Below are 55943 nucleotides of genomic sequence, written 5' to 3'. Positions count from 1 at the left end.
AAGGACGGATGGGTGAGCGCGTAGGCCACGCCTTTGTCGCCGAGCGAGAAGATCGGCGGCGGCACCATGGGCAGGTAGAGGAGGATCAGCGCGACTGTCGTCCATGCCCACATGACATACCGCATCGCGGCGCTTTCGTGGTGGCGGGAATGCTTCACTTCTTTAAGGCCTTGCCCAGGAAGGATCGAAGGTCGAACAGGCCGAACCACAGGCCCAGCAATAGCAGCATCGCAATGAGGACCACTGTGGACATCGCGGCAGCCAGCGGATAGTTCAGCACGTCCAGCGTACTGGTAATCTCGTTGCCGATGAGTTGGTAACCCGTACCGCCGAGGATGACCGGCACCGCGCTGTCACCGAACGAGCCGACGAAGCCGAAGATGATCGCGGCGAACACACCGGGCATCGACAGCGGCAGCGTGATTCGCAGAAAGGTGCGCGTGGGATCCGCTCCCAGCAGCCAGCTTGCCTGGATCAGGCGACGATCGATCCCGCTGAGCGACAGCCACAGCGGAAAGATCATGAATGGGACATACGAGGTCAGCAGCCCGATCAGGACCGCAAAGTCGCTGTACAGCAACCAGTCCAGTGGCGCAGCGGTGATGCCGCTCGCCATCAGCGCTGTATTCACAGGGCCCGTGCGGCTGAGCAGATACGACCAGGAAAAGGTGCGGATGACGTAGTTCACCAGGAAGGGAATGGTGAACAGCATCAGCACCACACGTGTAGCCCGCGACGACGTCTTCATAGCGAGGAACCACGCGATAGGATACGCAACCAGCACGCCGATCAGCGTCACCTCAGTCGCGACGATCAGGCTGCGCTCGAGGACTTCGAGGCGCAGCCCGCCCATAAAGGAAGCGTATGACACCAGTGAGAGGTCGGGCCTGATGCCGAAGCCGACCCGCTTCCAGAAGCTGATGACGACGGTGAGCGCGAGCGGCACCACGAGGAACGCCGTGACAAATGCCAGCGGGATTCCCAGCAAGGCATCCCGCAGCGTCAGGTGCCGAGTGCGCATTGCTCAGCGGCTCGGGGCGGCCTTGAAACGCGCCCACTCGCTCTCATACGCTTCGACGGCGGTGGGCCAGCGATTCTGCCACACGCCGCCGTGCTCGAACTTGGTCTTCACGCCCTCGTCAATGCGAGCGATCTTGCGCGCCTCCTCCGGCTTGAATTCGGCGGGCGTGGCGTTGGCGTAGGCAACCGCCTGCGAGTTCGTCATGTAATTGCGGGTGAGTGTGATCTTGGCGCCGTACCAAGGGCCCAGCAGAAAGTCGAGCAGGGCGTAGATGGCCTTGGTCTGCTCCGGCGAGCGGCGCGGGTTGTGCACGATGTAAGCCGCCATCGCCCACAGGAGGTAGCCCTCCTTGGGCTGTGCATAGACGGCCTTCACCCCCTTGGCTTCTGCAGCCGAGACCATCGGTTCCCAGCAGTCGATCACGTGTACTTCCTTGCTGACGATCAGGTTCACGGCCTGCTCGAAGCTCGACCACAGCGTGCGGAACTGCCCGCTTCGCTTCTTCTCGATCAGGAAATCGACCACGGTCTTGAACTCCGACGCGGTCATGTCGCTGGGGTTCTCGATGCTGGCCAGCTTGTTTGCCTTCAGGTAGAGCGCCGTCTTTTGGCCCGCGGTGGTGTAGTTGTCCTCCAGCGCGACGAAGCCCTTGAACTTCGGGTCGAACAGGGCGCCGTAGGAATCGAGCACGCCGGTGGCTTCCGGCAGGTAGGCGAAGCTGTCACCCTGCAGCACCGTCGGCACGCCATAGACCTTGCCCTTGTAGCCGATGAAATTGAAGCCTGGCTTGCCCTGCGCCAAGAACTGCTGGATGTAGGTATCCTTGGCCCAGTTGGGGATGCGCGCGACGTCGATCGGATCGATGAGCCCATTTTCCACCAGCGGCTGCTGCATGCCGCCGACGATGTTGATGACGTCGTACGTAGACTTGCCGCCGCCGGCGAGCAGCACGTTGACGACCGCAGAGGGGGCGTTGCCGATAGCGACGAGGTTCACCCCCGCGCCGCTGGCTGCGGTGAATTTTGACCAGTCACCCGGGTCCCCGACGCCGATGTCGGCGAAATTGATCTTCAGCGACTGCGCACGCGCCAATGTGGGCAGGCCGCCTGCAAGCAGCGCAGCGCCCACAGCGCCGGCACCCGAGATGAAAGTTCTGCGATCGAAAGGATGGGTCAATTTGACTCCTGGCATGGCGCAAGTGAATAAACGATAGGACCGGCTGGTTCAGTCTTCCAGAAACACCACGCGCGACGGATCCAGGCCGACGGGGACCACCTGCCCAAGCGTGTCGGCCTCGCGCTGCGTCGCGGTTGCGACGATGCGCTGGCCATCCGGCAGGCGCAGGCAGTGATCGACCGTGGTCCCCTTGTAGACCACCTCCTCCAGCGTGGCGGAGAGTTTGAGAGGGAGGCCGGAAGCTTGCGCGCCAACCCGCAGATCTTCTGAGCGAATTGCCAGGCCCCGTGTTTTCGCAGCGCCTGAGGTCGTGGGGCCTGGGAAGGGTAGCTGGACGCCACCGAACCGCACCGCGGCATTCGGCCCCGTGTTCTCGAGCGTCGCATCGACCACGTTGCAGCCCCGGAAGAAGTGGGCGACGAAGCGCGTGCGGGGGCGTGTAAAGATGCGCTCTGGCGCATCGCACTGCACGCACCGTCCGCCGTTCAGCACGGCGACCCGGTCACTCATCGTCAGCGCTTCTTCCTGGTCGTGGGTGACGTAGAAGAAGGTGGTGCCCGTGCGCCGCTGGATGTGCTTCAATTCGAGCTGCATCTCGCGGCGGATCTTCTCGTCCAGCGCTGACAATGGCTCGTCCAGCAACAGCATGTCAGGCGCGGGCGCCAGCGCGCGCGCCAATGCGACCCGTTGCTGCTCGCCACCGCTGAGCAGTGTCGCGTTCTTGTCGGCCTTGCCAGACATGCCGATCAGTTCAAGCATCTGTTTGACGCGCGTGCGTTGCGCGTCGGTCGGCATGCGATGCGCCTTCAGGCCGTAGGCCACGTTCTGCGCGACGGTCATGTGGGGAAAAAGAGCGTACTGCTGGAACATCATCCCGAGATCGCGCTTCCACGGCGGCACGCCGGCCAGGTCGCGTCCGCCGTACCGGATGCTGCCGGAGTCGGGTTGCTCCAGCCCCGCCACCATGCGCAGTATGGTCGACTTGCCCGAGCCCGACGGTCCCAGGAAGGTGAAGAACTCGCCCTGTTCGATCGTCAGCGAGAAGTTGTCGGCTGTGACCGCGGAGCCGAAACGCTTGTTGATGTTGATCAGTTCGAGCTGCGGCGTGCTCTTCATGCGCCCGCCTTGGCTGCAGCGCTCACGGTGAGGGTGGTGCGGACCGCCGCTACCATGGTCTGCAAATCCATGCTCGCGAGGTCGGCCCGCTGGTGCAGTTCGAGGCTTTGCGCACTGCAGAGGTCTTCTATCAGGGCCGCGACCTGGGACGGGAGGTAGGGCAGGTGCATGAAGCCGGCAAGCATCTTCGGCCGATGAGATTGCGCGTGCCGGAGGACCCGATACATGGTCGCGTTGCACAGGTAGGTGCCCGCCGTTCCCGAAAGGCGCGCTGGAATGCCCTGCTGCCACAACGCGGTCAGGGCACCATGCAGCGGCAGCGTGGCGCATAGGCCGTCCGGGCCGCCGGACTCGAGCGGCGCATTCTGAACCAGGGAGCCGGCCTGGTCGGGGATCTCGAAGTCGGCGCAGTTAAGGGCGATCCGCTCCAGGCGGATCATCGGCTCGCCCGGCCACAGTCCAAGGCAGAGCGTTATGTCGGGCGCCAGTTCCTCGATGTGCGCTACGACGCGCTGCGGCGCCTCCGCCAAAGTCACCGGCAAGCATCTCCCCGTCACCTGCAGCGTCCCAAAGCTTGCGCCGTCGAGCATGCGCGCAATCTCGGCCGCAGGATTGACGGCGCGAGAGCCATACGCCTCGAAGCCGGTTACAAGAGCCTTCACGGACACTCCCCCGCTGAGTACGATGCCGCCGGCCCCGCATGCGCGCGTCCGGATTGAGCTTAGCCTGCATCCAACTTTCCGCTAATGCTAGTTTGTCATATATCAGTTGGCAACTGCGGCAATTACTCAATCGATCGTCGTCACTACACTCCTCATCGGACTCACGGGACGCGTCGTGTTCGCATAAGGACAGATGACATGCGCCATGTCGATCAGCGCTTGCATCTCTGCGCGGCTCTCCTTGACTGCGTTGGTGAGCTCGTGAGCTCATTTCCGATAAGTATCTGGCGGTTCGACGATGTCTCGGAGAGACGCGTTCCCAGAGCAGGGCCGAAGCGTTGCAGTCTGTGTTACAGACTGGCGACGGCGCGGCGGCGAGCGCAACACCACAATCTCGTTCACGGCGGTTGCCAGCCAGCCGGTGTCAAGGACACGTTACAATCATGGGCCGCTTCCGGCACCGGAATGGCGGCGCTACGTACCCGCGCTCAAGGAGCATCCAGTGCCTCAGGCAAAGCTTCCCCGCCTTACCCTTTCTCGGTTTGGTCCGATACGCTCGGCGGATGTCAGCTTTGGCGACCTGTCGGTGATCGTGGGTCCCCAGGCCACAGGGAAGAGCATATTTCTCCAGACGCTCAAGCTGCTGATCGATCGGGATCAGATCCACGACATGTTCACTCATCACAATATGTCGTTCGGGAGCCGTCCCGAGGCGTTTCTCGACGCCTATTTCGGCCGTGGAATCGCGAGTGGATGGGGTGCCAAGTCGTCGATGGTCTACAACGACAAGAAGATCGATCTGGTCGAGTTGACCAAGCCGAGCAAACGCAAAACACGGCATGAAAGGCTTTTCTACATTCCCGCCCAGCGGGTGATGAGTCTTCCCAGTGGAGTCTCGCAGAACTTCGGTACTTTCAACTACGGCGATCCGTATTCGTTGCGAGCCTTCAGCGATGCCGTGCACGACTTGATCCAGAACGAGTTTGGTGCAAAAGGTGAACTGTTTCCTGCACCGAATCGATTGAACAGTACCCTTCGTTCTCCGATCGCGGAGCATCTGTTTGGCGGTACGAGCCTCATCATTGACGAGAGCGAATTCACAAAGCGCCTGGCCTTGCGAGTCCCCGGTCAGAAGAAGTCGCTTGGCTTCCTGTCCTGGTCCGCGGGACAGAGGGAATTCACTCCGCTGCTGATGGGCCTCTACTGGTTGTGCACGGTCACGCCCAAACGCAGGTCGGGACGCAACGCGAAAGAGACCATCGATTGGGTTGTCATCGAGGAGCCCGAGATGGGATTGCACCCCCAGGGCATTCAAGCGGTGTTGTTGCTTGTCCTTGAATTGCTTCGGCGCGGCTACCGTGTAGTGGTGTCGACCCATTCACCGGTCGTACTGGAAATGGTGTGGGCGCTGCAGGAGCTGAAAAAACTGAAGGCCGATGAATCCAAGGTGCGCAAGCTGTTCGACCTGCCCGCGGTTCCAAATGCGAAAGAACTGTCGAGTACAGCTCTAAAGAAGGACTACCGCGTGTACTTCTTTGACCGCGACAACGCAGTCCGCGATATCTCTCATCTTGATCCCTCTGCCGCAGAGATCGAAGAGTCGGAGTGGGGCGGTCTCGTTGGCTTCGCTTCCAAAACAAACTCTGCCGTCGCGCATGCCGTGAACGATGCCGAGGTCAAGACAAGACGTCGTCGTACCCGTTCGAATTGAGCCTAATTGAGCCTGTGTGATCTCGGGCGTAAATATCCATGCACGAAGCCGGAGAGGATGGCGATGGTTAGAAACGCAGTGAAGAAAACGAGGGCTGGCAACAAGGAGGAGCGGTCCAGATTCGGAAGAGCCGCTACGTCTGCCGGAGTTGTTCCCCGCGCCGGCAAGGGGGCTTTAAAGGCGGAGTATCGCGCGGCAGTCAACGTGCAGGAAGCGTGGGTGAACACGGAAAGCGTCGATATGGACGCACACTTTGTGTCGAGCGAGCCCAATTCGTCTCGTTGGGACTATGGCGTCGGCGTGAAGCGTGGTGGCGTAGAGCTTGCGTTTTGGATAGAGCCGCACCCGGCATCCAGCTACTTAAAGCTGCCTTTTTAGGCCACGGAGTACGATCCGAAGCACCAGACAGGGGCGTCGACAGGTCGACCGCGTTTGCGAGTTCGCCCGCGCGTAGCGGCTTTTCGCAGAAGCCCGACCACCCCGCGCCTGCTCGGATCTGCGAGGGTCACCGGTATCTCAGCGAGCTGTGCCGCTGCGCTCAGAGCCAGCCTTCGATCTTGAGCCCGCTCGCCGTCTCGGCCTCTTCACGCGTGACATGGCGCACGGTCTGCCCGAAAGTCCAGACATGCCCCTCCGGGTCTCGCGCCCGGTACGTGCGGTGGCCGTAGAACTGGTCCGAGGGCTCCTGGAGAATCGTCGCGCCCGCGCTCCGAGCGCGTTCGCAATGCGCGTCGATGTCCTCGTTCAGATGCACATGGATCGTCTGCGTGTTCTTGCCGTTCGTCGACGAAGGACTGGCGGTGAATTCGGCCCATTCCGAGCCGACCATCAGATAGCTGTCGCCGAATCTCATCTCGGAGTGTGCGAGCCTGCCCTCGGCGTCGCTGATCACCATGGTGCGCTCGAAGCCGAACGCGCGCTCGAGCCAGTCGAGCGCGGCCCACGGGTCCTTGTAGCAGACTGCGGAGCCAAGCGAAGGACGTTGCGATGGCTTGTTCATCGGATCATCTCCTCAACGCGGTGCGAGAAACCATTCTCAAATCGGCCAAGTAAGCTGTCAACGTGGTTGTTCGAGGCGTTCGAAGGGTTCAGTTGCAGTTCGACATGGTTGTTCGAGGCGTTCGAAGAGCTCAATCGGAGTCTTACTTCCGAGCCTGACTGCGCCGCATTTCCGGCGATAGCGGGCTCCACTCGAGTAGGGCCACAAAGCCGTCCGCGACGGCGATCAGCAGCCTTTCTCCGCTGCGATGCACCAGGGTACCGGGTGCGATGCGATGGGGCTGGATCCAGCCTTCGGCACGCCGCACGAAGACCATGCCGCCCCCGACCCGGGCCATGCACTCGGTCAGACCGAACGCACGGACGGTGCGCAGCAACGGTTCGACGGGCAAGGTCAAATCGAGCGTACGCTCGGCCTCGGTCATATAGGGCCAGTAAGTCCCCCCTTGCTGCGGCGCAGCATCCGACCACAGGGAGGGAAGATCGGCGGCGACTCGCGCCGCGAGTTGTGCGGTCGCGAGCTGGATCTTGAGGTCGAGCGTTTCGTGCGACTCAGCGGCATGCATTGGAAAATGGTGCTGGGCGAGCACGTCGCCCGTATCGAAGGCGGCATCGAGCTTGTGGCAGCTCACGGCCCACTCGCGCCGCTGTTCGAGAATGGCGCGCATCTGCGGATAGGGGCCGCGAGCCTCGGGCAGCGGCGATGGGTGAAAATTGATTGCGTAGGAGAGATCGTTGCGCCATTCGCCGATCCGCCAGGGATGGCCGGCAACCACCAGTGCCTCGCAGCCAAGCTCGCCGAGCTCCACGAAATCGGCTGCCCGGATCGGGGAGAGCTGGACGGGCACGCTCAGGGCTTCGGCGCGGGCAAGCAACTCGGCATTGCTGTCGTAGGGGGAGAGTAAAGTGGTTGAGAAAACCTTGACGGGAGACCAGCCGGCCTGGAGAAACGCCTCGAGTACGATCTGATACCGATCGATGGTCGCAATCGCAAAACGCATGGAAAGAACGGGCCGTGACCGCGGCCGCAGGTTGAATGCAATTCCCTACTGTGCCCGGCGAGCCCGGAAATCCGAAGGGGACACATATTGCGACGTGTTACCGTCGGCCGCAGCCGGAGGCCTGCAGCGACAGGAAAAGCGAAGAAAGGCGGTCTTGCGCCGGGGCGTGCCGGAAAACGTTGCCACCGGTCCGCCCCAACGCAATGACCTTCATTTTTGAGTAACCGTATTGCGGCTGCGCTTTGACCGGATGGCGCCGCGCGGCTAGCATGCGAGATTGGCTGGCACAAATGGACCGCCGGCCCCGCAACCGAGGAATGATAGATGGACGACGCCAAGGCGATTGCGCCGCACGCACCGGTCGAACAGGCGCAGGCACAAGCCAACCCCAATGCGAACGCAGTGAGCGCCGCAGAGGATGACGGCACGCCGCTTTCCGTGCGCATCCGCGAACGTGTGCTCGCGTCGGGCGGGCAGTACTTCGCCAACGACAATATCGCCGAGCACATCCGCGAAGGCGAACTCGAGCTGCTGCAGAAGGAGGTCGAAAGCAAGATGCACGGCGTGCTCGAAAGCCTGGTGATCGATATCGAGAACGATCACAACACGCAGGACACGGCCAGGCGCGTCGCGAAGATGTTCATCCGCGAAGTGTTCAAAGGCCGCTATCACGCCCCGCCCCCCGTGACCGAGTTTCCGAACGCGGCGAAGCTCAGCGAGCTGATGATCATCGGGCCGGTCACGATGCGCAGTGCCTGCGCGCACCACCTGTGTCCAATCATGGGCAGGGTCTGGGTCGGCGTGATGCCCAATGAGCATTCGAACCTGATCGGCCTGTCGAAATATGCACGGTTGATCGATTGGGTCATGAGCCGTCCGCAGATTCAGGAAGAGGCCGTCGCGCAACTCGCCGACCTGCTCCAGGACAAGCTTCAGCCCGATGGCCTCGCGGTCGTGCTTGAAGCCGAGCATTTCTGCATGCACTGGCGCGGCGTGAAGGACAGCCAGTCGAAAATGGTGAACAGTGTGATGCGCGGATCCTTTCTGCGGGATTCGGTTCTGCGTCGCGAATTCCTGTCGCTGTTGGCGAACACGGCCAAGTGACAATGAGCTCACCGGAGCCGATGCAACAACTCGGGTCTGCTGCTGAACGCACGATGTACTAGGACGACGCTTGCCGGGTGGCCCGAGGCGCTCGTGCCTGCCCGTATCGTCGACGCTTCGCCGGGGAGATCGAGGGCCTCGGCGCGCTGGGGTTCAAGCTGCCGTAGTCAGCGAAGGCATACGTCCTGCCCGGATACCACGATATCGACCGCGGTCAGCGCCGCGCCCTGGCAAGGGCCGTCGATGCAATGCCCGTCCTCGAAACGAAACATCGCGCTATGGTGGGCGCACATCAGCAGCGCCCCGTCGTAGGTGCAGAACACGCCAGGCTCATAGTCGAGCGGAATCGAGAAGTGCGGGCAGAGATTCAGATAGGCCCAGACCTGCGCACCGCGCCGCAGCAGCACATATCGCGTCGCGTCGACCTGCACCTCGAGGCCTCCACCATCGGGAATGTCGTCCAGGCCGCACAGCCGCCGGGTTGCAGGTTCCACGCACATCAGCAGTCGTTCTCTCGTTTGCCGGTTCGAATCTCGAACCTTGGATCTTGAATCTCGAGCATCAGCCCTCAGACTCGCCGCACTGCGCCCGCTTGCGCGCCATTGGCCGGGCTGCGGCCGCTTGACGCCGTGTCCGCCTCGGCGTCCGGGAAAACGAGCCGCCTTCCGACCGGGAAGAACTGGATGCCGAAGCGTTGCGACACCCAGCCCCAGAGCCCCTGCGGAAAAAACATCGTCACGACGATCGCAAGCAGGCCCAGGCCGATCAGATAGGTCGTGCCATAGTCGGACAAAAACTTGTTGAGCAGATAAAACACAAGCGTGCCGACGATCGGCCCTTCGAGGGTGCCGAGCCCGCCGATCATCACGATAAAGATCGCAAAGGCGGTCCAGTTGACCGAAAACGCCGCATCGGGCGAAATCCGCAGATTGCCGACAAAATAGAGTGCCCCCGCGAGCGCCGCGCCGGCCGCCGAGCAGACATAGACGAGCAGGCGCGTGCCCGCCACATGCACACCCTGGCTACTCGCGGCGACCGGATCGTCGCGGATCGCCGTCAGGGCGAGCCCCGCGCGCGAGCGCAGGAAGCGATAGACGAGCGCGATGGTGAGCACGACGATCGCCAGCGCGAGCCAGAGTGTGATCGATTCGCGCGTGCTGCGCGAAATCCCCGCGAGGCCGGTCAGGCTCGTGCCCGAACCGCCGCCAAGCAGCGAGACGTTCGCGAAGCCAAGCCGGAACACCTCCGCGATGACCCACGTCCCGATCGCGAAATAACCGCCCTGCAGCCGAAAGGCGACCCACGAAACCGGGAGCGCGACGAGTGCCGCGACGCAGGCAGCAATTGGCACGGCGACAAATGGCGAGATGCCGCCCAGGTTCGAGAGCATCAGCATCAGGTAGCCGCCGAGGCCGAGATAGGCCTGCTGCCCGATCGAAACCATCCCGCCGTAACCGGCAAGCAAGTTCCACATCATGGCGAACACCAGGTAACAGGCGATCTGGGTGAAGTCACGCAAGGCGTCGCGCCCGGCCCAGAACGGCATGGTCGCGACGACGATCGCAAGCGCGATCAGCACGAGGCTGGCGATCCGGCTTGCACGGGTTGTGCGGCGGACTTCGAAAGACAGAGGAACGGTGGTCGGCATGGTGTCGGTTTCCACGAAAGGGGCGGCTAGCGAGTCTTCGGCATCAGGCCCTGCGGCCGGGCGACGAGTACCGCGAGGAACACGACATGGCCGAGCCAGATCCCCCAGCCGGGATCGATATGAAAGCCGATCTGCTGCGCAATGCCGAGAAAGATGCCGCCCGCGAAAGTGCCCCAGAACGATCCCATGCCGCCGATGATCACGGCTTCGAACGCATAGAGCAGCAGGGCGGGTCCATCGGAAGGCGAGACCGCGGTACGCATCGAGTAGAGCGTCGCGGCGATCGCGATCAGCACGAAGGCGACGGCCATCGCGAGCGCGAACGTCCGGCGGTGCGAAACGCCCATGAGCCGGACGATCTCGCGATCGTCCGAGGTTGCACGGAAAGCGCGGCCGAGCGCAGTCTTGCCGAACAGCCACTGCATCGCGAAGGTGATCGCAATGGTGGCCAGCAAGGTGAGCAGCGGCAGATAGCCGACCGTCAACCCGCTACCGAGGCTCACACTGGCCGATTCGAATCCGCCCGTGGCGATCGAGCGCGGATCGGCCGAGAAGATCTCCTGCAGCACATTCTGGATCACGATCGAAAGGCCGAAGGTCACGATCAGCGAGGGTAGCGGGTCGCGCACGGCGACGCGATTCAGCACGAGATACTGGAGCGCGTAACCGAAACCGAATGCGATCACGAGCAGCAGCGTGATCGCGATGCCGAGCGGCAGGTGTGCGTAGCCGGTCAGTGCGACGAGGCCGAACACGAGCAGCACGATAAAGTCGCCATGCGCCGTATTGGTCATCCGCATCACGCCGAACACGAGCGACTGGCCCATCGCGAACAGGCCGTAGAGCGCGCCGAGGAGCACGCCCTGCACGATGATATTGGCAAGCGCAATCATGCGGCGACTCCGAAATAGGCATTGGCGATGTCTGCGTCCGACGCGTCTGCCGATGCACCGCTCAAGGAGACGTGTCCTTCCTGCAGGCAATAGAAGCGCTGCGACACGCGACGCGCGAGTTGCACATCCTGCTCGACGATCAGTACGCTCATGCCGTCTTCGACGATTGCTGGCAGCGCCGCATAGATCTCGCGTACGACGATCGGTGCCAGGCCCAGCGAAAGTTCATCGCACATCAGCAGACTCGGGTTGCTCATCAGCGCGCGGCCGATCGCGACCATCTGTTGCTGGCCGCCCGACAGGGACGTGGAGGGCTGATGGCGGCGCTCTTCGAGTATCGGAAACAGCTTGAATACCGAGGCGAGATTCCATTTCCCGGGCTTTTGACGAGTGCTTGCAGCACCAGCACCAGCACCAGCACCAGCACCAGCACCAGCACCAGCATGCATGCCCGTATGCCGGCTACGCCTGCGAGTCGCCTGGGCGCCGAGCAGCAGGTTCTCTTCGACGCTGAGACTCGGGAACAGCCGTCGTCCTTCAGGGACGAGCGCAAGACCGAGCCCGACGATGCGCTCGGCGGCCATTCCGCCGATCGGCTCACCGCGCCAAGTGACTTGTTCCTTTTGTGCGGGAAGCAGGCCTGTGACGGTCTTGAGCAGGGTCGACTTGCCCGCGCCGTTTGCACCGATCAACGCGACGATCTCACCTTCATCGACCTTGAGATCGACGCCGAACAGCGCCTGGAAGTCGCCGTAGCCTCCCGTCAGCGCGTGGGTTTCAAGCAGCGTGCTCATGCGTGCGCCTCCAGCCCCAGGTAGACACGACGCACCTCGGGATCATTCATCACTTGATCCGGCACACCCTCGGCCAGATGCTTGCCGAAGTTGATCACGAGCAGTCGGTCCGCGAGCGCAAGCAGTGCATGGACCCCGTGCTCGATCCAGACGATCGTCACACCCTGCTGCTTGACCCGGCCGATCTCGGCGACGAGCTGATGCGTCTCGGCTTCGGTGAGACCACCCGCGATCTCATCGAGCAACAACAGCTTCGGACGCGTCGCCAGCGCGCGCGCGAGTTCGAGGCGCTTGCGATCGAGCAGCGTCAGCGCGCCTGCCGGACGATTCGCCTTCGATCGCAGACCCGTATGGTCGAGCACCTCGACACACAGCGGGCAGGCCTCGGCCTCACTGAGCGCCGCACCATACGTCGCGGCCACCAGCAGGTTCTCGAACACCGTCATATTGCCGAACGGGCGCGGCACCTGATACGAGCGGCCGATTCCCGCGACGCAGCGTCGGTACGGCGCCATCGCGCCGATCTCCTGGCCGTCGAACTCGACCGTGCCCGAGTCGGCGCGCGTGTCGCCGCTGATGAGATTGAACAGCGTCGTCTTGCCCGCACCGTTGGGCCCCAGGATGCCGAGCGTCTCGCCCGTGCGGACCGAGAAGCTGATGTCGTCGGTCACGCACAGCGCACCGTAGCGCTTCGAGACGTTTCGCAGTGATAGCAGCGCGTTCATGAAAGCAGTTTCAGTGGCCCGGTCAGCGGAATCGACGGCGCGAGCTGGTTGTTGACGATCGCGAGATCGAAGCGCGTCTTCTGCCCCTTGATCCATTGTCCGCCGACGAGCGGCGTCTTCGCGACATTGGGCACCGGCCCCTTGCCCCAGCTCACATTGCCCACAACGGTGTTGAGCCGGGTCGCCGCGAGTGCGTCGCGAATCGAGGTGTTCGAATCGACGTCCTTGGTGCGCTTGAGCACATCGACCGCGATTTCGAACAGCGCGTGGGCGAAGCCGATCGGTTGGGTCCATTGCTTGCCGGTGGTTTTCTCGTAGTCGTCGGCGAGCTGGCGGGCCGACTGCCCCGTGAGCGACGACTTGAACGGGTGAACCGGCGACCACCAGACTTCGGTCGACAGCCCTTCGCCGACATCGCCGAGCGCTTCGAGCGTGCTGGGAAATAGCAGGGCCTTACCGATCGATACCACCTTCGGCTTGAGTCCTTGCTGCTTCGCCTGCACGAGGAAGTTCTTTGCGTCGGGCGGGATCACCACGCCTGTGACGATCTCGGCGTTGACTTGCTTGAACGCTGAGATCTGCGACGAGAAATCCTGCGTCATGCTCTGGAAGCGGCCCGTATCCTTGAGCGTGAAACCCTTCTGGGCAAGCACGGGCGGAAAGCCGAGCTTCGGATCGCCCCAGGCGTTGCCGTCGCCGTCGTTCGGGAACAGGCCGCCGACGACCTTGTTGGTCTGCACGGATTGCCACATGCCCGTAAAGACGCCGATCACGTCTTCGAGGCCCCAGAAGAAGTGATAGGTGAAATTGAAGCCTTTTTTCGGATCGCCCTTGCGGCCGAAGAACCAGGGCTGCCAGGGTACGACTGTCGAAATGCAGGGGACTTCATTGAGCTCGCAGGCGTCGCTGACCGGGTTTGCGGTTTCGGGCGTGCCGCTGACCAGCATGATGTCGACCTTGTCGCGCAGGATCAGGTCGCTCGCGACTTCGCCCGCGCGGTTCGGGGTCGATTGGCTGTCCTTGACGATGATGCTCACGGGCAGCATCTTGCCGCCCACGCTGATGCCGTTCTTGAGCACCGTCTGCATCTGCTGGATCGTAAAGCGGTCGGCCTCGCCGAACGGCGCGAGCGGCCCGGTCTGCGGGGAGACGTAGCCGATCTTCAACGTGCGCCCCGATGCCGCGCGCGCGAGCGTCGAAAGCATCGGGCTGCCGGCGAACAAGGCGCCCGCGCCCAGCTTGAGGATTTGGCGGCGCCGGCCGTCGGAAGGTGCGGCTGCCGTGTCGCGTCCGGCTTCGAGCCCGTCGGCGAGTGCTGCGTTGAGCTCGTCGGTGAGGCGCGTCTTCACGTCGTTCTGGTTCATGGCTGTCTCCTGATTATTGTGTTTGTCGCGACTGCTGTGATGCTTCAGCGCGGATACCACGGCGGCGTCTGTGCGTCGACGTTGACCCAGACCGACTTCGCCTGCGTGTATTCACGCATCGCCTCGAACCCCATCTCGCGGCCGTAGCCGCTCGCACCCACGCCGCCGAACGGTGAAGCCGGACTGACTCGCTTGTAGGTGTTGATCCAGACCATGCCGCTGCGGATGTCGCGTGCGAGACGGTGGGCGCGCTGGATATCGCGCGTCCAGAAACCCGCGCCTAGACCGTATTCCGTGCCATTGGCGATCGCAAGCGCTTCGTCTTCGGTGTCGAAGGTATTGATCGTCACGAAGGGGCCGAACACTTCTTCCTGGCAGACACGGTCAGTGGGTTTCGCGCGCACGATCGTCGGTTCGACATAACAGCCGTTCGCCAATGCGGGCTCCGAGGGCGCCTTGCCGCCGAGCAGGATCTCGCCGCCTTGCTCGCGCGCGACCTGGACATAGGCCAGCACGCGGTCGCGATGCTGAGGCGAGGTCAGCGGTCCCATCTCGGTCTCGGGATCGAGCGGGTTGCCGACGCGGATCGAGCGCGCGAGCGCGATGAACCGTTCGGCGAATTCATCGGCAAGCGAGCGGTGCACGATCAGCCGCGAACCCGCGATGCAGGCCTGCCCCTGGTTATGGAAGATCGCGAACGCCGATCCCTGGATCACCGCGCTGAGATTCGCATCCTCGAACACGATGTTCGCGCCCTTGCCGCCGAGTTCGAGCTGGACTTTCTTGAGATTGCCGGCCGAGGCACGCACGATTTCGCGGCCGATCGCGGTCGAACCGGTAAATGCGATCTTGCTGACGTCAGGATGCTCGGCGAGATGCTGACCGGCGACATGGCCGAGCCCCGGCACGATATTGACGACCCCGGGCGGAAAACCGACTTCCGCCATCAGTTCGGCGATCGCGAGGCTCGACAGCGGCGTGAGTTCGGCAGGCTTCATCACGACGCAGTTACCCGCGGCCAGCGCGGGTGCCATCTTCCAGCTGGTGAACATCAGCGGGAAATTCCACGGCACGACCTGGCCGACGACGCCGACCGGTTCGCGCAGCAGGTAGTTCAGGAAACCCTGCTCGACGGGGATCACCGTACCCTCGAACTTGTCCGCCATGCCGCCGAAATAGCGGAACGTCGCGGCCGTGCGCGGCACGTCGAGCAGACGTGTATCGCGAAGCGGATGGCCCGTGTCGAGGGTCTCGAGGCGCGCGAGGCGCTCCGTGTTCGCTTCGATCGCATCGGCCAGCTTGAGCAGCAGCCGGCCGCGCTCCATCGCCGCCATACGGCTCCATTTCGGGAAAGCGGCCTTCGCGGCCGCGACCGCGCGATCGACATCGGCCTTGCCCGCGAGCGCGATGTCGGCGATCTTCGAGTTGTCGTGCGGGTTCATCACGGCCAGCGTCTCGCCGCTAAGCGCGGGGACGAAGCGGCCGTCGATGAACAACTGGGTTTGCATGTGTCGCGTGCGATCGTCGATCTCAGCGTTCAGGGCGGTGTTCATAAGCGGTCTCGTCGAACTCGAATGAATGGCGCGGGGACGAGCGCCATCCGCCGCCCGGCTTGGCCGGGCGGATGCATCTGTCATTCAGGCAGGGCTAGAACTGCACCGGGTAGGGTGACAGTTCGCCGCTTTCGTAGCGCTTGGGCAGGTTCGGCGTGGCGTTCTCCCAGACGAGGAGCATCGAGCGCTTTTGCGAGTACCCCTTGTGGCGGATATCCGCGGGCATCGCGGCGATGTCGCCGGCGCGCATCGTCACGCGTGCGCGCGGTTCGCCCGTGTTCTTGTCGCCGACATCCCAGACGATCTCGTCGGACATCTGCAGGAACCACTCGACGCGGTCGTTGCCGTGGAACACCGGCAGCACGAATTCCTCGGTGGTCGGGCAGAACAGGCTTTCCTTGCAGACCGAGGTGACCGAGGGGTTCCATGTCACGTCGGAGCGAGACAGGTACTTGAACAGGTTGAACGCATGCAGCTCCTTTTCGAAGCCCGGTTCTGCATGGATCTCGGGTTCGTCCTGGGCGACGTCCACGAACTGGCGATTGATCGGGAAATCGTCACGCAGCGGCGAATCGCCGTCGAGGCCCGGCATGCGTTTGGTCGCGATGCGGGTGCGATCGATCGCGGCGAGATTGTCGCCATGCTTCACGCCGAATGCCGTGCCGGTTTCTTCGGGTGCGGCGAACGGGTCGAAGCCTTCATTGACCCAGTCCTGCATGATCGCCTTGAAGGTCGCCATGATGACCGGCGTCTCGAACTGTTCGAGATAGTCGACCCCGGCATCCTTGTAGCTCGCGTTGAAGCTGCCCGCGTAGAGGTCGACCTTGCCGTAGTGGTTGCGCGTGCCGAGCACTTCGTCGAAGTTGACCCAGCCGTAGAAGAAGCCCCATGCGATATCCCGCATCATCGCGCGCAGAAAGTCGTCGGCATGCATCTGGTGGGAGTGGAGCGTGCCTTTGACAGGCCACCTGATCGTCGCGAAATAGGCGTCGCGGGAGAATTCGAAACTGCCGAGCCGGAAGGTCCGGTATCCGGTAATCGCGTCGGGCTGGCTGGCGCTGACGTTTTGCGGGAGAGTAGCCGTGTCCATCGTATGCACCTCGTTGTGGGGCGGTTGCTGCGACGTCGTTGCAACGGTTCTGCGAGGTCCTTGCAAGATCGCTTGCCGTTGTCGTTGCGTTGTCGTCGCGTTGTCGTGTATGGCCGCCGTGTCTGTCTCTGCATCTTCGGGGAGGGGGCAGCGGTCTGCTCCGTGCAGACCGCCCAATTCAGCCGGATCAGTGCAGGCAGATCTCGGCCCACTTCTCGACTGAGTTCGGGCCCAGAATCGTCTGCACCAGCACGACGCCAGGCTTGACCGAACGGAACTGGTAGGCGATGCCCGCCGGCAGCAAGGCCTGATGGCCCCGCCTGAGCTTGACGTAGCCCATCGACTGGCCCTCGGGTTGTCCGTCCAGCTTGACGGTGCCTTCCGAGTCTGCCGGCGCCAGCGAACCCGGTGTCGCCGGCTTGATGAAGTGCACCGTGACCTCGCCGTCCATGACGACCGTAAATTCGTCGTGCGCAGCGGCGAACCAGGGCGAATCGCCCTCGGCGCGCAACGATTCGACGACGAACTTGAGATTCTTGCCGACCACCGTCTTCTGGTACGGCGGGGCGAGGCTCGCGACCTCGAAGACATTCGAGAACGCGTAGTTCTCCGCCTTGCCCTGGATGATCTCGATCGAGCCCTTGCGAAAGCTGTCGAGGCTGCCGAATACGGTTTGCTGCATGTCGTCCTCCATGGTGTCTGTGTCGAAGCACATTGCTGTAAGGGAAGAGTAGTGACTGGCGCTCGCGTAAGCAATCAATCGAGGGTCAGGATTCTTGAACGGTGGCGGCGGGAAAAATGAACCCTCGCCGGGATACAAGGGCCGGCGCTAATTGACATCGTTCGCGCCGCCTTCCCACAATCGCGCGACCATGGATCTATTCCTCAGCATCGAAGCCTTCGTGAAAGCGGCCGAAGCAGAAAGCTTCGCCAACGCGGCGCGGCAGCTCGGCATCGGCAAGTCGCTCGTGACCGCGCGCGTCAAGCAGCTCGAAGAACACTACGGCGTCGCGCTGTTTCACCGCTCGACCCGGTCGGTGCGCTTGTCCGAAATCGGCGAGAGCTACTACAAGGACTGCGCGGAACTGCTCAAGAAGGTCTACGACCTCTCGGCGCGCTCGCAGATCGAGACGCTCGCACTGAGCGGGACGTTGCATATCCACGTGCTGCCCGGTTTCGCGCTCGGCCATTTCTCGCGCACGCTGATCGATTTCCGCGCGATCTATCCGCGCATCGAATTCGAGGTGACCGTCAGCGACCGCGTCGTCGACCCTGTCCAGGAAGGGTTCGACGTCGCGCTGCAGATTTATCCGCCGGCTTCGAACTCGCTGGTCGAGCGCAAGCTCTTCCCGGTGCGTGGCGTGTTGTGTGCTGCGCCGCAATATCTGAAGGACGAGCCGGTGATCGAGACGCCGCTCGACCTGATTCGCCACGACTTTGCCCGGTATGCGTATTACCCCTGGGGCGACAAGTGGCCGCTGATGAAGGGCAACGAGTGTTTCCAGATCGAGCTCTCGCCCGTACTCAAGACCAATAGCGTGCATTTGTTGCTCGAATTCGCGCGAGCGGGTGCGGGAGTGGTCTATTTGCCGACGATGGTCGCGGCTCCCGATCTGCTCGAACGCAGGCTCGTGCGGGTGCTGCCTGAATATGCGGCGCCGCCGCTCTGGCTGTCCGCCGTCTATCCGACCTCGCATCGCTCGACAAGCAAGGTCAAGGTCTTTGTCGATTTCATGCGCTCGCGTTTCCAGAGCGAGCCGCAATGGGATCAGGCGCTCGGCATTGCGCCCGAGCCCACGGATGCGACTGAGGCGTCTGAAGCTGCGGATACCGGCGACACGAATGACGGTGGTGACGCCAACGACATCAACGACGTCAACGACGCCAGCGACGCCAACGACGGTTCGAAGAATCCTTGATTGAGAGCCCCGCGGGGGGCGGCCGCGGCCCGTCCGACCGGATCGCCGGGGCTGCTCCCGCACAGCGCAGGAAATTGAAAGGTTGCCTGCGCAAGCGATATTCATCTTGCTGCGCTAACATCGAGAGTTTTAGACGAGCAAGGCGACAAAGATGGAAAAGCGCAAGCTGGGCAATACGGATATTGAGGTCAGCGTAATCGGACTCGGCACGATGACCTGGGGCGAGCAGAACACCGAAGCGCAGGCGCATGAGCAGATCGACTATGCGCTCGCGCACGGCGTGACACTGATCGATACCGCCGAGATGTATCCGGTTCCGCCCAAGGCCGAGACACAAGGCCGCACGGAGCAATATATCGGCACCTGGCTCAAGGCCAACGCCGGCCGTCGCGGCGAGTTCGTGCTGGCGACCAAGATCGCGGGCCCCGCGCGCCAGCCGCACAACCCGACGCATATCCGCGGCAAGAACAACCAGTTCGATCGCCAGAACCTCACGGCCGCGGTCAACGACAGCCTCAAGCGTCTGCAAACGGACTACATCGACCTGTATCAGCTCCACTGGCCTGATCGCAGCACGATGACCTTCGGCCGCTCGAACTATCCGTGGATCGACGATGCCTATACGGTGCCGATCGTCGAAACGCTGCAAGTGCTGGCGGACCTCGTCAAGGAAGGCAAGATCCGCCATATCGGCGTGTCGAACGAAACGCCATGGGGCGTCGCGCAATTCCTGAATGCGGCGCAGACACTGGGCCTGCCGAAGATTGTCAGCATCCAGAACCCGTACAGCCTCGTGAATCGCAACTTCGAGACCGGGCTGTCGGAATTCACCCACCGTGACGGCGTCGGCCTGCTCGCGTATTCACCGCTCGCGTTCGGCTGGCTGTCGGGCAAGTACGAAGGTGGTGCACGTCCGGCGGGTGCGCGCATCACCTTGTTCGAACGTTTCCAGCGCTACAGCAAGCCGCAAGCGGTCTCGGCGATCAGTGCCTACGTTGCACTCGCGCGCGAGCATGGCCTGTCGCCGACGCAGATGGCACTCGCTTTCGTGAACAGCCGGCCGTTCGTGACCAGCAACCTGATCGGCGCGACCACGCTCGAGCAGCTCAAGGAGAACATCGACAGCGCCGCGCTCACGCTAAGCGAGGACGTGCTGGCCGCAATCGATGCATTGCATGAGAAACAGCCGAACCCGGCGCCGTAATTGCGCCTGAAGCGGGAAGGTTGCGGCGAGCCTTCAAAGGCTCGCCGCGCTCGATGCACCCCGGGGGTATGGGGTGCGCGCTTTATTCGAACGGGTACTTCAGGCCGATCCGCGCGCGAGCGGCATCGAGCACCTTCATCGTGGCGAGGGTATGGTCGAGCGGCAGCAGGTCGCTTTCAGTCTTGCCCGCCCGCAGGCATTCGCCCACATGCTCCGCCTCGAACTGGAAGCCGGTGCCTTCAAAAGGCAGTTCGATGCGCTCCTCGCTATCGCCGCGCGTGATGGTCAGGCCGCGCGGCCGGCATATATCGCCGTTCAGGCGAATCCGGCCGGTGGTGCCGGTGATCACCGTATCGAAGGGCGATGCCGCCAGGATGGTGGCCGCCGACAGGCTGACACCACCGCCGATGTGACGCATGCTGACGGCCACTTGCTCGTCAACGCCCGTATGCCCGATCGCCGCAGTCGCCTGCACATCTTCGACCGCGCCGAGAAAGAACGTCGCCATTGAAATCGGGTAAATGCCGATATCGAGCAGGGCTCCGCCCGCGAGCATCGGATCCATCACGCGATGTGAGTCGTCGACACCGAAGACTGCGCCGAAGTCCGCCTGCACCATTTTCGGCCTGCCGATCGCACCGGAGTCAACGAGTTCTTTCGCGCGGACGACTGCGGGGATGAAGCGTGTCCACAGTCCTTCCATCAGGAATCGTTTCTTCTCACGTGCCCTGGCGATCACGCGTTCGGCTTCCCCCACGTTTACGGTAAACGGCTTTTCGCAGAGCACCGCCTTGCCCGCATCGAGACAGAGCAGCGCGGCCTCGATGTGCAGCGGGTGGGGCACAGCGATATAGACCACGTCGACATTCGCATCATTGACGAGGTTCGCATAGCCGGCGTGGCGCCGCTCGATATTGAAGCGCTCGGCGAAGCGATTTGCAGTGTCGATGGAGCGCGAGCCGACCGCGACAAGTTCCGCATCCGGCGCGGCCTGAATGCCCTGTGCGAACTGCGCGGCGATGTGTCCTGCGCCGAGAATGCCCCAACGAATTGTTTTGCCCATGGTCGCTTTCGAAATGATCGGAGAAGGTGGGAGAGGACGCGATGTCCATGTGAACGCCTCCCGGCATTCACATGAATCGACAATGTTAAGCGTTGCACGTGGCGTTCGGAAGCGCGGCAGTTTGCGATTTACCCCAGATGCCGTTATGCAAATCTCCGATCGACAGTGCGTGTTAGTTGAACGTGCCGAGATAGTCGAGCTTGCCGATCGGCAGGCCGTTGTGACGCAGGATGTCGTGCGCGGTCGTGATATGGAAGAAGAAGTTGGGTAGGGCGAACGTGAGCAGATAGCTGTTGCCCGTGAAACTCGGTTTGAATTCACCGAAGTTCAACTGGATGGTCCGGGACTCGCTACCCTCGAATTGCGCGGGCTGAAGCGTTTCGAGGTAGGCGATCGATTTGGCGATGCGCTGCTCGAGTTCGGCGAAGCTCGTTTCCGTGTCTTCGAAGCGAGGGGCGGCGACACCGCTGAGCCGCTGGCCAGAGAGCTTGGAGGTGTCGCTCGCGCGCTGCACTTGTCCGATCAGCGAAAGCATGTCGGGCGCGAGCCGCGCGTTGAGCAGGTCCGCGGGATCCTGGCCGTGCTCGATCGTGTAGGCCTGGGCCTTGCCGAGCAGGGTCGAGAGGATCTTGAGCCCGCGCACGAACACGGGCACTGAGGTTTGGTACATCGTCAGGGACATCGGTTCACTCCTTCCGTTGGCATCGACCGGCGGCTCCTCGTGAGTCCGCGGTTTTTGGATATTAGCCGACCCGAACGGTTTTGCATTCCGCTGAAAAGAGGTGGGACAGACCGACGCCTCGCTCGTGGCGGGCATAGCGGTCGTAGCGGTCGTAGCGCATCGGTCGCATCGAGCAGCACGATTTTGTGCCGCCACCCGTTTTGCGTGCTGGATCAGGCGCTTGGCAACTTATGCCCGGGGTTGTCCACAGGACTGTCAACATTTCCTGGGGACAACTTCGCGTGAAAGGCCTGCGCATGCGCCAGCCCGAATTTGCGCCGCCTCATGTTTCCTTCATGCGATCAATGACTTGAGGACTTTTGTGCGCGCTTGTCCACAGAGCTGTCAACATTATCTGGGGACAAGTCGAGGCCGGATTGAGCGCTCCATTTGGGTTCAGCTATCGCGAGCGGCGCAAGAGTCAGGCGGGCTTGATTGAGCGATGGTCGAGCGCAGTGCCGCGGCTTTCGGGCGCCTTGGGCGAGCCTGCCCGAGGCTCCGATGGTGCGGCGTTGACTTGCTGATCGCTCTTGAGCCGGAACACCGACACGGCCTCGCGCAGGATGATGGCCTGTTCCTCGAGAGACTTCGCCGAGGCTGCGGCTTCCTCGACGAGTGCCGCGTTGTGCTGCGTGACTTCGTCGATCTGCGTGATGGCCTTGTTGACCTGCTCGATTCCCTCGCTCTGTTCGCGTGCGGCGGCTTCGATCTCACTCATGATGTCGGTCACGCGCTCGACCGAACGGATCGCTTCCTTCATTGTCGCGCCCGCCTCGTTGACGAGCGATGAACCTTGCTCGACGCGTGCGACCGAAGCCCCGATCAGATCCTTGATTTCCTTCGCTGCCGTTCCCGAACGCTGCGCGAGGCTGCGTACCTCGGATGCGACCACCGCGAAGCCGCGGCCTTGTTCGCCCGCCCGCGCTGCCTCGACCGCCGCATTGAGCGCAAGGATATTGGTCTGGAAAGCGATCCCCTCGATCACGCTGATGATCTCGGCGACCTTGCGCGACGACTCCGTGATGCCGTCCATCGTTTCGATCACGCGACCGACCACTGCACCGCCGCGCGTCACCGTATCCGATGCGTTGTGCGCGAGCTTGCTGGCCTGTTTCGCATTGTCGGCATTCTGTTTGACGGTTGCTGATAATTCTTCCATGCTCGCCGCCGTTTCCTCGAGCGCGGCGGCCTGCTGCTCCGTGCGGCGGGACAGGTCGATATTGCCCGATGCGATTTCGTTGATGCCAAGATTGATCGCATCCGTGCTGCCGCGGACCTGCGAAACGGTATCGACGAGGCCGACCCGCATCTTGCGCAGCGCGAGCGTCAACAGGCCCATCTCGTTGCGCCCGCCGCCTTCGACCTCGACGGTGAGATCGCCCGCAGCGATCATGTCGAAATGCTTTATCGTGCGGTTGACGGGTTTGATCAGCGCGGCCGACAGCATCACGCGCGCGAGCAAGGCAACGATGATGGCGATGGAGCCGATCGCGAGAAACAGGATCGAGGCAGTCTCGAAGTGGCGTGCGGCGACATCGGCCTGCATCTGCTCGTTGTTGGCCTGATAGGACTCGAGCGCGTTGATCGCCTTCGAATAGGTCGCATAGAGATCGTTGGCCGTTTCGCCCTGGACCTTGCGAAACGTCGTGAAATCGTTGTCGTCGAGGGCCTTGAATTCGACCTCGACGGCCTCGTCGACCAGCGTCTTGCGCACCTTTGCGACTGCTTCGGCGAGCTGCTTTTCCTGTGCGGTGCCCGTCGGTGTGTTCATGTAGTGGGCGAAGTCGTTGTTCGATTCGACCAGCATCTTGTGCGCGGCGGGCAGCAGATCGTCCGTTTGCTTGCCCACGCTGAACAGCGTCTCGTAGCTGCTGAGATCGAGACGCACTTTGAGCAGCTTTTCGGAACTCGTCTTCAGGTTGGATAGTGCGGCGGAATTGCGCTGTACCTCATGGAGTCCGCTGTTCGTCATTTTCAGACCCGCATAGCCCACGCCGATGACCACCAGCAGAAAGACCACGAAAATCCCGATGACCAGCGTCAAGCCCCCGCGAATCGTTAAGTTCTTTAGCATACTTATTGTCCCCGTTAGCGTTCCTGCCAACGTCAGACAACGCTGGCCCGCCTTTCGGTTATCGACAATCCGCTGTAGCGCCTTGATATAAGGGTTTATGCGGGGACATCTGAGCCGTGCGCGGGTTTTTTCGGAAACCAGGGCGGACAACGGTAAAATACGAGGCAAATTTTCGAACCTTCCTATGCCGCAGAAAAAGACGCCGTACTTCGAGCTGCGCAGCGGCTCGGTCGACACCTTACTGTTTTCGGTCAAAACGACTGACCTTGACGCGTTGAGCAAGGAACTCACGCGGCGCTTCGAGGCGACGCCGGAGTTCTTCGCGAACGACGTCGTCGCGATCGATCTGAGGCGGCTCGAGGCCGGTCAGCGGATCGAAATGGGAGCGCTCGTCGCCTTGCTCGAACGGGTGCGCATGCGCCCGGTCGGCATCGTGGCTCACGAGGCACAGCGCGAATGGGCCGGCGCAGGCAGCCTGCCGCTGGTCGAGTCGCGTGACCGGCGTGGCGCCAAAGAGGCAGAAGCGGCCTCGCGGGCGGATGCCAGAGCTGAAGCGGGCGTGCAGGCCGAACTCGCAATCGGTTCGCCTGCGGCGCGCAACGGCGAGCAGCGTGCCGGCGATACGGCAGAGGCAGGCGTAGGAAATGGCTTGGGTATGTCCGGTGCGTCCCGGATATCAAGCGAGTCAGGTATCTCCCCAGCCGGCCCCGCGTTCGCCGCGGACACGGCGGCTTCGGCCGGAGCCGACGGCGCGCAGATCGTCCGGCCCACCCTGGTGATCGATAAACCCTTGCGGTCGGGCCAGCAGGTGTACTCGAAGGGCGATCTCGTCGTGCTTGGCCTTGTGAGCTATGGCGCCGAGGTCATCGCCGAAGGCAATATCCATATTTATGCGCCGTTGCGCGGCCGGGCACTCGCCGGCGTGCACGGCAACCATGGGGCGCGGATCTTCTGCACCTGTCTCGAGCCCGAGTTGATCTCGATCGCGGGCATCTACCGGACCACCGATACCCCGCTCGCCGACGATGTGCGCGGCAAGCCGGTGCAGGTGAGGCTCGATCACGAGAAGCTGTTGTTCGAACCTTTGCGTCTCAACTGAATACGTCTTTGCTGGATGCGCCGGCTGCGGGCGGCGCGCATTCGATTTTATCGATCAAATTACAGGACCAGGAATGGCAAAGATCATTGTGGTGACGTCGGGTAAGGGCGGTGTCGGCAAGACCACCACCAGCGCGAGTTTTGCATCGGGCCTTGCTTTGCGGGGCGCCAAGACCGCGGTTATCGACTTCGACGTTGGCCTGCGCAACCTTGACTTGATCATGGGTTGCGAGCGGCGCGTCGTCTATGACCTGATCAACGTGATCCAGGGCGAGGCGAATCTGAACCAGGCGCTGATCAAGGACAAGAAGTGCGAGAACCTGTTCATCCTGCCCGCGTCGCAGACCCGCGACAAGGATGCGCTGACCCAGGAAGGCGTCGGCAAGATCATCGAAGACCTGAAAACCATGGGCTTCGAGTACATCGTCTGCGATTCGCCGGCCGGCATCGAGTCGGGTGCCTTGCTGGCGATGTATTTTGCGGACGAGGCACTGATCGTGACCAATCCCGAAGTGTCGTCGGTACGCGATTCGGACCGCATTCTCGGCATCCTGTCGTCGAAGACCAAGCGTGCGATCGATAGTGCTGAGCCGATCAAGGAACATCTGCTGATTACGCGATACAACGCGAAGCGGGTTGCCGACGGCGAGATGCTGTCGCTGACTGATATCCAGGAAATCCTGCGCATCCCACTGATCGGCGTGATACCCGAGTCGGAATCCGTGCTGCACGCCTCGAACCAGGGCGTGCCGGCGGTCCATCTCGACGGTTCCGATGTGGCCGACGCCTACAAGGACGTCGTCTCGCGGTTCCTAGGCGAAGACAAGGCGATGCGTTTCACGGACTATCAAAAGCCCGGGCTGCTGTCGCGTATTTTCGGCAGCAAGTAAGGGGAACACATGTCGATACTTTCATTTCTGTTGGGTGAAAAGAAGAAGTCGGCCACGGTTGCGAAGGAACGCTTGCAACTGATCATTGCGCACGAGCGCATGGGCAATACGAGCGCCGACTACCTACCGGCCCTCCAGCGCGAGCTGGTGGCGGTGATCTCGAAGTACGTCAAGATTTCGACCGAGGACATTCGTGTGTCGCTCGAGCGGCAGGACAATCTCGAGGTGCTCGAAGTCAAGATCGAGATACCGCAGGCCTGAGCGGACGCCCAGCATTCGTAACCAATCGTTCGTGGTTCAAAGCTTGGTTTCGATGTGGTCCATTGTTTGCTCGACCTTTTTTGAGACGAATGGCCATCCCGCGCAACAAATCCTCACAAAGGAGGCGGCAGCGTAATAGTTGGGGTGTCGACCATGCAGGGGGTTCTCGCATTAAATAGGCATGACCGTCTCCGACGGATACCTGTTGAAAGTGGAGAACCCTATGAAGAAGATCGTCATGTTGACCGCGACCGCATTGCTTGTTTCCCTGCTCGGCGGTTGCATCGTCGTGCCGCCCGGTGGTTACTACGGCGGCGGACATCACCACGACTACTACTACTATCGGTGATGGTCGGTGATGATCAGTTCGCGGGATCTGTGTCGTGCCTGGTTCCAGTTGCCGCCGGCGTCTGCGCCGGTGGCGTGTCCATCACCTGTGTGCCCGTCTTTGAGGGCGGGTCTGTCGCCGCTGTGCTTGCCATGGGTGGCGCGTCTGCTGCTGCTGCTGCGCTTGCCGTCGGCGTGGGCGTGTCTGTCGTCGCTGCGCTTGCCGTTGGGGGCGCCGGGGCGACCGCCGCGGCCAGTATCGACGGCGCATAGCGTTCGGAGAGCGCCTCGTAGAGCGGCGGCACGAACAGGCGCGAGACCCGGCTCGCGATCAGCGAAGTCGCCATCAGTGAGATCACGAGCGCATGCCCGTTGATCATCTCCATGACGATCACGAAGGCCGTAATCGGCGATTGCGTGACACCCGCGAGATAGCCGACCATACCCAGTGCGATCAACATCGGCAGGGGAATTTCGCGGAAGATTTCATGCAGCACGTTGCCGATGCCCGCTCCGATCGATAGCGACGGCGCGAAGATACCCCCTGGTATGCCCGGCAGATACGAGCCGATCATCGATGCAAACTTCATGAACGGATAGAACATCGACAACGGTTGACCGCCTTCGAGCAGGCCGCGCGCTTCTGAATAACCGCTGCCGAATGTCGCGCCGCCCGCAACGATGCCGAGGACCGCGACTGCGAGGCCGCAAAGCGCGGCAAACACGACCGGCCGCGCGACGCGCATCTGCTGGAGCGGTTGAGGGATCCAGCGGCTGGTATTGAGCAGCAGCCAGCCGAACGCCCCGCCGGCGAGGCCGGTGACGATCGCCGTGACGACCACGACGACCGCCGTCATCTTCGGAAACGGACCGATGATGTTGATTGCGCCGAAGTACGTGTAGTTGCCGTTGAGGCTCAGGGCGACGATGCCGGCGAAGACGATCGCCGTGATCACCACGCCGCTCGCACGTTGTTCGAAGCTGCGGCTCAGTTCCTCGATCGCGAACACGATCCCCGCGAGGGGCGTATTGAACGCTGCCGAAAGACCGGCCGCGGCGCCGGCCAACACCAACTGGCGGTCGAGTAGCTGGTTCGAGCGCGGATAGAAGCGCCGCAGATTGAACATGATCGCCGAGCCGACCTGTACCGTCGGCCCTTCGCGGCCAATGGTGAGACCGCCGAGGATCGCGATGAACGAAATACCGATCTTCGCGAGGGCGAGCCGCAGCGTCAGCAGGCGCTTGCCCATCTCGCTGCCGCCGACTTGCAGCGTCGCGATCACTTGCGGAATCCCGCTTCCTTCCGATCCTCTGAAATAGCGACGGGTGAGCCAGACCGAAAGCGCGCTTGCGGCAGGCGAGAGAAGCAGCGGCAGCCAGAAATGGCGGTGATCGAGTTGCTGGAAGATCCCGAAGCCGAAATCGATCAAGCGCGCGTACAGGACGGCGACCAGACCGACTACGATGGCGCCGAACCAGAAGACCCCGTATTTGCGGGTGAGCCGGCGTGCCTGGCGATAAGTGCGGTTTGGGAGCTGCTGAAGAAGATCGAGCATCGCGCGGGGAGAGGCCGGGCAAGGAAAGGCCGATTATAGAAGCTTGACCTTGCCAGGGGCTTCCAGGAACTGCGAGCGGCTCAGGCTGTGCTAGAGAACGATTTCGGGAAGCAGCAGGGCGAGCATGACGACCACCACGGCGCCGATGTCGACCAGCAGCGCCCTCACGCAGATTCCGAACAGCGTCAGGTGTCGCGAGCGTAGCGCGACCACCAGCGTGCCGAGCAACGCTAGCGCGCTCATCGTGATGATATGCGAATTGCTTAGATGAGTAAGCATCATGGCCGACTCCTGGCAGTGAACAGGCATGGCACACTCAACCCGCGTCAAACTCGATTCGAGTATAGGACGACAAAACGGTCGCCAAAACTCGATATTTCGCCAAGCAACTCGGGATTTTCCCGCTCCGCCTTGCTCCGTATTCCTTCGGATGGCTGACAGTCGTTGGGGTTGGGATGCGGCGAATGGGTCGTGTTGGAGAACCATCCCGGCGACGGCCTCGCCCTGCGTGTGCGGCTACTCCGCCGCTTCGTCCTTCTGGGCGGACGCCAGGGTTTGCAGCTGGAAGCGGCCATCGTTATTGAACAGCCATGCCTCCATCAATTCCACTTGCCCGGCGCGGTTCAGCAAGGCCTTGGGCGGAGGGGGGAAAGGCGCGGAGCGTTTGAGCGAGGTCATTGCGACACGCTCGGCGAGGTCGTCGCCATTCGTCCGGTAAACCGATGCCTTCAGGATCTGGCCGCTCTTGCCGATCAGGAACGTCAGCACCACGACCGAGCGCAGCATCGCTTGCGGGTGCCCTGGCGTGATCGCGGCCGCGTTGACCTCTTCTATCCGCTGGGCAACCTGTGTCTTGTAATCTATTTGCTTGCGCTCCTCGGTCGCACTCGGGCCGAGGTCCAGCGCTTTGAAGAAGGCTTTTGCCGCAGGCGGCTCGGCACACCCTGAGAGCGCCAGCAGGCACACGCATGCCGCGGCGGCCATCGTGGACAGCACGCCTCCGGGGCGTAACGCATTGGGCAAATACATTGTGTGGCACCGGCCGATGCATTGTCTCAATCATAGCGAGTCCACGCGAAACCGGTAGCAGGTTCAGGATCGGTATTTGCTCGGAGAGGGAAAGGGTCACCCGACCCGGAGGAGTTCAACATGCCGCAAACCTACGCTCAAATGCATGCTCAGAACCGGCATCACGCAGGCCGGAACCCGCGCGAGCATGGCGCGCCGCTCACCGAGGAGCATCACCCCGAGAACGCCGTTCAGAGCGGCAATACCGCGCCGCAGGCTGGAGAAGTTGCAAGTACGCAGGAGGGGGGCGTTGCCGGGGGCGCCAATCCGTCCGAGAAAAGCGAGGTTCAGCATCCCGAACCGGTCGAACACAGTGACAGCGACAAAAGCAAATTGCCCGACCGTGGCGACGAGAACCGCAAACAGGCGCCGAACGATCGTCCGGGCCACAAGAGCGGTGAGGGGGAGACGCCGGTGGGCTGAGCTTTGCCGGTGAGTCTCGCCGATAAATCAACCCGGCTCGAGCCTCCATGTTGAGGTACGGCTCGAGGATGAGGTACGCCTGAAGGATGAGATAGGGCTCGCCGGACGTGGTCGCCAAGGCCGTTCCAACACTCAGGCCCCGGCAATCACTTCCCCCGGCAATCACTTCAATTGAGTCGCTTTGGGTGAGGGCTCGGGTGTGGGAACTGCCGTCGACGAAGCCGGTTCGGCCGGCGTAGCCATGGGCGCTGGCGCTGCGCCGGATTGCAGGAGTACGTCGCGCGTCGGGAACGGGGGCAGCCCGTCGCATACGTATCCGAACAAGATTGCGCCGATGGTGCCCGGAACGACCGGACGCATATCGAGCGGTGCATCGGGGGCGGTCCAGCTCGTGACCCCATTGCTTTCCCCGTCGGGGCCGCCGAACGCGAGGAACTGGTCGTGTCCGATCGCTCGATGCTCACAGTCCGCGACGACATGCTCCTTGTAGGATTTGAAAGTAAACGACTCCGAAGTCGCGACTGGCCGTGGGTAGTTGAACATGAACCACGCTGAGGCGGGCGGAGGCGGATTTTCAAACCACGAGCTCCAGAGGGACTGGGGTTTGGGCTTCGGCACTCGCCCTTCCGGTTGCATCTTCACGGTGACTTGGAGGCGCGGGATTTCGGCAATCGTCAGCCATGAAGCGAGCACGTGGCTGGCGGGCGCAGCCAGGGCGACGACGAGCACGGCAAGCGCGCGGGCTGGCGGGCCGATGCGGCGGGCTCCGTTTCGGTGAGTCTGTTGCATCTTCATGCGGCGGACCGCTCCGGGGCTGCGGTGGAGAAGAGGACACTCAAGCCGGACGACAATTGTCATGCGGCGTGCAAATGCCGCCAGTATGAGCGAACCCGAAACCGGCCAAGGCGCGGAATAGACCGGGGAAATGGCGTTTGATCGAATGTGAGCAAGCTGCGCGAGTAGCCGGAAGATCTGCCATATTCGAGTGAGACTTACCCTTCAAATCCGACTTTATCTGCCGTAAACCCGGACAACTGCGTTTGTCGCGCTGCTGTCAGCATCCCTCGGGCTCTAGATCTGATTTAAGGCATATTATGTTCCGGAATATTACGATCCGCGCCCGTCTCGCCCTGGCGATGGGTTTTCTCAGCGTGCTACTGATAATTGGGGCGGCGCTTGGCGTAATAGGGATCGCATTGAGCAATGCAGACCAGCAACAGCTCTACACGAATCAACTCGTATCAGCCACGGCACTGGGTAAGGTCGACTTTTTCATCGCTCGGGGACGATTGGTTCTCGACCGGATTGCGGCACAGCCGGATCGTCCGGACATTGCGAATCTCGAAAAGCATGCGCGAGAACAGTTCGATATTGCCGACAAAGCCTGGCGGACCTATCGTGCCTTGCCGGCTGGGGCCAAGGAAAAGCAGCTGAGCGAAGAAGTTGAAGCGAAGCGCGCGGTCGTCATGTCTGGCCCGGTCGCCCAGGTTTTTGCCGCGATCCATCGCCATGACACGACCGTATTGGGCGATTTGATCTCCAACAAAATGACGGTTCCGTTCAATGAGGTCTCCGACCGCACGGCTGCGCTCGAAGCGTTGCAGGCTACACAGGCGAGTGCCTTGTACGAGGCGGCACAAACCCGCTTCCATTTCATTCTCGGCGCGGCTGCAGTGGGTCTACTGATCGGCCTGTTAATGGCCGCTTATACATGGAACGCCTTGCGCAAATCGATCTCGGGTCCGCTTGATGAGGCGCTCAGTCATTTCAATGCCATTTCGGACGGCGATCTAAGTCGTCATATCGAAGTCCGTTCGCGAGACGAAATGGGCCGACTGATGGAAGGGCTGCGCACGATGCAAGCCAAACTGACCGGGACGATGGAGTCCGTCCGTGATGGAGCGCAGTCGATTGCCACAGCAACGGCAGAAATCTCGGCGGGCAATACCAATCTGTCGCAACGGACCGAAGAGCAGGCGGCCTCGCTGGAGGAGACCGCATCGAGCATGGAGGAACTGACCTCGACCGTACGCCAGAACGCCGACAATGCGAAGCAGGCATCCGAATTGGCGCGTAACGCGTTTGGTGTTGCGCATGAGGGCAGCGAGGTGGTCTCGGAAGTCGTCACGACGATGCATCAGATCAACGCGAGCTCCAAGCAGATCGCGGACATCATCAGCGTGATCGAAGGCATCGCGTTCCAGACCAATATTCTTGCCTTGAACGCCGCGGTGGAATCGGCTCGTGCGGGCGAGCAGGGGCGCGGTTTCGCCGTCGTCGCGGGCGAAGTGCGCACGCTTGCGCAGCGCAGTGCGTCTGCGGCGAAGGAGATCAAGGCGCTGATCAGCGAATCGGTCACGCGAGTCGGCAATGGGACACAGCTCGTCGAACGCGCGGGCGTGACCATGACGCAGATCAACCAGGCCGTGCAGCGCGTGACCGACATCATGGTCGAGATTGCCGCTGCGTCCGAACAGCAGAGCGACGGGATCGAGCAGGTCAACAAGGCCGTCACCCAGATGGATGAAGTGACTCAGCAGAACGCGGCACTGGTTGAGCAGGCTGCAGCGGCGGCGGCTTCGCTGCAGGAGCAGGCGGTGCGGATGAGTGACGTGGTCGGGGTGTTTCGCTTGGCGGTTTGATGGGGTGAAATGAAGAGGCTTGATGGACTGCCGCGGCCTCTTTCGATCCAGGCAGCCCCGTAGCGGAACCTGTGCGGGAACGCGTCGGCTGGGTGGACATCCGTGGCAAGTTCATACGACGCGTGGCAAGTCTATCTAGCAAGGCTTCGCCTTTCGATACATGCCCGTAGTCCCCAGGCGCGATCTCAGCGAGTTTGACGTCGGCATCAATAGATGTCGGAAAGCTGCCACGTCTTGTTAGGTCACCTGAATCGTTCGTTGTCGGAAAAATACCGCTTGCTCGTCAGCGCAGTAGCGAAATCGATCGCGACAAGCTGCGTGTATCTGTCGGTCTCATGCTTTCTCTATAAGCGAAGCACTTCGGCGCTACGAGGTGTGAGCGCCTTTCCAAGTGCCTGGATGAGCCGTTTGAGGCCCATCGTGCGTCGTCGAAGAGGTTAGGGCGGCGCGATCGCCGATACACCTTTTCAGGATGAATCGATGTCGTCGATTAACGCTTGCGGGTGATATGCCGAAAGGGGTTTCTTGTACGATGGGGTTGATATTGATACAAGTGTCACACCCCATATGGCCTTCAAAAAACACATGGCGGCGCGGCGATGAGGATGTTCATCGTCATTCCGACAGCCAAGGATGTTGCAGGGATTGAACGCACCCTCAACGAAACGTTCTCGCAGGATCACTACCGGTTGCCGAACGGAGAATGGCTCGTCAGGTTCGACGGGACGTCGGAGGAACTGTCGATTAAGCTCGAGACGTCTGCGGTTGGTGTAGGGGGGCGTGCGCTCGTGTTCGCGATCGAGGAGTATTTCGGCTTCGCGCCGGCGAATGTTTGGGCGTGGATTAAGGCGAGGTGGAGTGGGGGGGCGTTGCGTACGAATGATTGATGAATCGCTGTGTTGGGAGAGTGTTGGCATTGGCATCGCGCGGATCCTCGTGAGGCACGCCATGCGGCTTTTTGCCGCAGGGGTGATCGATGGTTACGGCCCATACTATTGGCGAGCACATGGTACTTACAGACCATCGGACCGCAAAAGCGCCGTGACACTACGGCTCGCGTGACCCATTAGAGCCTGTTTGGGTCAATTACTCACACGGACGATGCGCTTTCATTGCACAAATGTGCGTATTGGGTGAGCCTTCGCGGTGCCGAAGCGTCCGCCAATAGGACGGCCCAAACGGTGTATTTGCCGAGGACTCAGCGTTTTGATGGACCACAGCTCATCGAACTGATGAGTTGCATTTCCCGAAACGACATCCCCTGCTATAGGGAGGCAATAACGTGAACGGGGGAAAAGCGATCGCCCCGACAGATCTCCGCGATTTCCTCAAGTCGCAAGGGTGGGCCGTGCTGGAGCAGGCTCTGAAAGACCGTTTGTATGTGCTGGAGAATGAACGGTTCGCCAGGCGACAGCTGGTATTTCCCATGGACCTCACCGCGCCTGACTATGCGGAGTCCGTATTCGCTGTCGTACAAAAAATGGCCGAGTTGACGGGTCAATCCAGTAACACACTCATATCTAGAATCTATTCGCTAAGGGATGACGTTCTACGTATTCGCGTCTTCTTTGATGGCAACGATGGCGCGCTGCCATTGAGTTTTGCCTCGACGCTCGTCAATAGCGCCGAGAAGTTGCTGAAGTCCGCGGCTTGCACAGTACTGCTGCCACGGATTAACCACCCTCGCCTAACCTTGATCGAGGCGACGCAGTTTGTGGATGCCGCCCGCTTCGGCCAAACGGAGAATGGCAGCTTCGTTTTGCGGATTGCCTGTCCGATCAACGCCATGGAGGTCCATGGAAGCTCGGAGTTGGGGGCGAGCGACGCGCCTTTTGTACGGCAGGTAACGCTGGTCTTGCAGCGCGCCTTATCGCAACTTTCCACCGCGATTGAGGCTGACGCATTGGATCGCTTGGTCGATGAGTTGAAGCGGTCCCCCGTACCGCTGATATCGGCGAACCTGTGCGAGGCTATTTCCGCCATGCATGACGAGCGGGTGGACAATTCTCTTGATGTTGGGTTTGACTGGTCAGTGCTGCGACGCGTTGCGAGTAGTCTGGCTTCCCGTACGGTGCGTATTCAACGCGATTACTTTTCGCGCATTGAAGAGGTACGGCGAGAACTGCGAGCTGTCGAGCTTTACCATGAGGAGACCTTCATTGGTACCGTCGAACGCCTTGACGGCGAGATGGGCGCAGACGGGCGGCGATCCGGTGCAGTGGTACTTTCCCTATTGCTCGCGGAAGAGGGGGAGACTGTTCGAGCAAGGACCGTGCTCTCGGCTGATGATTACGCAGAGGCGGATCGTGCTCACATGACAAACGGAGCTTATGTCCGCGTGACAGGGAGGCTCAGGCAGGGGCGTCAGCCACGCCAGCTCGCTGATCCGAGCCGTTTTGAAGTGCTACTCAGAGCACCTTAAGTGAGCGATCGGCTAAGTTGAGCCACGGCCCGGGCAACACCCGCCATTCCGGTTATTGCGCGCCGGTTGTGGTCTTGCCATATCAACCCCATCTAGTCTTTATCCATTCCCAAATATTCGTGGGAGCGCGACCGAAATATGCAGAAATCGCAAAGATGACGGCATTCCCCGAGGTTCCGTCGGTGATCAGCAAAGCGTTCGACAATTCCTGAGTAGTTCCCGAATATCTGACAATCCATTCGCCCTGAGGTAAGCGATACGAATCGTTAGGAAGCAACTTGGCGATCTCAGCCTCAACATCGATGACGTTTGGATCGGTCGGGATGATGACAAAAAGCGTCATGCTATGGCCCCCATGTCAATGTGCCTGTTCATTTCTCCACGCGAGGACAGTTCCTTCCCACGTATCGTAATAAGAACTGCGGGGGCTTTCTACTGAGCACGAACGCCGCCGGCGCTAGGAATGTGGCTCATCTCGTTTGCGCATTGGATTCGATTGTCTGCATCTCGTATCCGCGAAGTTGGCGATCGCGCCGCGCAAACGCGATTGCCAAACGATGGGGTGCCCGACATGTTTGGATAGGCGCCGTGATGCGATTCCCTCGCCTTCTGTTCGGAGGGGCGTGCTACCGGAGTCTGGGCCCGCTGTCGCTGTAAGCGCCGGACACCCCTATAGTTCGTGCGGCCGTGCAGGTGCCGGCGTAGCCCGTGCGGGATAAGGAAGTTTCTGGTTATTCCGCGCACCGTGCGGACGTAGATCCAACGTCCGAGACGTCGCAGCAATCAGGTGACGCAACGATGCGTCAGCCGTGCCCGGACGTGTCCAGCTTGAACACGCTGACCACCTGCGCGAGCCGCTCGGCCTGAGCGCGCAGTTCGGAGGCGGCTCGCTCCGCTTCGCCGACAATCGTCGCATTCTGCTGCGTCGCCTCGCCGATCTGCGTGACGGCGAGATTCACTTGCTCGATACCGCCGGACTGCTCGCGCGAAGCCGCACTGATCTCGACCATGATCGCCCGCACCTGATCGACGCGTTCGACAATGCCGTGCATCGCCGTACTCGCTTCTTCGGCGATCCGGAAGCCGGACTCGACCCGCGCGGTCGATTCCCCGATCAGCGCTTCGATCTCCTTCGCCGCGGCCGCACTGCGCTTTGACAGCGCACGCACTTCTGACGCGACCACGGCAAAGCCCTTGCCGTGGTCGCCAGCGCGCGCCGCTTCGACGGCCGCATTCAGCGCGAGGATGTTGGTCTGGAACGCAATGCCTTCGATAACCGTCGTGACGTCCGCGATCTTCTGCGACGAGCGGCTGATGTCACCCATCGTGGACACGACGCGTTCTACTGCGCGACTGCCTTCAAGTGCTGCTTCCGAAGTGCTCGATACCAGTGTGTTCGCCTGTGCGGCATGGTCGGCGTTCTGTTGCACGGTCGACGTGATCTGCTCCATGCTCGCGGCCGTTTCCTCGAGACTGCTCGCTTGGGTCGCGACACGGGCGGCGATGTCGCCGCTGCCCGCGGCGATCTTCGTGGTGCCCTTCGTCATGTCCGCCGACGCCCCTCGCACTTGCGTGACGATGCGCGCGAGACCCTCTCCGATGCCGTCGATCGCATTCATCAGCCGGCCGATTTCATCGGCGCGGCCACCGCCTATACGCACGCTAAGGTCCCCCGATGCGAAGCGTTCCGATGCCTTTACCGCATCGTTGAGGGGACGGCTCACGAGCCGACGCACGGCGAGGAGGAAAACCGCCGCGAATGCAGCAACCAATACGAAACCAATCAGGAGAAAACGGTTGCGCGTCGTAATGACTTCCGCCATCACCTCGTCGCGCGGCACGACGCCGCCAATCAGCCAATGCCATTCGGGCACCGTGACGAAAGACACATACTTCTCCCGCGCAGTGCTTTCGCCGAGTGTCGCGTCCTTCGATGTGTACGCGAGCTGCCCGTCCTTCGCCTCGAGCATCGCTTTATACGGTGCGTTCGCCTCGTCGGCGTGGCGGCCACCCGCGGCCGGGTGCACGACGAGCTTGCCGCGATCCGGCCCGTTCGACGCGTCGAGCACGAAGTAATAGCCGCTGTCGCCGATCTTCAACTGGCGGATGCTGTCTTCAATGGACTGGATCTGCGGGTCCAGGTCGACGCCGACAAACAGCGCGCCGATCACCCTGCCGCTGGCGTCGCTCACCGGCTTGTATTGAGTGATGAACTGTTTGCCAAAGAGCGCGGCAATGCCTGTATACGTTTTGCCGGCGAGAATCGGCGCATACGCCGGGCCGTGGCGGTCGAGCTGCGTGCCGATCGCGCGCGAGCCGTCCTGCTTTTTCAGGGACGTGGTGACGCGCACGAAGTCGTCACCACTGCGCGCGAATACGGTCGCGATCGCACCACTGCGTTCGAGAAACTGGTCGGGGATCGAGAAATCGAGATTGAGCGGCTTGTCGCCGGCTTTGATGGTCGGCGTTGCGACGCCATTGATGTCGACTTTCTGGGCTTCGTCAAGCGAATAGTCGGCCGGCAGAAAGCTGGCGAACAGCGACATCGAGTGGCCGACTTCAGTCGACAGACCCTTGTCGAAAAGTTCGATCATCGCGGCGAGCGAACGATCTTTTTCGGCAATGCGTAGCAGCACCTGTCCGCTGACGAGGGTGCTTGCCGAGCGGGTCAGGGACCACGTGAACGCGGCGAAGATCACCGCGACGAGTGCGCACGCGAGTATCGCGAGCCTGGCGCCGACACTGGAGCGGCGAAGCAAAAGAATACCCATGGATTGTTGTCGTAGTGGGATCGGACGTGCTTGCTGCGCGGTGCGCGTGACGACATTAAGTCAAACCTGATTACGGCAGGTTACGCGAACTTCTTTAGTTTCGATGGGTTCTAATTTTTCTGGCCGTTGTAGGTTGCGAGATTGACCAAGGCGCGGTCTTGCATTTCCTTTTCTTAAAGGCACCCTACCATCATATTTGCTTCCTTCCGGGGAGCTACCGATTGGGTGAGATTTCAAATTGCACCCTTTGTAGGTCTCTCCGAACGCCGATTCGTCGGAACGGGGCACACAGACTCTGGACGAAAAAAAGCCCGCACGGGCCAGCGGGCCTAACACTGCTTGCTTCTGCCGTGTGGAAGAGGCAAAACCAATCTAACCGCAATGCCCCTTAATGGCACGTGGGGTTGTGCCCCATAAATGCGCGCCTGCCAACGGCGCATTGGCCCGCCCACCGTTTAAAAGGCGGCAACGTTGCCGGGTTATCGACAAACGCCAGTCGCGTGGCTCAGAGTGGAATGACGGGTCGCCAAGGTCATTCCCCCTCAAAGTGGAAAACTACCGGATTCCCGGCAGTTAAGGCAAAAGGGGTGTCCAAAGTGATGCCCCCTCTGAGGTCGAGATTCTGTCGCCCGCCGCGGTGAAGGCCTGACCATGACCAGGAAGGAACACCGCTTCCATTTCGTCGACAGGTGCCGGTGTTTCTGCCCACCGCCGGCTGGGGCGAGCTTTCAGAGCCGCTTGTCGTACTCGGTGAATGGGTGCGCCAGCAGGTGCAATAGGTCCAGCCGTACCTTTACCTCTTCGCCATCGTCTATCGGCTCCAGCTCGGCGCGGCACGCCTTGAGCACGGCCCACACGTCGAGCTCGAATCCGTGGCCAGCGGGTATCGCATCTTCGGTCAGACCATGCGCGGCCACATATGAGGAGATGCGCAACTGATAGCCTCCCCAATGACCATCATCACGCACATCCGATCGGACGGCCTGCCAGCCGAGGCACTGCGCCGCCAGTCGTGCGCGCTCGTCCTGCGCCGCTTCGGACCAGTCGAAAGTCTGCGTCCAATCCAGTTCGGCCAGGCGTCGCATCACCTCTACACATGTTAAGCAAACCGGTTCAGCGTTGAGTCGTCCGGCTTGCTTAACACTTTCTTGACCTTGCTTAACACTTGGGCGGCCACGCTTAACACTTTTCGCAGCCTCGTTGTCTTCCGGCAATCCGGCGCGCCGGTATTTTTTTAGGCGTGCGTCTGACGCTTCAACATTGACCTTGGAGCCTTCCAGCACAAGGCGCCCAGCGCTTTTCCACTGTGCGACAGCAGCGCGCGTAATACCCAGTCGGCGGGCATATTCGGCCTGAGAAACCAGTGTCATTTGTTAAGCTCCAAAAAGTGTTAAGCAAATCTAAAAGTTCATGGCTGGCCGAATATTGCGAGTATTGTGCTCCGCATGGCGCCACTCTCCGAGGAGGACCCTCCCCACACATAACATGGGTACAGGTCACTACCGAAGCCGATCACCGTCTGGATCGAGCAGCTACTTGAGTTCCTAGGCGTGAATGGTCACAGCCAAATCTATATCAAGGACGTGCACCATAGGCTGAGCGTCGAATCTCTTGGCTGGATTGGCACTGACGTAACATTGCGATGCGACGACCAGAGTGATGACGCGATTGTGCGATTTCACCGTCTTGATGAATTGCTGCGGTTTCGTTCCAAGGGGCGAGGGTGGAATGCCGATGGATGGTTAAATTGGCCCGCCGTCTTTGTGGCAGGCATTGGCGTAGCCCGCGTAGGTAGATGTTGCTCTCAAGGCGGCGCTTTACGTCTACTGCGTGGCTGGCTGCCCACGTGTGCGCCTGCTTGGCGTACCACCCACGGGCGATGACTTCGAATGTGTTTTCGGCCGCGACCTTCTTCTTGATAGCAGTGTCCTTGCGGACCTTCGAAGGATCGTCGCCGGCCTGAATTTGGGCGCGTACTTCCTCGGCCTTCTTGCGGGCTTGGCCGAGCGTGACCTTGGGATAGACACCAACCGACAACGCCTTTTCCTTGTCTCCCTGCCAATAGCGCATGCGCTAGTACTTGCGACCATCGGCGTACACCCAGAGATACAGACCGTCACCATCGGGGAGCTTACGCACGGCGTTATCGCCACTCGTGGCGTTCTTGCATTCGGCAGCGGAGAGTAGGTCCTTGGCCATCGTGGTAACAATCGTGGTAAACGAGTTACCACGATTGTTACCACGGAATCAACTGGAGTGCATCGGTGTCTATCGGAGTGTTGTTTCCCCGGAAAGCCCCGCCGTTACTGGGGTTTGGGGCTGTCAGAGCCTTGTCTGACGGGGTGCTTCTGGCGGAGGCGGTGAGATTCGAACTCACGGAAGGGTTACCCCTTCGCTGGTTTTCAAGACCAGTGCCTTAAACCGCTCGGCCACACCTCCTGCGTCGGCACTGGGGCACTTTGCGTCGGGGAGACGCGCCTCAATGCTGGCAAGGGGCGTATTGTAACCGACCAAATGGCCGCTTTGGAACAGGCAAGGCTCGAGTCAGCGTCAGAGCGGCACTTCACGCTCGCGCCAAGCTTCCAAAAGCGCTTCCGCGCCACGCCCTCACCGCACGCCCAACGATCCCCCTACCGCCAGCGATAGGCGGGTCCGAGGTGGCGCAGAGCAGCGCAGCGCGCTTCCCCGCATCGTCTCCGCTACGCCTTCAAAAACAAGCCCTGCAGGTCATTCAAAAATCTCTGCCCCAGCGGTGTCGGCGCGATATGTTGATGATCCCGCGTAATCAACCCTCGTCTTTCCGCCTCCAACAGCGGCTTTTCGATCGCGTTCATCGTCAGCCCAGTCCGCTCAAGAAAACTGTGAACCGGAAACCCCTCATTGAGCCGCAGCGCATTCAGCATGAACTCGAACGGCAGATCCGCCGTGCCGATCTCATGTTCTTCATGCACAGGCTTCTGCTTCAGCGCCTGCTCGATATACGTCGTCGGATGCTTGAATCGCACCTGCCGGATAATTCGCTCCGGAAACGACAGCTTTCCATGCGCGCCTGCGCCGATTCCGAGATAGTCCCCGAAGCGCCAGTAGTTCAGATTGTGCTTACTCCGATGATGCGGCTTCGCATACGCGGAGACTTCATAGCGCTCGAACCCCGCCGCAGTTGCGCGATCATGAATCCAGTCCTGCATGTCGGCAGACGTATCATCGTCGGGCAGCGGCGGCGGATATTTCGCGAAGTAAGTATTGGGTTCGAGCGTCAGGTGATACAGGGACAAATGCGACGAACCGAACGACAGGGCGGTTTCCACGTCGACCTTGCACTCGTCGAGCGATTGCCCCGGCAGCGCGAACATCAGGTCGAGGTTGAAATTGTCGAAGACTTTCGACGCAACCTCGATCGCATGTCTCGCCTGGCCCGAATCATGGATGCGCCCCAACGACTTCAGGTGCCGGTCGTTAAAGCTCTGCACGCCGATCGACAAACGATTCACACCACTCTGACGGAACTGCCTGAATTTGTCGGCTTCGAAGGTGCCAGGGTTGGCCTCGAGCGTGATTTCAGCGTCGGCATCGACAGGCAGCAACGCGCGGATGTCCGAAAGCAAGCGATCAAGCCCTTTCGCCGACAACAGACTCGGCGTACCGCCACCGATGAAGATCGTATGGATCTTGCGGCTCCACACGAGTGGAAGCGCAACTTCAATATCGGCGCGCAACGCGTCGAGGTAGGCATCTTCCGGGAAATCGCCTTCGCCTTTCCACTCGTGCGAATTGAAATCGCAGTAGGGACACTTGCGCACGCACCACGGAAAGTGCACGTACAAAGACAGCGGTGGCATCGCGGGCAGCCGGATTCTTCCGGGAGCCAGAAAAGTCTGGGTGACGTTACTCATTCCCGTTCCTTCAACTGCTTCATCAAATGGCGCAACGCGATCGCCCGATGGCTCACGGAATTCTTGACCTCGGGTGACAGCTCGGCCGCCGTCTTCCCATGACCGGGCAGATAGAACAGCGGGTCGTAGCCGAAGCCATGCTCCCCACGCGGCGCCTCGACGATCTTGCCGAACCAGCGGCCTGCGCCGATGATCGGCTCGGGATCGTCCGCATGTTCGACGAAGGCCAGCACGCAGACATAGTGCCCGCGCCGGTCGTCCTTGTCGGCCAGTTCGGCGAGCAGGTGACGATTATTCGCCGCGTCGCTTTTTTCTCCGCCGGCACGCAGGGCATAGCGCGCGGAGTAGACCCCCGGCGCGCCCTGCAAGGCACGCACGCAAAGGCCTGAGTCGTCGGCGAGAGCCGGCAGCCCGGTCAGACGCGATGCGTGGCGCGCTTTCTCAAGCGCGTTCTCGATAAACGTCGCATGCGGCTCGTCCGCCTCTGGCACGCCGAGTTCGCCCTGCGCAATCAGATCGAAGCCGGCTTCGCCAAGCAGCGCCGCAAATTCGCGGAGCTTGCCTGCGTTGTTCGAAGCCACCACGACACGCTGTCGCGCGCAGCGAATCGTTGAGACCGGATCGGCTTTTTCCATCGTGAAACCCTGAACTTGACTTGGCTACGATTGAGAAGCGGCTTTTGCCGCCTCTCGATCCACTAACTGTACAACCGTTCGAGCGCCTTGCGCTGCATCCGGATCAGCTCATGGATGCCGTTCTGCGCGAGATCGAGTAGGCCGTCCATTTCGTCGCGCGAAAACGGCTCGCCTTCGGCCGTTCCCTGAACCTCGACCAGACCGCCCGATCCCGTCATCACGACGTTCATATCGGTGTCGCACTGCGAGTCCTCGGCGTAGTCGAGGTCAAGCAGCGCATCGCCCTCGTGCATGCCGACGGAAATAGCCGCGACAAAGTCGGTGATCGGCGATTCCTGGATCTTCCCGCTCGACAGCAGCCGCTCGACGGCGTCATGCGCAGCGACAAACGCACCGGTGATGCTGGCCGTGCGGGTGCCCCCGTCGGCCTGGATCACGTCGCAATCGATATGCAAGGTCCGCGAGCCCAGCTTTTCGAGATCGAACACGGCACGCAGGGCGCGCCCGATCAGGCGCTGGATTTCCTGCGTACGTCCGGTCTGTTTGCCGCGCGCGGCTTCACGGTCGCTGCGGGTGTGAGTCGCGCGCGGCAGCATGCCGTACTCGGCCGTCAGCCAGCCCTGGCCGCGGTCGCGCAGGAATTCGGGTACGCGTTCGCTGATGCTCGCGGTGCAGATGACCTTGGTGTCGCCAAACTCGATGAGCACCGAACCCTCGGCGTGCTTCGTGTACTGGCGGGTGATGCGCACTTCGCGCAACTGGTCGTGACGACGGCCGCTGGGGCGGGAAACGCTGGAGGACATGGTGAAATCCGCAGAAAAGTAGGGCGTGAGCCGGGCACGAACGGCGAGCCCGAATCTTAGCGCTAAAAGAGGGTCGTTCTCTATCGATCCGCCGGGCCGCCCCCTTGCCGCGAAATGCGATAATCCCCGCTTTGATTGTTTCAGGCGGCTTTGGCCGCTCTTACGCGGAACCGGACAATGATCTACAGCATGACGGGCTATGCCAGCGTAACCCGCGAACTCGCGGGCGACAACGCAGGCAGCGACGCGGGCGACGCGGTGGCGAGCGTCTCGGTCGAACTGCGCACAGTGAACTCTCGTTTTCTCGACCTGAACTTCCGGATGCCGGAAGAGGTGCGAGTCTGCGAGCCTACGTTGCGCGAGATGCTGATGAACAGGCTGTCGCGTGGGAAGGTCGATATCCGCGTGAACATCCAGCGCGGCGATACCTCGCTTGGCGGCACGCTCCTGCCGGTCGCGCTCGAGCAGTTGCGCACGCTCGAAGAACAGATCGTCGCGGCATTCCCGGGCGCGGGGCGGCTGCGTGTTGGCGAGATTCTCCGCTGGCCGGGCGTGCTCTCGGAAAGCGCGGTGTCCGCGGACGTGTTGCGCGATGTGGTGCTGGCCTGCGGCAAGGATGCGGTGCGCGAACTCATTGACGTGCGCGCGCGTGAGGGGGCCCAGCTCGCGACGATGCTGCTGGGCAATGTGACCGAAATGGAAGCCATCGTGGCCCGGATCACCCCACTGGTGCCCGAACTCGTTGCAAAGCAGCAGGCCAAGATCGTCGAGCGTCTCAACGAGGCACTGGGTCTTAGCATGCCGGACTCGGGTTCGACGGTCGTCACGCGCGAGGAAGCCGCGGAACGGATTCGTCAAGAAGTCACGATGTACGGCATTCGCATCGATATCGCCGAAGAGCTCTCACGGCTCACCGCGCATTTGAAGGAAACGCGTCATGTGATCGAGAAGGGCGGCAAGGTCGGCAAACGCCTCGATTTCATGATGCAGGAACTGAACCGCGAAGCGAATACGCTCGGCTCGAAGGCGGCCGCCAAGGAACTGGCGGATGCGTCGATGACGTTGAAACTGCTCATCGAGCAGATGCGCGAGCAAGTCCAGAACCTGGAGTAAACAAGAATGAACGACAAGACTCCGCGCGACGCACGCGCCGTCCAGGCCGAACAGCGGATCGTCGAGCCGGCGCCGGCCCAGGCGAAGCCGCTCGAATACACCGGCGACTACCCCGGCAACCTCTTCATGGTCGTCGCCCCCTCGGGCGCGGGCAAGTCGACGCTCGTCAATGCCCTGCTCGAGCAGGACGAGGCGATCCGGTTGTCGATCTCGTATACCACGCGGCCGCCGCGGCCGAACGAAAAGCACGGCCGTGAGTATCTGTTCTGCACGAAAGACGAGTTCGCCGAGAGGCGCCGCGCTGGCGAGTTTCTCGAAAGCGCCGAAGTGCATGGGAATTTCTATGCGACATCGCGCATCTGGATCGAGGAGCAGATGCGCAACGGCCGCGACGTGCTGCTCGAGATCGACTGGCAGGGTGCGTTGCAGGTTCGCAAACAGTTTCACAATGCGGTCGGCATTTTCATATTGCCTCCGTCGCTCGACGTGCTCGAAGAACGTCTGCGCAAGCGCGGCCAGGACGAACCGAACGTGATCGTGCGGCGTCTGCTCGCGGCGGGAAGCGAGATCGCCCATGCGCCGGATTTCGAGTATGTGGTGATCAACGAGGCGTTCCCTCGGGCGTTGTCCGAACTACAGTGTGTGGTCGCCGCGACGCGCCTGCGCTGCGCTTCCCAGTACGCGCGGCACACCGAACTGTTCATGCAACTGGGCATTCACCTGCCGCAGTCGTGAGGCGCGGCGCGGCGATGCACGGAACACGCTTGCGAAGCCTCGCGGTGTGTCACTGCTGCGCGCGGCGCTTCATGTAGAATACAAAGCACATAAAGAAGGAACACACCATGGCTCGCATTACCGTCGAAGACTGCCTCAAGCAGATTCCGAATCGTTTCGAACTCGCTCTGGTTGCGACGTACCGTGCGCGACAACTTGCGCAGGGACACACGCCGAAGATCGAAAGCCGTGACAAGCCGACGGTCGCCGCCCTGCGCGAAATCGCCGCGGGCAAGACCGGCGTCGAAATGTTGAAGAAGGTGCCGGTCTGACCGGCAGGGGCACCAGGCAAATTCAGGAAGCGTGCGGGGTCGCATTCCCCGCCCGCGTTGTAGATTGACCGGGCGATTCCCCGACTTACTTTTTGATGGAGGCGAGCATGAGTTCCGATTCCTCATCCGCCTCTTTGTCCGTCGAATCGCCGACGCCATCGAAGGCCGCGTCCGCGCGCAAGTATATCGATGCCGTTCTCGAGCAGTCGTTCCGACATCTGTTCGGACCGACGGCCACCCCCGAGCAGCCGCGCAAGCACGAAGTCGTTTCAATCGCGAAACTGACGGGCACGCTCTCGACCTATCTGAAAAAGAATGAGCTGAAGGAAGTCAAGGCGGCTTTCCACTTCAGCGACGAGGCGCATCTCGGACAGTACCGGCAAAGCGGCGAACCCTATATCACTCATCCGGTCGCGGTCGCGGAAATCTGCGCCGACTGGAAGCTCGACGCGCAGTCGATCATGGCGGCACTCCTCCATGATGTGATGGAAGATCAGGGCGTCACCAAGACCGAGCTTGCCGAACGGTTTGGTCCGAAGGTCGCCGAGCTGGTCGATGGCCTGTCGAAGCTCGACAAGATGGAATTCCGCAATCGCGAGGAAGCGCAGGCGGAAAACTTCCGCAAGATGCTGCTCGCGATGGCGCGCGACGTGCGCGTGATTCTCGTGAAGCTTGCCGACCGTCTGCACAATATGCGCACGCTCGGCGCCGTGCCGACTGAAAAGCGGCGCAGGGTTGCGCGCGAGACGCTTGATATTTACGCGCCCATCGCGCATAGGCTCGGACTCAACAATACGTTTCGCGAGCTGCAGGACCTGAGTTTCGCGAACTTCAACCCGCGCCGGTACGCGACGCTCGAAAAGGCTGTGAAGGCCGCGCGCGGCAACCGGCGTGAGGTCGTCGGCAAGATTCTCGAAGCGGTGCAGCGTTCGCTCGCCGATGCGAAGATCGTCGCGGATGTGAACGGCCGCGAGAAGACGATCTTCAGCATCTATCAGAAGATGCGCGACAAGCAGTTGTCGTTTTCGCAGGTGCTCGACGTCTATGGTTTCCGGGTGGTCGTCGAACAGCCTCTTGAATGCTATATGTGTGTCGGCGCGCTGCATGCGCTCTATAAGCCGGTACCGGGAAAATTTAAGGACTACATCGCGATTCCGAAGGTGAACGGCTACCAGTCGCTCCACACGACGCTGGTGGGCCCGTTCGGAACGCCGATCGAATTCCAGATCCGCACACGCAAGATGCACGAGATCGCCGAGTCGGGCGTCGCGGCGCATTGGCTGTACAAGAACGGCAGTGCGGACCTCAACGATGTCCAGAAGCGTGCGCATCAGTGGTTGAGCTCACTGCTCGACATCCAGTCCGAAGCCGGCGATTCAACCGAATTCCTCGAACAGGTCAAGATCGATCTGTTCCCGGATGCGGTTTATGTCTTCACGCCGAAGTCCCGGATCATGCCGTTGCCGCGCGGCGCGACCGCGCTCGACTTCGCTTATGGCGTCCATAGCGATCTGGGCAATCAGTGCGTCGCCGTCAAGATCAACAACGAGTTGCTGCCCTTGCGCACCGAGCTCAAGAGCGGCGACATCGTCGAGGTGATCACGGCACCGTATTCGAAGCCGAATCCCGCGTGGCTCGGCTTTGTGCGAACGGGCAAGGCGCGCGCCGCGATTCGCCATTATCTGAAGACGATGCGTTTCAACGAGTCGGTGCAGCTCGGCGAGCGGCTCGTCGATCAGGCTTTGAAGGGATATCGGCTGTCGTTGGCCGATGTGACGCCCGAGGTCTGGGAAAAGCTGTCGTTGTGGACGGGCAATCGGAATCGCCAGGAGCTGTTTGCCGATATCGGGCTCGGACGCGATGTCGCCGCCGTGATGGCCAAGCGTCTCGAAGTGCTGATGAGCGGTCGCGAAGGCGATCCAGAAGCGCTGGCCGGTGCGGACAGCCCCTCGCATCATCCGGGCGGCGCGGGCGGTGCGGCGGTGGTGATCACGGGCACCGAGGGGATGTCGGTCCAGTTGTCGCCATGCTGCCGTCCGATTCCGGGTGACGCGATCATGGGCTATATCGGGATTGGACTCGGGATGGCGATCCATACTGCCGATTGTCGCGTCGCACAGCGCATTCATCGCCGCGACCCGGAGCGCTGGATCGACGTCGCCTGGGCACCCCAGCCCGGACGCCTGTTCGATGTCGGCGTCAAGGTGCTCGTGAAGAGTTCGAAGGGCGTGTTCGCAAGGGTGGCCGGCGACATTACGTCTGCGGACGCAAACATCGTGCACGTCGCGATGGACGAGAATATCGACCAGGAAATCACCGAACTCCGCTTCATCATCCAGGTCAGCGACCGCGTGCATCTCGCGAACGTCCTGCGGCGCACGCGGGGCAATCCGGATGTCGTGCGGATCTCCCGCGAGCGCCCCAGCGAGGAGCCCCCGGGCCGCCATGACGGTGGCATCCGGATCGATCGCGAGCGGCGCGACTTTTAGGAAGCCGTGGTGCCTTCACGCGCCTTCTCGGCACGTTTCCTTACTGCATCCCTGCTTGACTTGTCTTGCGGCTCGCCCGTGACGGGTGAGCCGAACGGCGCGCTGTACGGACGGCGAGTGGTACGGACCTAGTCGGCGCCGCCCGGCGACGGGTAGTGGACGTCGAGAATTTCGATCTGCTCGGTGCCGGCCGGCGTCTGCAATGGCACGACATCGCCTATTCTCGCTTTGACGAGCGCGCGCGCAATCGGCGAGATCCAGCTGACTCTGCCGCGATCCAGATCGACCTCGTCGATGCCGACGATCTCAAGACGATGCTCGGTGCCGTCCTTTGTCGCATAGTCGACTGTCGCGCCGAAGAACACCTGATCCCGGTTCTCCTGCTTGCTCGCGTCGACGACTTCGGCGATATCGAGCCGCTTGGTCAGGAAGCGCAGGCGACGGTCGATCTCACGCAGCTTTCGCTTGCCATAGATGTAGTCGCCGTTCTCGGAGCGATCGCCGTTCGATGCAGCCCACGAGACAAGACGAACGACTTCAGGGCGCTCGACGTCGATCAGATGCAGCAGCTCATCCTTGAGGCGTTGATAGCCTTCCGGCGTGATGTAGTTTTTCGCGCCGGGCGGGATCGGGGGAGCGGCGCCCTCGAGATCGTCGTCGTCCGTCTCGGACGATTCTTTGATAAATGCTTTGTTCATGGTGTCAGGCCGATACGACGTCCAGGCAAAGAGCCCAATCCTTAAGCATAGAGCGTTGCGTGTAAAAAAGGGGCTTTGCAAAGTCGGAAGTCGTCGCTATAATCTTGCTTCTGATGTGCGGCTGTAGCTCAGTTGGATAGAGTACTTGGCTACGAACCAAGGGGTCGTGGGTTCGAATCCTGCCAGCCGCACCACTTATGCAGTAACAAAATGGCCTTCCGAATGGAAGGCCATTTTCTATTCTGGCCTCAATTTCTCTCGAGCGTTTGCGCGCAATAGCGTTGGATTTGCAGGCCCACGCTTCCTTTCCACAACGCGCCAAGTATTCGCCTGGAACGTCGGTTCGTCAGGATGATGTCCGGAAAAAAAAAGGCACGGGCGCTTGCGGCGTCCGTGCCGATCGGCACATCTTCGGATTCAAACGGCTGGCTACCACGCCGGTCAGGCCGCGCACTGTCCCGATTGCATGGATGCCACTTCTTGTTCGCCAAGAAGTTTTGCGGCTTCACTCAGGCGGCCATCCTTTTTCCACTGCAGGAACTTTGAATAGCAGGTCTGCTGCGGCGGGTAGTTCGCGGGCAGATACAACCAGCGTTCGCCTGAACTTTGAATCCAGCGAATCGCATCGAACACGGCTCGCGGATTGGCCGCTGGACGGCCAATCGTCTTGCGCGGTAGTGGATCGTGGAACAGGTGTTTGACCGTGTCCCATTCATAGTCGGTGAGATCGCTCATGTCCCGGCTCCCTGTCGACAATTAACCCCCCTCACGGCGGCTTTCAAGAATCGTAAGGATCAATCGTCCCAATTGCGTCTTATTGATCGCATCAAATGAGTCGACATGTGTTGAAAAAAGCACCAGCGTTTTGGGCTGGTGCTTTTGCCACCTGGATGTGCTTAGAAGCGGTGACGCATGCCGGTGGTCACGACAACCTGCGAATCGCTGTCGGAATAGCCGCTCCCGCCTGCGATAAAGGCACGGTCAGCATCGCCGCCGGCTGTCTGGTATGCCGCGGCCAGATAGACGTCGGTGCGCTTGGACAGCGAGTAGTCGGACATGATCGTGAATTGATTCCAGTTGCCCTTCTGATCGCCGGTGGTGGTACGGTACTTCGCGTCGGTGAAGGTGTAGGCGGCGCTCAACAACCACGCCGGCGTAACGGAGTATTTGCCATTGAGCTCGTAGTTGTTGATCTTCATGTCCGACGAGCCGACCGTGCTCAGCCCCGAGCCGGCGCCGAAGTTCTGCACCGAGTCGAGCGTGGTCTGCGTGTAGACGAAGCCGAGGGTGGCCGGGCCGAACGCATAGCTGCCGCCGACACCGAAGGTTTGCTGCTTGTCAGCCTGGAACGCATAGTCGTTCGAAACTGCACCGCCCGAGTTCCCGGCGCCGTTCGGTTCGTTCAGCGCAAGGTAGGACGCGGCGAGCCGCAGGGGACCGTTTTCGTACTTGGCGCCGATGCTGTACGCGCGATTGTTGGATGACATCCCGTTCTCGTCATTGGATGCGCCATACAGTGCGCCGAACGAGAAGCCACCCCAGTTCGGGCTCGCGTACTTGAACGAATTGTTGATCCGGAAGCTGGCGTTCAGGTTGTCGTTGTTGAACGGATGGCTGAACATCCGGCCACCACCCTTCTCGTCGATGTTTGCAAGGCTCAGCGGGGACAGGTAGTCGACGACCGAGTCATACTGCCGGCCTATCGTCACGGCACCCCAGGTGGGAGAAGAGAGCCCGACCCATGACTGACGATTGAAAAGGCGGTCATTGTCGGCGGTTCCGTCGAATACGTCGAAACCGCTTTCCAGGGTGAAGATCGCCTTCAATCCGCCGCCTAGATCTTCGGCACCCGCCAGGCCAAAGCGACTGCCCGACGTCTGGTTGCCGGTGGCGCGGAAATTGGCGCCTGATTGCTTCTGGTCGTTGCTGGTGTAGGTGACGCCGGCATCGAGCAAGCCATACAGCGTGACGTTGCTCTGGGCATGGGCCATCGACGCGAAGAGGCCGGTGATCCCAGCCAGCAGAAGAGTCTTTTTCATTAGTGCTACTCCAATACGGGGTCTAGTCTCGGTTGCCGGAAGGTTCACGCTCTGAAAAAGCGAAACCGTTCTGACATGCCGTCGCAAGAGCGACAGTGCAAAAAGCCCTGTGCTTTCTTGACGGAGCCGAGCTTAGTGAGGTGATGGAGTTGTCACCACTGAAGAAAGTGAAATTAGTATTTTGAATTAGCTGAAATATAAAGCAGGTTTGGCCTCACGCCCTTCACAGAAGGGTCTTAAACTTTTTATGGAAATCTGATGATTAGTCTCATATTTGAATGTTGCGGATTTGTCACAGTGACTGACGCTCTAAGTCATTTATATAAGCTAAAAACAGTTTTCTACTAACTAGTGTGGTGCGGTTGCGGGAAGTTATTAAACTAATAAGCAAGGATATAATGAGGGTGGTCTCCAGTATCTTGAAAATTTGGCAAGGTGCTAGGCCTCCCGCGAATTCGAAGGCCGAAGATGTCAAGACGAAAAAAATGCCGCCGATTGCATTTTTGCAACAGTGCGGCACCTAGAGTCGAACTTCTAACGAAAAAATGGAGTTGTATAAGTAAGAGGAATGATCAGGTCTCGAACAACCCCACGGGTCGCGGTGTCGACCAGTCTTCGAGAACATAGTGCCGCGCGTCCATCGGGGAAGAAAGCAGATTGGCCCAATGATCGCCGTGCCAGCTGGTCTCGCCGGGTAGGGCGGCCAGCAGCGGTTCATTCGGATTATGAGGGGCCCCGACGTTCCGGTCCTCGCCCGCAGTGTGATGCAGCAGGAGCGAGGCGCTCATGCGCTTTAAAAGATCGAGCAACATGAAAAACCTCCTTGAAAACGATACAAGCTATTCCTTATCCTATTTAGCCTGATGAGCGCTACAAGACACGTTAACACCTAGAGATAGAGAGGTAACTTTTTCGGAATCAGGAGAGCGTATTAAAAACGGCCGTGTAATATTGACTAAGTTGTCGCGCTAACGTTTGCGACGCTCGCCTGGTATGGGCGCGCGGGTATCTCCCTGTCTGAAAAACACTTGACTCAAATTTCCCGATTATCTATAAAGTTGCTGTGGGCACGCGGAGGTAATACGTGAGCGCTCGCTCGGTCAGTGATCATCTGCTGATCTTGTGTACATCAACTATCGGGATTGAATATGGAAACGGGTGTCGTGAAGTGGTTTAATGATGCAAAGGGATTTGGTTTCATTGCGGCCGATGGCGGTGGTGAAGATCTCTTCGCGCATTTTTCGGAGATTCGGTCGGAAGGTTTCAAGTCGCTGAAGGAAAATCAGCGCGTGACGTTCGAGGTCAAGACCGGACCTAAAGGCAAGCAAGCCGCGAATATCCGACCGGTATAAGCGCATCCGGTTCTTTCAAATGGTGGAGCCCCCGTCGTTCCTTGAGCGGTGGGGGCTTGGTGTTTTGCGAGCCCTCCTAGGGGCGTATCCAGCCTGGGTATGCCGAAAGTTTTCAGCACCATCGCCATAGCCGGACAGATCGTATGTCTGGAGTCGTCACTGTCGGGGCGTCGGTTGGCCGCCAGCGGTGAGACGGTTGTGCGAGCCTATCCCTGGACGGACATCCCGCCGCCGGCACATACATGACTCAAGGCTTGCGTCAGCGCACCCGACTGCGATGAGTCAAACGACGAAAGCTGCTTCCAGTTCGCGAGGCTCTGTGACAGCTCGCTCTGACAATTTGGCTGGGCGCGAATGGCTTGGATGCGGGCGAGCGCCTGGATCAACGCCGCATCGAGCTGGTCGAGCTTCGGGCGGATGGCCGCGAGGTCGGTACCCGGCTCTTTCGGGCCGCCTGTCTTGCGCCACTGCTCGAACAGCGCGTTCTGGACGATTTTACTTGCCTCGATCTGGTCGCCGAAGAAGGTGCGCGCGAACGAAGGATCGACACCCTGTGTTTTTGCCTTGTTGGCCACGTCTGCGAGCAGACGCTGTTCACGCGACGTATCGGTGATCGATTTGCCGGTTTGCCATTTGAATTGCGCAACGGGGGGCGCCAGCGCAAGGCGCTGGGTCACGAGGGCGACCACATTGGTGAGAGCGGTGGAGCCGTCAGCCGCTGCTGGGGCTGCGATCGCGAGTGCGCTGGTGGCAAGGCCGGCCACAACGAGGTGGCGGAAGATGCTGGAACTGCGGGATAGCAAGGGAAGCATGGCGGAAGGAGCGTGGGCGACGCCACGTCGAGACGGGCGCCAGAGACCGAGGGTTCGCTGGGAGCCGTCGATTCCCTGCACAGGGACCCTAAGAGTCTAGCCCGCAAGGCCCATTCGCTCAATTCGTCTTTCGGCCCTGACGCTCTTCGAAAAACGCGCGGACATGTTCCGGCAAATCGGCCAGAAACTCAACATTGGATGGCTCCGGATCCGGAAACGCGACCTTTTCGGGCGCCGGGATCTTGTTGGGCTTCGCATCCATGATCTTCTCCCCATTCGTGGATTTGATTATCCGCTTGCGTGCAGGCTTGTCATCTCCACCGGAATGTCCTTACCGCATGAGTGTTGCGCCGCAGGCACAGTGGAGTGAGTCCATGGATTCGTTAACGACGACTTTTGTGTTTTGTTGACAAAATTTTGCAAAAGTTTTCTGACGCGGTTGACAGTCGCACGAATGCACGGTGAGGCATCGACCGGATGCCGGCAAAGATCGGAGGGCAGTGCAGCGGTCGGCGCACGGTGACACACAAACGTCATAGTTCTCCGTGATGGCTTTCCCGTTGCCCTATGATTGAACGAGTACCGAAGTAAAGCTGTATGAGGTATTGCGGCAAGGGCCGCGTGGTTGGAGATAGTCATGAAGAGGCAGATTGCAGTGATCCTGCTGACCCCGCTTACACTAGCGGCCGCATCGACTGGGGTGTGGGGGGAAGATTTGTTTTATCGGACGGAGCAGATAGCACAACAGAAGGCGCTTCAACTACGGATCGATGACATGCAGCAGGGACGGGAGCGGCAGCAGCAGCTGTTGCAACGACTTGATGATCTGACGGCGCGCGTTGATGCTCTGGAACGGCAGCTACAGCACGCCCGCTAGGCCGCGAGGATGATGACATTAGCTGGCTCGGGACCGACACCGAAGAGGCAGATCCGACCTAGCATGTCCCAGCGCTCCCCGCCGCGCTTGGTTCCATGCAAGGGGTATTCCGACTGTCGGGCTATCGCCGGCAACCAACTTGGCCAAGGAGTTAGGTCACAAAACCTTGGACGAGTTGGCCAACTTGAACCAGCCTCAATCTTAGTATTTTCATGTTGTCCAACTTGTCCAAGATATTTGACGTAGAGAACTTGGCCAAGTTGAGAGTTGACCGCGATCTACGGGAACACAGGACTACGCACGGGCGCGTCTTTCAATTGCGGACGTCCCCGCACTGGCGCGACTTAGCCGACGCGCGTTGTCGCGCGTGAGCTGCCAGGGGGTAACTCAGGCGATGACCTTCTGCTCTCCGGCAGCCTGCTCGCGCATGCTACGGGCTTCGTCGCGCAGGAACTGCTGGTAATCGTCCAGATCGCCGTCGAAGGGCTCGACGCCACCCTTGGTGACGAGCCAGAACTCGTCACATACCGCGCGCAGCAGGGACCGGTCGTGACTGACCAGCATCACTGTGCCTTCGAATTCGTTGAGTGCCATGCCTAGCGCTTCGCGTGTGGCCAGGTCGAGGTGGTTGGTAGGCTCGTCGAGCAGCAGCAGGTTGGGGCGCTGCCACACGATCATGCACAACACGAGCCGCGCCTTTTCGCCGCCGCTCATCGTGCTGACCGCCTGATGGACCATGTCGCCACTGAAGTTGAAGGTGCCGAGGAAGGTGCGAAGCGATTGTTCGGTGCCACTCTGGCCGGGGGCACGCATGTGCGCCGGCGTGTCCTTGGCAAGGCGGATCATGTGTTCCATCGGCGTGTCGAGAGGACGCAGCACGTCGAGTTCCTGCTGTGCGAAGTAGCCGATGTTCAGGCCTTTGCCTTCGCTGATTTCGCCGGCAATCGGCGCCAGCTCGTGCGCCACCGTCTTCACCAGAGTGGACTTGCCTTGGCCGTTGGCACCGAGAATGCCGATGCGCTGCCCGGCCAGCACGGATCGGTTGATGCCCCGCACGATGACCGTCGGCGGCGTGCCCGGCGGTGCGCCGGTCGGCGCCGCGTAGCCGAAGCTCGCGTCCAGCATCGACAACAGCGGGTTCGGGACGTTGAGCGGCTCCTTGAACTCGAAGTTGAACTCTGCGTCGGCAAGCACGGGTGCGATCTTCTCCATGCGTTCGAGCGCCTTGACCCGGCTCTGCGCCTGCTTCGCCTTCGAGGCCTTGGCCTTGAAACGGTCGATGAATTTCTGCAGGTGGGCGATCTTGTCCACCTGCTTCGCCATCGCGGCCTGCTGCAACACCAGTTGCTCAGCGCGCATGTCTTCGAACTTGCTGTAGTTGCCGCCATAACGCACGAGCTTGGCGTTGTCGACGTGCACCGTCACCTGCGTCACCGCGTCGAGGAATTCGCGATCGTGGCTGATGACTACCAAGGTTCCTTGATAGCGCTTGAGCCACGCTTCCAGCCAGACCAGCGCGTCGAGGTCGAGGTGATTGGTCGGCTCGTCGAGCAACAGCAAGTCGGACGGGCACATGAGCGCGCGCGCCAGCTGCAGTCGCATGCGCCAGCCGCCGGAGAAACTGTTGACCGGCTGGCTAAGCTGCGCAGCACTGAAGCCAAGGCCCAGGATCAGCGCTTGGGCACGTGCGGGGGCATCATGTGCACCGGCGTCGTGCAGGGCCATGTAGGCGTGCGCCATGCGCATGCCATCGTCGCTGGCCTCAGCGGCGGCTACTTCGGCCTGCGCGGCCAGCAGTACGGTGTCACCCTCGATTACGAAGTCGGTCGCACTCTGCTCGGTCTCCGGCATCTCCTGCGCGACCTGGCCCATCTTGCATGCAGCGGGAATCGAGAACTCGCCGCCGTCTTCGTGCAGCGTGCCGTTGAGAAGGCCGAAGAAGGATGACTTGCCGGCGCCATTGCGGCCGACAAGGCCAACCTTTTCGCCGGGGGTGAAGGTGACGGACGCGCGGTCGAGTACGACATTGACGCCGCGGCGCAGCGTGACATTACGGACGGAAATCATAAGGAGCTACTTCGGAGAGGATCGGCATGATAGCCGACCGGACGTGCAAGGCTGTCTTTTTCCGGCCGCATCTTCGAACGGGCTGCCTACGGCTGATTGTCACCTATAGCGCCGGCCGCGTGCCGAGGAAGGAGAAGATGACGAGGAATAGGGGACGAGAAGAGGATCAGGACATTCGATGGCTGCCGGTGCAGCGGTGCGGACGCAGGCATTCGTGCAGATATGGCATCACAAGCCGCTTCATTCAATGAAGCCGCTGCCAATACCCCCTCCCGCTTCGAAAAGCTCGACGCGATGTTCCTCGGCTTCCTCAGCTTCGCGCTGGTGGCCCCGAGCTGGAGCCGAGATGACCGATCTGGACGGCCCTCATCGGCGATTCGCCGGCAGCCTGAGCGCCACAACCACCCCCCCATCCGTCGAGTTCCGAATCGTGCAATCGCCTCCGTGCTGTTGCACGAGCCGGTTGACGATCGCGAGGCCGAGGCCGCAGTGGCCATCCCCACCGCGCGACGAATCGAGTCGCACAAAAGGCAGGACCGCGCTGCTGATCTTGTCCGAAGCGATCCCCGCGCCGTGGTCACGAACCTCGATCACCCAGTCGGTTCCGCTACGTTGAGTCGCGATGTCGACCGGCGGCTCGCCGTGATCGAGCGCGTTGTCGACAAGGTTGCCGATCAACCGGTCGAGAAGGGTGCGCGGCAACTCGAAGCTGTCCCCCGCATTGAGCGTGAGCCGGAACAGTTCATGACCGGGCTCGATATCGAATGCCTCGATATCGCCGAATTGTGCGCGCAGTGAGTCGTCGACCTTGACGAGCGGTCCC

56 protein-coding genes and 2 tRNA genes (1 of these 58 running past the window's edge) are annotated in these 55943 nt (G+C 61.1%); 19 read left to right on the top strand and 39 right to left on the bottom strand.

What is annotated here, in order from left to right:
- The 5 genes from HV670_RS00285 to HV670_RS00265 form a co-directional block, all read right to left on the bottom strand.
- A protein-coding gene (locus HV670_RS00285; protein WP_217478346.1) for an ABC transporter permease crosses the window boundary here: on the bottom strand, positions 1-158 show its beginning. The gene continues 667 nt to the left of window position 1, outside the view; only the first 158 of its 825 coding nucleotides appear in the window; the start codon lies at positions 156-158; its stop codon lies beyond the left edge, outside the window.
- A complete protein-coding gene (locus HV670_RS00280) occupies positions 155-949 on the bottom strand; it encodes an ABC transporter permease (RefSeq protein ID WP_175102639.1) in 795 nt (264 codons plus the stop codon). Before HV670_RS00280 ends, HV670_RS00285 begins: the two co-directional genes overlap by 4 nt.
- Positions 950-1024: 75 nt before the next feature.
- Positions 1025-2197 carry an ABC transporter substrate-binding protein gene (locus tag HV670_RS00275; protein ID WP_175102638.1) on the bottom strand — a complete coding sequence of 391 codons (1173 nt, stop codon included), beginning with the start codon at positions 2195-2197 and terminating at the stop codon, positions 1025-1027.
- A 48-nt stretch (positions 2198-2245) separates the two neighbouring features.
- The gene (locus HV670_RS00270; RefSeq protein ID WP_175102637.1) at positions 2246-3313 is read right to left on the bottom strand and encodes an ABC transporter ATP-binding protein; all 1068 of its coding nucleotides are present in this window, start codon (positions 3311-3313) and stop codon (positions 2246-2248) included.
- On the bottom strand, positions 3310-3975 hold the full coding sequence (locus HV670_RS00265; protein ID WP_175102636.1) for a pyroglutamyl-peptidase I: 666 nt from the start codon (positions 3973-3975) through the stop codon (positions 3310-3312). The genes HV670_RS00270 and HV670_RS00265 overlap by 4 nt, the downstream gene beginning before the upstream one ends.
- 502 nt (positions 3976-4477) lie before the next feature.
- Between HV670_RS00265 and HV670_RS00260 the strand changes: the two genes are divergently transcribed.
- Positions 4478-5686 (top strand): AAA family ATPase, encoded by a 1209-nt coding sequence (locus tag HV670_RS00260; RefSeq protein ID WP_217478345.1) that lies wholly within the window; start codon positions 4478-4480, stop codon positions 5684-5686.
- Between the two features lie 538 nt (positions 5687-6224).
- On the opposite strand, the gene HV670_RS00255 is transcribed toward HV670_RS00260, so the two are convergent.
- Together HV670_RS00255 and HV670_RS00250 are read right to left on the bottom strand one after the other, a co-directional pair.
- Positions 6225-6686, bottom strand: coding sequence for a VOC family protein (locus HV670_RS00255; RefSeq protein WP_175102634.1), 462 nt, complete (start codon positions 6684-6686; stop codon positions 6225-6227).
- A gap of 142 nt (positions 6687-6828) precedes the next feature.
- Positions 6829-7686, bottom strand: coding sequence for a formyltransferase family protein (locus tag HV670_RS00250; RefSeq protein WP_175102633.1), 858 nt, complete (start codon positions 7684-7686; stop codon positions 6829-6831).
- A gap of 324 nt (positions 7687-8010) precedes the next feature.
- Here HV670_RS00250 and folE point away from each other — a divergent pair, with 324 nt between their 5' ends.
- Positions 8011-8790 carry a GTP cyclohydrolase I gene (folE, locus tag HV670_RS00245; RefSeq protein ID WP_175102632.1) on the top strand — a complete coding sequence of 260 codons (780 nt, stop codon included), beginning with the start codon at positions 8011-8013 and terminating at the stop codon, positions 8788-8790.
- 167 nt (positions 8791-8957) lie between these two features.
- On the opposite strand, the gene HV670_RS00240 is transcribed toward folE, so the two are convergent.
- From HV670_RS00240 to HV670_RS00200, 9 genes are all read right to left on the bottom strand, one after another.
- Positions 8958-9290, bottom strand: coding sequence for a Rieske (2Fe-2S) protein (locus tag HV670_RS00240; RefSeq protein WP_175102631.1), 333 nt, complete (start codon positions 9288-9290; stop codon positions 8958-8960).
- Positions 9291-9358: 68 nt separating this feature from the next.
- Positions 9359-10438 carry a branched-chain amino acid ABC transporter permease gene (locus HV670_RS00235; protein WP_175102630.1) on the bottom strand — a complete coding sequence of 360 codons (1080 nt, stop codon included), beginning with the start codon at positions 10436-10438 and terminating at the stop codon, positions 9359-9361.
- 26 nt (positions 10439-10464) lie between these two features.
- On the bottom strand, positions 10465-11331 hold the full coding sequence (locus HV670_RS00230; RefSeq protein ID WP_217478344.1) for a branched-chain amino acid ABC transporter permease: 867 nt from the start codon (positions 11329-11331) through the stop codon (positions 10465-10467).
- Positions 11328-12125 (bottom strand): ABC transporter ATP-binding protein, encoded by a 798-nt coding sequence (locus HV670_RS00225; RefSeq protein ID WP_175102629.1) that lies wholly within the window; start codon positions 12123-12125, stop codon positions 11328-11330. Before HV670_RS00225 ends, HV670_RS00230 begins: the two co-directional genes overlap by 4 nt.
- Complete coding sequence (locus HV670_RS00220; protein WP_175102628.1) at positions 12122-12850, bottom strand: ABC transporter ATP-binding protein; 729 nt, start codon at positions 12848-12850, stop codon at positions 12122-12124. The genes HV670_RS00225 and HV670_RS00220 overlap by 4 nt, the downstream gene beginning before the upstream one ends.
- The gene (locus HV670_RS00215) at positions 12847-14214 is read right to left on the bottom strand and encodes an ABC transporter substrate-binding protein (RefSeq protein WP_246256846.1); all 1368 of its coding nucleotides are present in this window, start codon (positions 14212-14214) and stop codon (positions 12847-12849) included. Before HV670_RS00215 ends, HV670_RS00220 begins: the two co-directional genes overlap by 4 nt.
- 44 nt (positions 14215-14258) lie before the next feature.
- Complete coding sequence (locus HV670_RS00210) at positions 14259-15722, bottom strand: aldehyde dehydrogenase family protein (protein ID WP_175102963.1); 1464 nt, start codon at positions 15720-15722, stop codon at positions 14259-14261.
- A gap of 139 nt (positions 15723-15861) precedes the next feature.
- Positions 15862-16857: a hydroxyquinol 1,2-dioxygenase gene (locus HV670_RS00205; RefSeq protein ID WP_175102627.1), complete on the bottom strand. Its 996-nt coding sequence runs from the start codon at positions 16855-16857 to the stop codon at positions 15862-15864.
- A gap of 187 nt (positions 16858-17044) precedes the next feature.
- Positions 17045-17539 carry a cupin domain-containing protein gene (locus HV670_RS00200; RefSeq protein ID WP_175102626.1) on the bottom strand — a complete coding sequence of 165 codons (495 nt, stop codon included), beginning with the start codon at positions 17537-17539 and terminating at the stop codon, positions 17045-17047.
- Between the two features lie 190 nt (positions 17540-17729).
- Between HV670_RS00200 and HV670_RS00195 the strand changes: the two genes are divergently transcribed.
- Together HV670_RS00195 and HV670_RS00190 are read left to right on the top strand one after the other, a co-directional pair.
- Positions 17730-18776 (top strand): LysR family transcriptional regulator, encoded by a 1047-nt coding sequence (locus HV670_RS00195; RefSeq protein WP_175102625.1) that lies wholly within the window; start codon positions 17730-17732, stop codon positions 18774-18776.
- 151 nt (positions 18777-18927) lie between these two features.
- Positions 18928-19980, top strand: a complete 1053-nt coding sequence (locus tag HV670_RS00190) for an NADP(H)-dependent aldo-keto reductase (RefSeq protein ID WP_175102624.1) — start codon at positions 18928-18930, stop codon at positions 19978-19980.
- A gap of 82 nt (positions 19981-20062) precedes the next feature.
- On the opposite strand, the gene HV670_RS00185 is transcribed toward HV670_RS00190, so the two are convergent.
- The 3 genes from HV670_RS00185 to HV670_RS00175 all read right to left on the bottom strand — a co-directional run bounded on the left by HV670_RS00185 (position 20063) and on the right by HV670_RS00175 (position 23838).
- Entirely contained in the window at positions 20063-21043 is a 981-nt protein-coding gene (locus HV670_RS00185; RefSeq protein WP_175102623.1) for a Gfo/Idh/MocA family protein, read from the bottom strand.
- A gap of 172 nt (positions 21044-21215) precedes the next feature.
- Positions 21216-21725 carry a DUF1993 domain-containing protein gene (locus HV670_RS00180; protein ID WP_175102622.1) on the bottom strand — a complete coding sequence of 170 codons (510 nt, stop codon included), beginning with the start codon at positions 21723-21725 and terminating at the stop codon, positions 21216-21218.
- A gap of 460 nt (positions 21726-22185) precedes the next feature.
- Positions 22186-23838 carry a methyl-accepting chemotaxis protein gene (locus tag HV670_RS00175; RefSeq protein ID WP_175102621.1) on the bottom strand — a complete coding sequence of 551 codons (1653 nt, stop codon included), beginning with the start codon at positions 23836-23838 and terminating at the stop codon, positions 22186-22188.
- A 184-nt stretch (positions 23839-24022) separates the two neighbouring features.
- On the opposite strand from HV670_RS00175, the gene minC reads away from it, so the two are divergent.
- From minC to HV670_RS31805, 4 genes are all read left to right on the top strand, one after another.
- Positions 24023-24937: a septum site-determining protein MinC gene (minC, locus tag HV670_RS00170; RefSeq protein WP_175102620.1), complete on the top strand. Its 915-nt coding sequence runs from the start codon at positions 24023-24025 to the stop codon at positions 24935-24937.
- A gap of 73 nt (positions 24938-25010) precedes the next feature.
- Positions 25011-25826, top strand: a complete 816-nt coding sequence (gene minD / locus HV670_RS00165; RefSeq protein WP_175102619.1) for a septum site-determining protein MinD — start codon at positions 25011-25013, stop codon at positions 25824-25826.
- A 9-nt stretch (positions 25827-25835) separates the two neighbouring features.
- Entirely contained in the window at positions 25836-26087 is a 252-nt protein-coding gene (gene minE, locus HV670_RS00160; protein ID WP_175102618.1) for a cell division topological specificity factor MinE, read from the top strand.
- A gap of 223 nt (positions 26088-26310) precedes the next feature.
- Positions 26311-26436 carry a hypothetical protein gene (locus tag HV670_RS31805; RefSeq protein ID WP_281362343.1) on the top strand — a complete coding sequence of 42 codons (126 nt, stop codon included), beginning with the start codon at positions 26311-26313 and terminating at the stop codon, positions 26434-26436.
- Positions 26437-26449: 13 nt separating this feature from the next.
- On the opposite strand, the gene HV670_RS00155 is transcribed toward HV670_RS31805, so the two are convergent.
- The 3 genes from HV670_RS00155 to HV670_RS00145 form a co-directional block, all read right to left on the bottom strand.
- Positions 26450-27970 (bottom strand): chloride channel protein, encoded by a 1521-nt coding sequence (locus HV670_RS00155; RefSeq protein ID WP_175102617.1) that lies wholly within the window; start codon positions 27968-27970, stop codon positions 26450-26452.
- Between the two features lie 90 nt (positions 27971-28060).
- Positions 28061-28252, bottom strand: coding sequence for a hypothetical protein (locus tag HV670_RS00150; RefSeq protein ID WP_175102616.1), 192 nt, complete (start codon positions 28250-28252; stop codon positions 28061-28063).
- A 234-nt stretch (positions 28253-28486) separates the two neighbouring features.
- Positions 28487-28954, bottom strand: coding sequence for an energy transducer TonB family protein (locus HV670_RS00145; protein ID WP_175102615.1), 468 nt, complete (start codon positions 28952-28954; stop codon positions 28487-28489).
- A 165-nt stretch (positions 28955-29119) separates the two neighbouring features.
- Between HV670_RS00145 and HV670_RS00140 the strand changes: the two genes are divergently transcribed.
- The gene (locus HV670_RS00140) at positions 29120-29461 is read left to right on the top strand and encodes a hypothetical protein (protein ID WP_175102589.1); all 342 of its coding nucleotides are present in this window, start codon (positions 29120-29122) and stop codon (positions 29459-29461) included.
- 162 nt (positions 29462-29623) lie between these two features.
- Here the strand turns inward: HV670_RS00140 and HV670_RS00135 are convergent, their stop codons facing one another.
- Entirely contained in the window at positions 29624-30256 is a 633-nt protein-coding gene (locus HV670_RS00135; RefSeq protein ID WP_175102614.1) for a surface-adhesin E family protein, read from the bottom strand.
- A 299-nt stretch (positions 30257-30555) separates the two neighbouring features.
- Here HV670_RS00135 and HV670_RS00130 point away from each other — a divergent pair, with 299 nt between their 5' ends.
- The 3 genes from HV670_RS00130 to HV670_RS00120 all read left to right on the top strand — a co-directional run bounded on the left by HV670_RS00130 (position 30556) and on the right by HV670_RS00120 (position 34525).
- Positions 30556-32103: a methyl-accepting chemotaxis protein gene (locus tag HV670_RS00130; RefSeq protein ID WP_175102613.1), complete on the top strand. Its 1548-nt coding sequence runs from the start codon at positions 30556-30558 to the stop codon at positions 32101-32103.
- 605 nt (positions 32104-32708) lie between these two features.
- A complete protein-coding gene (locus tag HV670_RS00125; protein ID WP_175102612.1) occupies positions 32709-32990 on the top strand; it encodes a hypothetical protein in 282 nt (93 codons plus the stop codon).
- Positions 32991-33385: 395 nt separating this feature from the next.
- Positions 33386-34525, top strand: a complete 1140-nt coding sequence (locus tag HV670_RS00120) for a hypothetical protein (RefSeq protein WP_175102611.1) — start codon at positions 33386-33388, stop codon at positions 34523-34525.
- Positions 34526-34607: 82 nt separating this feature from the next.
- Here the strand turns inward: HV670_RS00120 and HV670_RS00115 are convergent, their stop codons facing one another.
- The 8 genes from HV670_RS00115 to rph all read right to left on the bottom strand — a co-directional run bounded on the left by HV670_RS00115 (position 34608) and on the right by rph (position 42627).
- Complete coding sequence (locus tag HV670_RS00115) at positions 34608-34868, bottom strand: hypothetical protein (protein WP_175102610.1); 261 nt, start codon at positions 34866-34868, stop codon at positions 34608-34610.
- Between the two features lie 460 nt (positions 34869-35328).
- Positions 35329-37296, bottom strand: coding sequence for a methyl-accepting chemotaxis protein (locus tag HV670_RS00110; protein ID WP_175102609.1), 1968 nt, complete (start codon positions 37294-37296; stop codon positions 35329-35331).
- Between the two features lie 728 nt (positions 37297-38024).
- Positions 38025-38666, bottom strand: a complete 642-nt coding sequence (locus HV670_RS00105; RefSeq protein ID WP_175102608.1) for a hypothetical protein — start codon at positions 38664-38666, stop codon at positions 38025-38027.
- A 205-nt stretch (positions 38667-38871) separates the two neighbouring features.
- Positions 38872-39366, bottom strand: a complete 495-nt coding sequence (locus HV670_RS00100) for an Arm DNA-binding domain-containing protein (RefSeq protein ID WP_175102607.1) — start codon at positions 39364-39366, stop codon at positions 38872-38874.
- 279 nt (positions 39367-39645) lie between these two features.
- Positions 39646-39735, bottom strand: a tRNA-Ser gene (locus tag HV670_RS00095).
- A 260-nt stretch (positions 39736-39995) separates the two neighbouring features.
- On the bottom strand, positions 39996-41189 hold the full coding sequence (gene hemW / locus HV670_RS00090; RefSeq protein WP_175102606.1) for a radical SAM family heme chaperone HemW: 1194 nt from the start codon (positions 41187-41189) through the stop codon (positions 39996-39998).
- Entirely contained in the window at positions 41186-41824 is a 639-nt protein-coding gene (gene rdgB, locus HV670_RS00085; RefSeq protein WP_175102605.1) for an RdgB/HAM1 family non-canonical purine NTP pyrophosphatase, read from the bottom strand. The genes hemW and rdgB overlap by 4 nt, the downstream gene beginning before the upstream one ends.
- Positions 41825-41886: 62 nt before the next feature.
- The gene (gene rph, locus HV670_RS00080; protein ID WP_175102604.1) at positions 41887-42627 is read right to left on the bottom strand and encodes a ribonuclease PH; all 741 of its coding nucleotides are present in this window, start codon (positions 42625-42627) and stop codon (positions 41887-41889) included.
- A 177-nt stretch (positions 42628-42804) separates the two neighbouring features.
- Between rph and HV670_RS00075 the strand changes: the two genes are divergently transcribed.
- The 4 genes from HV670_RS00075 to HV670_RS00060 all read left to right on the top strand — a co-directional run bounded on the left by HV670_RS00075 (position 42805) and on the right by HV670_RS00060 (position 47275).
- Complete coding sequence (locus HV670_RS00075) at positions 42805-43740, top strand: YicC/YloC family endoribonuclease (protein WP_175102603.1); 936 nt, start codon at positions 42805-42807, stop codon at positions 43738-43740.
- A gap of 126 nt (positions 43741-43866) precedes the next feature.
- On the top strand, positions 43867-44475 hold the full coding sequence (gmk, locus tag HV670_RS00070) for a guanylate kinase (RefSeq protein WP_246256889.1): 609 nt from the start codon (positions 43867-43869) through the stop codon (positions 44473-44475).
- Positions 44476-44582: 107 nt separating this feature from the next.
- Positions 44583-44786: a DNA-directed RNA polymerase subunit omega gene (rpoZ, locus tag HV670_RS00065; protein ID WP_175102601.1), complete on the top strand. Its 204-nt coding sequence runs from the start codon at positions 44583-44585 to the stop codon at positions 44784-44786.
- Positions 44787-44893: 107 nt separating this feature from the next.
- Positions 44894-47275 carry a RelA/SpoT family protein gene (locus HV670_RS00060; RefSeq protein WP_175102600.1) on the top strand — a complete coding sequence of 794 codons (2382 nt, stop codon included), beginning with the start codon at positions 44894-44896 and terminating at the stop codon, positions 47273-47275.
- Between the two features lie 128 nt (positions 47276-47403).
- Here the strand turns inward: HV670_RS00060 and greB are convergent, their stop codons facing one another.
- The gene (gene greB, locus HV670_RS00055) at positions 47404-47973 is read right to left on the bottom strand and encodes a transcription elongation factor GreB (protein ID WP_175102599.1); all 570 of its coding nucleotides are present in this window, start codon (positions 47971-47973) and stop codon (positions 47404-47406) included.
- 117 nt (positions 47974-48090) lie between these two features.
- Here greB and HV670_RS00050 point away from each other — a divergent pair.
- Positions 48091-48167: transfer RNA gene (locus HV670_RS00050), tRNA-Arg, on the top strand.
- 247 nt (positions 48168-48414) lie between these two features.
- Here HV670_RS00050 and HV670_RS00045 read toward each other — a convergent pair.
- The 3 genes from HV670_RS00045 to HV670_RS00035 form a co-directional block, all read right to left on the bottom strand.
- Positions 48415-48708 carry a transposase gene (locus HV670_RS00045; RefSeq protein WP_175102598.1) on the bottom strand — a complete coding sequence of 98 codons (294 nt, stop codon included), beginning with the start codon at positions 48706-48708 and terminating at the stop codon, positions 48415-48417.
- Between the two features lie 161 nt (positions 48709-48869).
- The gene (locus HV670_RS00040; protein WP_175102597.1) at positions 48870-50012 is read right to left on the bottom strand and encodes a porin; all 1143 of its coding nucleotides are present in this window, start codon (positions 50010-50012) and stop codon (positions 48870-48872) included.
- Positions 50013-50584: 572 nt separating this feature from the next.
- The gene (locus HV670_RS00035) at positions 50585-50824 is read right to left on the bottom strand and encodes a hypothetical protein (RefSeq protein WP_175102596.1); all 240 of its coding nucleotides are present in this window, start codon (positions 50822-50824) and stop codon (positions 50585-50587) included.
- A gap of 336 nt (positions 50825-51160) precedes the next feature.
- Between HV670_RS00035 and HV670_RS00030 the strand changes: the two genes are divergently transcribed.
- The gene (locus HV670_RS00030; protein ID WP_175102595.1) at positions 51161-51364 is read left to right on the top strand and encodes a cold-shock protein; all 204 of its coding nucleotides are present in this window, start codon (positions 51161-51163) and stop codon (positions 51362-51364) included.
- A 206-nt stretch (positions 51365-51570) separates the two neighbouring features.
- On the opposite strand, the gene HV670_RS00025 is transcribed toward HV670_RS00030, so the two are convergent.
- Together HV670_RS00025 and HV670_RS00020 are read right to left on the bottom strand one after the other, a co-directional pair.
- Positions 51571-52176 carry a chorismate mutase gene (locus HV670_RS00025; protein ID WP_175102594.1) on the bottom strand — a complete coding sequence of 202 codons (606 nt, stop codon included), beginning with the start codon at positions 52174-52176 and terminating at the stop codon, positions 51571-51573.
- Positions 52177-52294: 118 nt separating this feature from the next.
- Positions 52295-52438, bottom strand: coding sequence for a hypothetical protein (locus HV670_RS00020; protein WP_175102593.1), 144 nt, complete (start codon positions 52436-52438; stop codon positions 52295-52297).
- A gap of 375 nt (positions 52439-52813) precedes the next feature.
- Between HV670_RS00020 and HV670_RS00015 the strand changes: the two genes are divergently transcribed.
- Positions 52814-53053 carry a hypothetical protein gene (locus tag HV670_RS00015; RefSeq protein WP_175102592.1) on the top strand — a complete coding sequence of 80 codons (240 nt, stop codon included), beginning with the start codon at positions 52814-52816 and terminating at the stop codon, positions 53051-53053.
- A gap of 387 nt (positions 53054-53440) precedes the next feature.
- Here HV670_RS00015 and HV670_RS00010 read toward each other — a convergent pair whose 3' ends face one another.
- The gene (locus HV670_RS00010; protein ID WP_175102591.1) at positions 53441-55120 is read right to left on the bottom strand and encodes an ABC-F family ATP-binding cassette domain-containing protein; all 1680 of its coding nucleotides are present in this window, start codon (positions 55118-55120) and stop codon (positions 53441-53443) included.
- A 366-nt stretch (positions 55121-55486) separates the two neighbouring features.
- A partial coding sequence (locus tag HV670_RS00005; protein WP_175102590.1) for a sensor histidine kinase occupies positions 55487-55943 on the bottom strand: 457 nt, incomplete at its 5' end.

This window comes from Pararobbsia alpina (genome assembly GCF_902859895.1).
In the GTDB taxonomy this organism is placed as follows: domain Bacteria; phylum Pseudomonadota; class Gammaproteobacteria; order Burkholderiales; family Burkholderiaceae; genus Pararobbsia; species Pararobbsia alpina.
This window is presented reverse-complemented; position numbering and strand designations above follow the sequence as displayed.

Bases quoted from the DNA above. Each gene is read 5' to 3' on its own strand.
- HV670_RS00270 (WP_175102637.1), bottom strand. From the start codon at position 3,313: ATGAAGAGCACGCCGCAGCTCGAACTGATCAACATCAACAAGCGTTTC.
- HV670_RS00255 (WP_175102634.1), bottom strand. From the start codon at position 6,686: ATGAACAAGCCATCGCAACGTCCTTCGCTTGGCTCCGCAGTCTGCTAC.
- HV670_RS00250 (WP_175102633.1), bottom strand. From the start codon at position 7,686: ATGCGTTTTGCGATTGCGACCATCGATCGGTATCAGATCGTACTCGAG.
- folE (WP_175102632.1), top strand. From the start codon at position 8,011: ATGGACGACGCCAAGGCGATTGCGCCGCACGCACCGGTCGAACAGGCG.
- HV670_RS00240 (WP_175102631.1), bottom strand. From the start codon at position 9,290: ATGTGCGTGGAACCTGCAACCCGGCGGCTGTGCGGCCTGGACGACATT.
- HV670_RS00235 (WP_175102630.1), bottom strand. From the start codon at position 10,438: ATGCCGACCACCGTTCCTCTGTCTTTCGAAGTCCGCCGCACAACCCGT.
- HV670_RS00230 (WP_217478344.1), bottom strand. From the start codon at position 11,331: ATGATTGCGCTTGCCAATATCATCGTGCAGGGCGTGCTCCTCGGCGCG.
- HV670_RS00225 (WP_175102629.1), bottom strand. From the start codon at position 12,125: ATGAGCACGCTGCTTGAAACCCACGCGCTGACGGGAGGCTACGGCGAC.
- HV670_RS00220 (WP_175102628.1), bottom strand. From the start codon at position 12,850: ATGAACGCGCTGCTATCACTGCGAAACGTCTCGAAGCGCTACGGTGCG.
- HV670_RS00215 (WP_246256846.1), bottom strand. From the start codon at position 14,214: ATGAACCAGAACGACGTGAAGACGCGCCTCACCGACGAGCTCAACGCA.
- HV670_RS00210 (WP_175102963.1), bottom strand. From the start codon at position 15,722: ATGCAAACCCAGTTGTTCATCGACGGCCGCTTCGTCCCCGCGCTTAGC.
- HV670_RS00205 (WP_175102627.1), bottom strand. From the start codon at position 16,857: ATGGACACGGCTACTCTCCCGCAAAACGTCAGCGCCAGCCAGCCCGAC.
- HV670_RS00200 (WP_175102626.1), bottom strand. From the start codon at position 17,539: ATGCAGCAAACCGTATTCGGCAGCCTCGACAGCTTTCGCAAGGGCTCG.
- HV670_RS00195 (WP_175102625.1), top strand. From the start codon at position 17,730: ATGGATCTATTCCTCAGCATCGAAGCCTTCGTGAAAGCGGCCGAAGCA.
- HV670_RS00190 (WP_175102624.1), top strand. From the start codon at position 18,928: ATGGAAAAGCGCAAGCTGGGCAATACGGATATTGAGGTCAGCGTAATC.
- HV670_RS00185 (WP_175102623.1), bottom strand. From the start codon at position 21,043: ATGGGCAAAACAATTCGTTGGGGCATTCTCGGCGCAGGACACATCGCC.
- HV670_RS00180 (WP_175102622.1), bottom strand. From the start codon at position 21,725: ATGTCCCTGACGATGTACCAAACCTCAGTGCCCGTGTTCGTGCGCGGG.
- HV670_RS00175 (WP_175102621.1), bottom strand. From the start codon at position 23,838: ATGCTAAAGAACTTAACGATTCGCGGGGGCTTGACGCTGGTCATCGGG.
- minC (WP_175102620.1), top strand. From the start codon at position 24,023: ATGCCGCAGAAAAAGACGCCGTACTTCGAGCTGCGCAGCGGCTCGGTC.
- minD (WP_175102619.1), top strand. From the start codon at position 25,011: ATGGCAAAGATCATTGTGGTGACGTCGGGTAAGGGCGGTGTCGGCAAG.
- minE (WP_175102618.1), top strand. From the start codon at position 25,836: ATGTCGATACTTTCATTTCTGTTGGGTGAAAAGAAGAAGTCGGCCACG.
- HV670_RS31805 (WP_281362343.1), top strand. From the start codon at position 26,311: ATGAAGAAGATCGTCATGTTGACCGCGACCGCATTGCTTGTTTCCCTG.
- HV670_RS00155 (WP_175102617.1), bottom strand. From the start codon at position 27,970: ATGCTCGATCTTCTTCAGCAGCTCCCAAACCGCACTTATCGCCAGGCA.
- HV670_RS00150 (WP_175102616.1), bottom strand. From the start codon at position 28,252: ATGATGCTTACTCATCTAAGCAATTCGCATATCATCACGATGAGCGCG.
- HV670_RS00145 (WP_175102615.1), bottom strand. From the start codon at position 28,954: ATGGCCGCCGCGGCATGCGTGTGCCTGCTGGCGCTCTCAGGGTGTGCC.
- HV670_RS00140 (WP_175102589.1), top strand. From the start codon at position 29,120: ATGCCGCAAACCTACGCTCAAATGCATGCTCAGAACCGGCATCACGCA.
- HV670_RS00135 (WP_175102614.1), bottom strand. From the start codon at position 30,256: ATGAAGATGCAACAGACTCACCGAAACGGAGCCCGCCGCATCGGCCCG.
- HV670_RS00130 (WP_175102613.1), top strand. From the start codon at position 30,556: ATGTTCCGGAATATTACGATCCGCGCCCGTCTCGCCCTGGCGATGGGT.
- HV670_RS00125 (WP_175102612.1), top strand. From the start codon at position 32,709: ATGTTCATCGTCATTCCGACAGCCAAGGATGTTGCAGGGATTGAACGC.
- HV670_RS00115 (WP_175102610.1), bottom strand. From the start codon at position 34,868: ATGACGCTTTTTGTCATCATCCCGACCGATCCAAACGTCATCGATGTT.
- HV670_RS00110 (WP_175102609.1), bottom strand. From the start codon at position 37,296: ATGGGTATTCTTTTGCTTCGCCGCTCCAGTGTCGGCGCCAGGCTCGCG.
- HV670_RS00105 (WP_175102608.1), bottom strand. From the start codon at position 38,666: ATGACACTGGTTTCTCAGGCCGAATATGCCCGCCGACTGGGTATTACG.
- HV670_RS00100 (WP_175102607.1), bottom strand. From the start codon at position 39,366: ATGCGCTATTGGCAGGGAGACAAGGAAAAGGCGTTGTCGGTTGGTGTC.
- hemW (WP_175102606.1), bottom strand. From the start codon at position 41,189: ATGAGTAACGTCACCCAGACTTTTCTGGCTCCCGGAAGAATCCGGCTG.
- rdgB (WP_175102605.1), bottom strand. From the start codon at position 41,824: ATGGAAAAAGCCGATCCGGTCTCAACGATTCGCTGCGCGCGACAGCGT.
- rph (WP_175102604.1), bottom strand. From the start codon at position 42,627: ATGTCCTCCAGCGTTTCCCGCCCCAGCGGCCGTCGTCACGACCAGTTG.
- HV670_RS00075 (WP_175102603.1), top strand. From the start codon at position 42,805: ATGATCTACAGCATGACGGGCTATGCCAGCGTAACCCGCGAACTCGCG.
- gmk (WP_246256889.1), top strand. From the start codon at position 43,867: ATGGTCGTCGCCCCCTCGGGCGCGGGCAAGTCGACGCTCGTCAATGCC.
- rpoZ (WP_175102601.1), top strand. From the start codon at position 44,583: ATGGCTCGCATTACCGTCGAAGACTGCCTCAAGCAGATTCCGAATCGT.
- HV670_RS00060 (WP_175102600.1), top strand. From the start codon at position 44,894: ATGAGTTCCGATTCCTCATCCGCCTCTTTGTCCGTCGAATCGCCGACG.
- greB (WP_175102599.1), bottom strand. From the start codon at position 47,973: ATGAACAAAGCATTTATCAAAGAATCGTCCGAGACGGACGACGACGAT.
- HV670_RS00045 (WP_175102598.1), bottom strand. From the start codon at position 48,708: ATGAGCGATCTCACCGACTATGAATGGGACACGGTCAAACACCTGTTC.
- HV670_RS00040 (WP_175102597.1), bottom strand. From the start codon at position 50,012: ATGAAAAAGACTCTTCTGCTGGCTGGGATCACCGGCCTCTTCGCGTCG.
- HV670_RS00035 (WP_175102596.1), bottom strand. From the start codon at position 50,824: ATGTTGCTCGATCTTTTAAAGCGCATGAGCGCCTCGCTCCTGCTGCAT.
- HV670_RS00030 (WP_175102595.1), top strand. From the start codon at position 51,161: ATGGAAACGGGTGTCGTGAAGTGGTTTAATGATGCAAAGGGATTTGGT.
- HV670_RS00025 (WP_175102594.1), bottom strand. From the start codon at position 52,176: ATGCTTCCCTTGCTATCCCGCAGTTCCAGCATCTTCCGCCACCTCGTT.
- HV670_RS00020 (WP_175102593.1), bottom strand. From the start codon at position 52,438: ATGGATGCGAAGCCCAACAAGATCCCGGCGCCCGAAAAGGTCGCGTTT.
- HV670_RS00015 (WP_175102592.1), top strand. From the start codon at position 52,814: ATGAAGAGGCAGATTGCAGTGATCCTGCTGACCCCGCTTACACTAGCG.
- HV670_RS00010 (WP_175102591.1), bottom strand. From the start codon at position 55,120: ATGATTTCCGTCCGTAATGTCACGCTGCGCCGCGGCGTCAATGTCGTA.